The sequence below is a fragment of the Pleomorphomonas carboxyditropha genome, assembly GCF_002770725.1.
Lineage (GTDB): Bacteria > Pseudomonadota > Alphaproteobacteria > Rhizobiales > Pleomorphomonadaceae > Pleomorphomonas > Pleomorphomonas carboxyditropha.
Map to the genome: position 1 here is coordinate 57,672 of NZ_NQVN01000015.1, position 55,847 is coordinate 113,518.

A 55,847-nucleotide genomic window follows, 5' to 3' on the forward strand; every position below is an offset into this window, starting at 1 on the left:
CCTGGGGTTCCCGCGCCGGACGTTCGGCCTGCGGCTCCCGACGCTGGGGCTGAGCTTCGGGACGGGGAGCCGGCGCCTCGGGGCTCGCTTCGGGTTCAGGCGCCGGGCGCTCGGGCCTTGTCTCCTGCCTGGGAGCAGACGGCTCGGGCTGGGCTTCCGGGCGGGGAGCCGGTGCCTCGGGACGAGCCTCCGGTTCAGGTGCCGGGCGCTCTGGCCTTGTCTCCTGCCTGGGAGCAGACGGCTCGGGCTGGGCTTCCGGGCGGGGAGCCGGCGTTTCGGGGCGAGCTTCGGGTTCCCGCGCGGGAGGTTCCGGTTCCGCCTGTTGCCGAGGGGCTGGAGATTCGGGCCGAGCTTCGGGCTGTTTTTCTCGCGGCGGCGCGACCTTCTCGGGCGGCGCGCAATTGGGATCACCCGGTTGGCAGGCCGGCGTCTCGGCCTGGGCCAGGACGAACCCGCCCTCCTCGGCCCTGGCGGCGGCCTGCAACGCAACCTGCGACAACGGCACGATCGCGCAAGCCAGCAACAGCTTTCTCAGTCGGTTCATAGAAATCCTCCAGCCTTCCTTTGTGCCACCCGGCAGCGCCTCGTGGCCACCGCTCTTCGGGCGAGGTTCGCCGTAGAAACCGGCAGCGGCGACCTTCGGTTCCGGAGTTTGCCCAGCCAATGGGGCATCAATCGGAAAAAAGGAGGCAAAAGCTTGTCAATTCAAAGATTTGACATGAATGCGGGATGAACGGGCGTCAATCCGTGGCCGAGCCGCGAAGAACCGCCTCCGACCATTTGCGCGTCGCCCACATCCATTGGCCCGGGTCGTCGCGGATCCACGTCTCGAATATCGCGTGCAGCCTGCGCGCTCCCTCGGCAACGTCGGCCTCGGGGTCGTCGGTGCGAGGCAGATCGAGCCTTTCTCCATCGACCAGGAAATGCGCGCCTCCCGTCCGCTGGCAATGCGCCACGACCAGCGGCAGCCCCAGATGGCGGGCCAAGGTGACGGGCAGCTTCGACAGGGAAGAGGGACCGCCGAAGAATGGGGCCCGGATGCCGGTACTGTCGGGAAGATCCGCCATCATGGCGATCGCCGCGCCGCTACGGGCAAGCGAGCGGAGGCGCAACACCGACGTTGCCCCGGCGGCGATCAGCCCGGCCGGATAGGCCGTCTGCCGTCGCGACCGGAAATAGGCCTCCGCAAGCGGGTTCTTGAGCTGACGATAGACACCGGCGACGGGCTTTCCGACCATGGCGCAACAGACGGTCAAGAGCTCCCAGTTCCCTTGATGCAACGAGCAGAATACGATGCCCCCTGCCCCGGTCGCCCTGATGTCGGCGACCAGCCGGTCGCTCATCGTGAGGCGCTGGGGGTGTCGGACGATCTCCGGCAGGAGCAGCCCCTCGGCAAAGGTACGGCCAAGGTTTTCCCACATTTCCGAGAGAATGGCGGCTCGCTCGGCCGCCGTCAGGTGCGGCAGGGCGAAAGCGAGATTTCGCTTGGCCCGAAGATGACGCGGGTTGAAGCGCGCAAACCACCGCCAGAGCCGTCCCATCAGCGCCGACGCCAGGTCCACGCCGAGGAGGCCCAGCAAAGCCACGACGGCGCGCAATGCCGCGTATTCGAGCCAAAAGCCGGCTTGCGTTCTCGCCTTCCGATAATCCAACGCGCCTAAGCCTCTCTACGGACAATGCCAAGAAAAAGGACGGCGGTCTCTACGCTTGCCGCCGGAATCGTGCGATTGAGCTGTTATCCCATTTCGTGCCTTCCCTCCACCCCGTAGCCGCCCTCAGGGCCGGATGCACCGGCGATCACTCACTTATGACCAAGGTTCTGGCGCTAGCGATGCCGTTTTTCGGCATCATCTTCATCGGCTTTCTGGCGGGGAAGCTCGCACGCCTGCCCCGCGCCGGCCTCGCGTGGCTCGACTTCTATCTGATTTACGTCGCCCTGCCGGCGCTGTTCTTCGACATCCTGTCCCGGACGCCGCTCGAAGAGCTGATGCGCGGCTCCTTCGCGCTGGCCACGACCACGTCGACTTTCCTCACCTTCGTGATCGCCGTTGTCGTCGGCCGGGCGCTGACCGGCGCCGGCATGCGCGTCGCCGCCTTGCAGGGGCTGATCGGCTCCTACGCCAACGTCGGCTACATGGGACCGGCGCTGACGCTGTCGGCCCTCGGCAGCGCGGCCGCCGCGCCGACCGCGCTGATCTTCTGCTTCGACGTGGTGCTGATCTTTTCGCTGCTGCCGACGATGATGGCGGTGTTCGGGGAAGAGCGGCGACCGATCGGCGCCACCGTGAGGCTGATCCTGCGCCGGATCATCACGCATCCCTTCATCCTGGGCAGCATCGCCGGCGTGCTGGGTGCGGCGTCGGGCGTCGATATGCCGGAAGCGATCGCCACCACCATCACCATGCTGCGCGCCTCAGCCGCGCCGGCCGCATTGTTCTCGATCGGCGTGACCGTGGCGCTGCAACCGGTCGACCAGCCGCATCGCGAGCTGCCGGCGCTGGTGGCCGTCAAGCTCCTCGTGCATCCGCTGATGGCGTGGACGATGGTGACGCTGGTGGGTGGATTCCCGCCGATATGGGTGCAGGCAGCGGTGCTGATGGCCTGCCTGCCGCCGGCGGCGACCTGCTATGCCGCCGCCCAGCAGTATCGTCTCTACGTCGAGCAAACGGCCAGCGGCATCCTGATCGGCACCGCCGCCTCGGTGGTGACCGTGACCGCGACGCTCTACCTGGTGACGCACGGTTTGGTGCCGGTCTTCGGTCCTTAGCCGATCATCGCTTCACTGGGCGATGCGGAGCGCCGACAGCTTGTCGCCGATGGCGCCGAAGGCCGTGATGATGTCGTTGGCGGTCGAGGCATTGTAGTAATTGTCGGTCGAGCTCGCGCAGTCCCTCAGCACCGACTCGTTACCCTGGATGACCAGCACCGTATAGATCGTCACCCCGGCCGCCTTGGCTGCCTCGCAGACCTTTGACATTCGATCATCGACAGCCTTGGAGCTACTGCTGCCATTACCGGTAAAGCGGTTCTCGGTATTATCGCCATCCGATAGCAGGATAATCGCATCCTGATACTCGTAGTCGGCATCCTTGGCCGGTGCGGGAATCGGGGAAGTCAGCTGCAGCGACTGCCAGGCCCAGACCAAGCCGATCGTCTGGTTGGTCGAACCTTTCGAGGTCATGGCCGTTACCGCGGCCTTGAGGGTAGTCCAGCTATTAGTCATCGGCGTCAGGGCAGAGAGGCAAGATGAATACTGATCGACAAAGAATTTTGTTTTGTTGTTGTTTACATCCGGCACTGAAACCGAGATGTCGAGGTTAAGATTAGAGTCCTTCTCGCGGTCCCCTACACAACCATTCCACTTTGACTTGTCCGTGCCGTATGGATAGAGCTTGTCGCCGTAATTGCAGGTGCTGGAACTCCTGTTGACACAGGTTCCGTTCCAGTAAAGCCAGGTAGCCTCCCTGTTTTCCTTGCCGACATTGACGTCCCGGTTGAAGGGAATGATCGAAACGTAGATGTCGCCTGTGGTTGTCGACTGTGATTGCAGTTGATCGAGCAAATTGTTCGTCGCCGTCTTGAGCGCCGTCATCTTGCCCGAATAGGCCATCGATCCGGTGTTGTCGAGCGCGAGAGCCACGCGCAGCCGCTTCGACGACCAGGCGGATTTGGACTCGACCGCCAGTGTCTTGGAAGAAATGCCGACGATATTGAGAAAGGTCATGGGAACCGTTCCGCTGGCGGTAGCGGCGATGACGGCTCCGTTTGTCTGGGTGAAGGTGGCGGATACGCTGACGTCGTCGGCTTTGCCGGACGGGAAATTGACGTCGAAGACCTTCTTCGCTCGTTTGTTGAGTGCATCGGCGGTCAGTTTGGGCGCTTCCGAGGAAAGAGCCAGCACCGTAGCGTCAAGCGAGTGCTGCATCAGTTCACGCGCGTCAGCCAAGCGCGCGTAGTCGACCGCTGCCCCGATGCCGACCAGCAGGGGTATAAGACACCAGACGAAGATCATCGCCACGTTGCCATCACGGCAGACCAGAAAACGACGAAAGCCCATGGTCCCTCCTGGACCACAGGATATCGCCGGCTGGCCTAACAACAGATTGCCAGGATACCCGGAATTTACGTCAATCTGCCGATTTTTCGTTTTGGATGGCAGGCAGCGGCCGTCGGGAAATCACTCCACCCTGAGCACCGTAACCTCGGTGATCGGCTTCTTGCCCCAGCGCTCGTTGGCGGCGGCGCGGATCGACCGGCGCACCGCCTCGGCGACCAAGTCCTCGTCCTTGCGCCGGTTCTTGGGGATGGACAGCAGGCAGCCGTCGACGGCGGCGGCCAGCACATCTTCGAGGTCCTGGCCCTTGTTGTCGATCTCGGGCAGGCCGAAACAGTTGAGACCATATTCGCCGAGGATGTCGCCGCGCCCGTTCATCAGGAGCGTGCAGACGACGACGCCGGCGAAGCTCATCTTGCGGCGCTCGACGACTCCCGACCCCTCGGGGTCGCGGACCAGGCTGCCGTCCTTGACCAGGATGCCGAACGGCACATGGGCGACCGCCTTCGGCTCGTCACCGGGCAGAAGGCGCAACATCTCGCCGTTCCTGGTGCGCGTCACGTTCGGCACGCCCGCCTCGCGGGCCAGCGTTTCGTGGGCGGCGAGATGAACGGCCTCGCCGTGCACCGGCACCGCCGCCTTCGGTTTGACGAGGCGATAGAGCTCCATCATCTCGTCGCGGCGCGGATGGCCCGAGGTGTGGACCAGGGCGTCGCCGTCGGAGACGATCTCGATGCCCTGCTCGACCAGCTTGTTCTTGATGGCGCCGACCGCCTTCTCGTTGCCCGGAATGGTGCGCGAGGAGAAGATCACCATGTCGCCACGGTCGAGGGTGATGTTGCGGTGATCGCCGGCGGCGATCTTGGCCAGCGCGGCGCGCCCCTCGCCCTGGCTGCCGGTGACGATGGCCATCACCTTGTCGGGCGGCAGGTAGCCGTAGGCGTCCTCGTCGCGAAAGGGCGGCAGGCCCTCGAGCATGCCGAGCTCGCCGGCCACGTCGAGCACGCGCTTGATGGCGCGGCCGACCACGACGATCTCGCGGTCGCTCCTGGCGGCCGCCTCGGCGATCGAGCGGATGCGGCCGAGGTTGGAGGCGAAGATGGTGACCGCGACGCGCTTTTTCGCCCGGGCAACCACCTCGGCGAGCCCGTGGGCGACCTCGCCTTCCGACGGGCTGCGCCCGGCGCGGACGGCATTGGTGGAGTCGCAGATCATGGCATCGACGCCCTCGGCGCCGATCTCGGCGAGGCGCTTCATGTCGATCGGCCGGCCGACGCGCGGGTCGTGGTCGATCTTCCAGTCGCCGGTGTGCAGCACGTTGCCCATGGGCGTGCGGATCAGCACGGCCGTCGGCTCGGGCAGCGAGTGCGACATGGCGATCAGCTCGAGGTCGAACGGGCCGATGGAAAAGCGCTGGCCCTGCTCGACGACGCTGGTCGGCACGCGCGGCGCGTTCGGCTCCATCTCGCGCTTGGCGGCGTGCAGGGCGGCGGCGAAGGGCGTCATGTAGACCGGGGCACCGAGCCGCGGCCAGAGATCGTAGATGGCCCCGTAGTGGTCTTCGTGGGCGTGGGTGATCAGGATGCCGACGAGGTCGTCCTTGTAGGCCTCGATGAAGGAAATGTCGGGCAGCAGCAGGTCGACGCCCGGCAGTTCCGGGCCGGCGAACGATACGCCGCAGTCGACCATCAGCCATTTGCGGTCGGCCTCGGGTCCGAGGCCGTAAAGGGCGAGATTCATGCCGATTTCGCCAACGCCGCCCAGCGGCAGGAAAATGAGCTCGTCGGCCCCGCTCTTCTTTTTCGTCACAGAATATCTCCAGTTCGCCGGCCCCTGCCGGCGCGCAATCGTTCTTTCGTCTGTCGGCTCTACGTGGACGCGAAAGGCCGCCGCGTCAAGAAAACTCTCGGAAGGCGCTCGCCTCAAAACGGAATTGCACGCAGGGCCGGCAAACGGCGTCAGGATCGGCCGAAGAACACGTCGCCGGCCGAGATCGCCTCCAGGCCGCCGTCGTGGCGGAGCAGCAGCCGTCCCTCATTGTCGAGACCGGAGAAAACGCCGGTGAGCTCGCGGGCCGGCAGGCGGACGGTGATCGCCTCGCCAATTCCCCGGGCGCGGCCGAGCCAGGCCTCGCGGAGGTCGGCGAAATCGCCGGTTCGCCACTCGGCGAGCCGGCGCGCCATCGCCGCCGCCAGAAGCGCGAACATCGCCTCCGGCTCGGTGGGATAGCCGGCCTCGGCGAGATCGGTGGCGCTGTAGAGCGCCACATCGGGATGATGGGTGCAGTTGATGCCGATGCCGGCCACCACCACCCTGCCCGCCGGCGTAGCCGCGGCCTCGATCAGGATGCCGCAGAGCTTGGCGCCGGCGTAGAGGACGTCGTTCGGCCACTTGATGGCGAGATCGGCCCGGGCAAAAGGCGGCAGCGCCGCCGCGACCGCGTCGTGAACGGCGAGCGCTACCACAAGCGGCAACTCGCCGAGCCGCGCATCCTCGATGGGATCGCGCAGCATCAGCGACGAATAGAGGTTGCCCGGCTCCGAGGTCCAGACCCGACCGCGCCGGCCGCGTCCGGCCGTCTGGCGCCGGGCGACGACCCAGAGGCCGGATGCCGCGCCCTGGCGCGCCCGCTCGAGCGCCTCGGCATTGGTCGAGCCGACCGCGTCGAGACGGACGGCCGCATAGCCGGCGGGACAGACGAGCCCCGGACCTTCGGTCATCGCCCCGGTCGCCTCAGAACAGCGTGCGGGCGGCGGCGAGCGCCGCGTCGCCGAGCGGCCCAAGCACCAAGGCGAAGGCCGCGACGAACAAGCCGGAGATGCCCAGCACCGCCTTCAGCTCGCCGCCCATCGGCTCGAAGGCGCCCTTCGGCTCGTCGAGGAACATGATCTTGACGATGCGGAGATAGTAGTAGGCGCCGACCACCGAGCTCAGGATGCCGATCACCGCCAGCCAGTAGAGGCCGGCGTTGATGGCGGCGGCGAACACGAAATACTTGCCGAAGAAGCCGGCGAACGGCGGGATGCCGGCCAGCGAGAACATGATGATGCCCAGGAGGTAAGCCACCAGCGGATTGGTGCGCGACAGGCCGGCGAGGCTGTCGATATCCTCGGTCATCACGCCATCGCGGCGCATCGACAGGATCACGGCGAAGGCGCCGGCCGTCATGGCGAGATAGGTGGCGAGATAGATCAGGATGCCGTAGACGCCCGCCTCGGAACCGGCGGCGAGGCCGACCAGCGCGAAGCCCATGTGGCCGATCGACGAATAGGCCATCAGCCGCTTGATGTTGCGCTGGCCGATGGCGGCGAAGGCGCCGAGGATCATCGAGGCCAGCGACATGAAGGCGACGATCTGCTGCCACTCGGCCTTGACCGGCTCCAGCGCCTCCATCGCAACGCGGACGAACAGCGCCATGGCGGCGATTTTCGGGGCGGCGGCGAAGAAGGCGGTGACCGGCGTCGGCGCGCCCTCGTAGACGTCGGGCGTCCACATGTGGAACGGCACGGCCGACACCTTGAAGGCAATGCCGGCGGCGACGAAAACGATGCCGAAGGTCAGGCCGAGCGATGCCTTGCCGCCGGCGCTTGCTGCGGCGGCGATGCCGGCGAAGTCGACGTGACCGGTGAAGCCGTAGATCAGCGAGGCGCCGTAGAGCAGCATGCCCGAGGACAGCGCGCCCAGCACGAAATACTTGAGGCCGGCCTCGGTCGAACGGCCATCGTCGCGGTGGAAGGCGGCGACGACGTAGAGCGCCAGCGACTGAAGCTCCAGGCCGAGGTAGACGGCGATGAGGTCGCCGGCCGAGACCATCAGCAGCATGCCGATGGTGGCGAGCACGATCAGCACCGGCAGTTCGAAGTGGAAGAATTTCTCGGCGACGGCGAAGCGCCGCGTCATCACCACCGCCAGCGCCGAGCCGATCAGCACCAGAACCTTCAGGAAGCGGCCGAAGCCGTCGACCACGAAGGCGCCGTCGAAGGTGGTGCCGTCGCGGCCGACGATCACGGCGACCGCCGCGACGAGCAGCAGCAGCGCCGACAGGTCGGAGACGAGACCGGCCCGCCTCTCGCCGCCGTAGGCGCCGAGCAGCAGCAGAAGGAGGGCACCGACGGCCAGCAGAAGTTCCGGTCCGGCGAGGGCGAAGTCGGGAAGTGCGGTCATGTCTGTGCCCTCAGCGGATCAGCGGCAGCGGCCCGGCCGCGGCGGTCTGGCCGGCGGCGTCGATCGCCGCGTGAACGGAGCGGAGAAGCGCCTCGAGTGAGGCGGCCGTGGCGTCGAGCACCGGCAGCGGATAGACGCCGAACAGGATCACCAGCACGACGAGCGGCGCCAGGATGGCGACCTCGCGTGGGGATAGGTCGAGCATCGCCTTGAGGTTCGCCTTGGTCAGCGCGCCCCAGACGACGCGGCGGAACAGCCAGAGGGCGTAGGCCGCCGACAGGATGACGCCGAGCGCCGCGAAGGCGGCCACCCAGGTGTTGACCTGGAAGGCGGCCGACAGGGTCAGGAACTCGCCGATGAAGCCGGAGGTGCCGGGCAGGCCGACGTTGGCCATGGTCATCACCATGAACACCGTGGCGTAGGCCGGCATGCGGTTGACGAGGCCGCCGTAGGCGGCGATCTCGCGGGTGTGCAGGCGGTCGTAGACGACGCCGACGCAGAGGAACAGCGCGCCAGAGACGAGGCCGTGGCTGAACATCTGGAACACGGCGCCCTGCAACCCTTGCGTGTTCAGCGTGAAGATGCCCATGGTCACGTAGCCCATGTGGGCGACCGACGAATAGGCGATCAGCTTCTTCATGTCCTCCTGCACCAGCGCCACCAGCGAGGTATAGACGATGGCGACGACGGAGAGCGTGAAGATGAAGGGCGCGAGGTCGGCCGAGGCCAGCGGGAACATCGGCAGCGAGAAGCGCAGGAAGCCGTAGCCGCCCATCTTCAGCAGGATGGCGGCGAGCAGCACCGAACCGGCGGTCGGCGCCTCGACGTGGGCGTCCGGCAGCCAGGTGTGCACCGGCCACATCGGCATCTTCACGGCGAAGCTGGCGAAGAAGGCGAACCACAGCCACCACTGCATGGTGGCGGGGAACGGATGGTTGACCAGCTCGGTGATGTCGGTGGTGCCGCTCTCCCAGTACATCGCCATCACCGCCAGCATCATCAGCACCGAGCCGGCCAGCGTGTAGAGGAAGAACTTGTAGGAGGCGTAGACGCGCCGCTGGCCGCCCCAGATGCCGATGATCAGGAACATCGGGATCAGGCCGCCCTCGAAGAACACGTAGAACAGCACGAGGTCGGTGGCGCAGAACACGCCGACCATCAGCGTCTCGAGCACCAGGAAGGCGATCATGTATTCCTTGACGCGGACCTGAACCGACTCCCAGCTCGCCAGGATGCAGAAGGGCATCAGGAAGGTGGTGAGCAGCACGAACAGGATCGAGATGCCGTCGACGCCCATGCGGTAGGCGAAGAAGCTGCCCGACCAGCCCGCCGTCTCGGTGAGCTGGAAGCCGGGGTTCCTTGGATCGAAGCCGGTCCAGATGCCGATCGACACCAGGAAGGTGACGACCGTGGTGATCAGCGCCACCCGGCGGATATTGAGGATCGCGGCCTCGTCCTGCGCCCGGATCATCAGGATGAACAGGGCGCCCGCCAGCGGCAGGAACGTGGTCAGCGTCAGAAGCGGCATTCCGCTCATACTCATTGCCCCCCGGCGAACATGGCCCAGGTGATCAGGGCGGCGACGCCGATCACCATGGCAAAGGCATAATGGTAGACATATCCGGTCTGCAGCCGCACGACGCGGGCGGTGACGTCCTGCACCCGGGCGGCGACGCCGTTGGGACCGAGGCCGTCGATGATGGCGCCGTCGCCGGTCTTCCAGAACAGCCGGCCGATGGCGAAGGCCGGCCGCACGAAGATCAGGTCGTAGAGCTCGTCGAAGTACCACTTGTTGAGCAGGAACCGGTAGAGCCACGGCAGCGCGGCGGCGAGCTTCTTCGGCAGCGCCGGGTTCAGGATGTAGAACCAGAAGGCGATGGCGAGACCGACCAGCATGGCGAGGAACGGCGACGCCTTCACCAGGAACGACACCTCGTGCATGGCGTGCAGGATGTGGTTGTCCGGCCCGTAGAACAGCGCGCCCTTCCAGAACTCGGCCTCGGCTTCGCCGACGTAGGAGCCATAGAACACCATGCCGGCCAGCACCGCGCCGAGCGACAGAACGCCGAGCGGAATCAGCACGACGAGCGGGCTTTCGTGGGCGTGGTCGTAGACGTCCTTGGGCGCGCGGCTGGCGCCGAAGAAGGTGAGGAACACCAGACGCCAGGAATAGAAGCTGGTGAAGCCGGCGGCGATCACCAGCAGCACGGCGGCGAGCCCCGACACCGGATTGTGGCCGGCAAACGCGCTCTCGATGATGGCGTCCTTGGACAGGAAGCCGGCAAAGCCGATCTCGGTGCCGGGAATGCCGACGCCGGTGATGGCCAGCGTGCCGAGCGTCATCGCCCAGAAGGTGAGCGGGATCTTGGTCCTGAGCCCGCCCATGGCGCGCATGTCCTGCTCGTGGTGGCTGGCCATGATCACCGAGCCGGCGCCGAGGAACAGCAGGGCCTTGAAGAAGGCGTGGGTGAACAGGTGGAACACGCCGGCGCCATAGGCGCCGACGCCTAGCGCCACGAACATGTAGCCGAGCTGCGAGCAGGTCGAGTAGGCGATGACGCGCTTGATGTCGTTCTGGACGAGGCCGACGGTGGCGGCGAAGAAGGCGGTGACGGCGCCGACCAGCGTGACGACGGTAAGCGCCGTCGGGCTGAGGTCGAAGAGAGGCGACAGCCGCGCCACCATGAACACGCCGGCCGTCACCATGGTCGCCGCGTGGATGAGGGCGGAGACCGGCGTCGGGCCTTCCATGGCGTCGGGCAGCCAGGTGTGCAGCAGGAACTGCGCGCTCTTTCCACACGCGCCCATGAACAGCAGCAGGCAGATCACCGTGATGGCGTCCCAGTCGCCCCACAGGAAATGGATGGTCTTGCCTTCGACGGTGGCGACGTTGGCGAAGATGTCGGCGAACTGAATAGTGCCGAACATCACGAAGATGCCGAAGATGCCCAGCATGAAGCCGAAGTCGCCGACGCGGTTGACGACGAAGGCCTTGATCGCCGCCGCCGAGGCCGACGGCTTCTTGTACCAGAAGCCGATCAGGAGATAGGAGGCGAGGCCGACGCCTTCCCAGCCGAAGAACATCTGCACGAGGTTGTCGGCGGTCACTAGCATCAGCATGGCGAAGGTGAACAGGCTGAGATAGGCGAAGAAGCGCGGCCGGTCGGGATCCTCGGCCATGTAGCCGATCGAATAGAGGTGGACCAGCGACGACACGGTGGTCACCACCACCAGCATGACGACGGTCAGCGTGTCGACGCGGAAGGCCCAGTCGATCTGCATTGCGCCGGAGGCGAACCAGGTCAGCACCTTGATCGACTGCGTCTCGTGCTCGCCGAAGCCGACCGAGATGAAGGCCACCCAGGAGAGGATCGCCGAGACGAACAGCAGGCCGGTGGTCGTCAGCTCGGCGACGCGCGAACCCGGCGCCGCCGGCTCGACGGCGTGATGGTGATCGTCATGGCCGGCAGGATCGTCGTGCTCGGCAGTCGCCGCGTGATCGTCGTGATGGCCGTGGGCGTCGTGCCCGCCGTGGAGGTCGCCCTCGGGCGCCGGCACGGTGGCCGCCGCGCCCCAGAGCGCGATGGCGCCGGCAACCAGGAAGCCGATGAGCGGAAGGAAGACGATGAGGGAATACATCTCTTGCGTCAGCCCTTCATCACGTTGATGTCTTCCACCGCGATGGAGCCGCGGTTGCGGAAGAATGCGACCAGAATGGCAAGGCCGATGGCGGCCTCGGCGGCGGCGACCGTCAGCACGAACAGCGCGAACACCTGTCCGACGAGATCGCCGAGGAAATGCGAGAAGGCGACGAGGTTGAGGTTGACCGCAAGCAGGATCAGCTCGACGCTCATCAGGATGACGATGACGTTCTTCCGGTTGAGGAAGATGCCGAGCACCCCGAGCGTGAACAGGATCGCCGCGACCGACAGATAGTGCGCAAGACCGAGCGTCATGGGGTCAACCTTCCTTGTGCGGCGTGGAGCGATGCGAACGGTTGGTCACAGTCCCCTCCCCGGCTCGACGTGCTTGACTTCGATGGCCGTGGCGCGGGTGCGCGCCACCTGAACGGAGATGTTCTGGCGCCGGACGGCGGCGCGGTGGCGCAGCGTCAGCGTGATGGCGCCGATCATGGCGACCAACAGCACCAGGCCGGCGACCTGGAAGAAGTAGACGTAGCGCGTGTAGAGGACCTGGCCGAGCGCCAGGGTGTTGGACACCTGCGCCGGGTCGGGGATCGGCGCCGAGGCGGTGGCGGTCGCCTCGGGGGCGAACACCCAGGCGCCGGCCACCATCAGCAGCTCGGCGAGGAAGATCAGCCCGACCAGCACGCCGATCGGCAGGTATTGCATGAACCCTTGGCGGAGTTCGACGAAGTCGACGTCGAGCATCATCACCACGAACAGGAACAGCACCGCCACGGCGCCGACGTAGACGACGATAAGCAGCAGGGCGAGGAATTCGGCACCGGCCAGCATGAACAGGCCGGCCGCGTTGACGAAGGCGAGGATCAGGAACAGCACCGAATGCACCGGGTTGCGCGAGGAAATCACCATCACCGCCGAAGCGATGGTGACCGCCGCAAACAGATAGAAGAACAAGGCCTGTATCATCTCGCTTCGTCCCCGATGCGCCTTTCGGCGCGTCCAATCCCGTCAGTTTCCAGCCCGGCTCAGCGGTAGGGCGCGTCCGCCGCGATATTGCGGGCGATCTCGCGCTCCCAACGGTCGCCGTTCTCCAAGAGCCGCTCCTTGGAGAAGTAGAGCTCCTCGCGCGTCTCGGTGGCGAACTCGAAGTTCGGCCCCTCGACGATGGCGTCCACCGGGCAGGCTTCCTGGCAGAAGCCGCAGTAGATGCACTTCACCATGTCGATGTCGTAGCGCGTGGTGCGGCGGGTGCCGTCGTTGCCGCGCGGGCCGGCCTCGATGGTGATCGCCTGCGCCGGGCAGATCGCCTCGCAGAGCTTGCAGGCGATGCAGCGCTCCTCGCCGGAGGGATAGCGACGCAACGCGTGCTCGCCGCGGAAGCGCGGGCTCACGGCCCCTTTCTCGAAGGGGTAGTTGATGGTCGGCTTCGCCCTGAAGAAATAGCGCATGGCGAGGAAGAACCCCGATACGAACTCCTTGAGGAGGAAGGACTTTGCCACCTGGCTGAGTTTCATCGCACCCGCTTCCTTCATTCCCGGCCGAACGCCGCTCAGGGCGGTGCCGGCCGAAATCCATATTCCGTCGCCCGTCAGCCCGGCGCCGGAAGACCCGTTCCCGCCACCGACACGCCCAGCCACCAGCCGAGGGCGGCGAAGACGATGGCGTTGACGACGAACAGCACCTTCATCAGAAGGTCCGCCCGCCGCGGTTCGATCCATCCCGGCCGGCGCTCCAGCGCCCGCCGCACCACCGATGCGATCACGCCGTAATCGACGAGACCGACACCGACGCCAACTGCCGCTCCAACCACGCCCGCGAGCGACAGCTCCATCCTTGCCTCCCCTCAGGCCGCCCAGCCGGTCAGCTGCAGCACGCCGGCCACCAGCACGACGTAGACGAGCGACAGCGGCAGGAACACTTTCCAGCCGAGGCGCATCAACTGGTCGTAGCGGTAGCGGGGCACCATGGCCTTGGCCATGGCGAAGAAGAAGAACATCAGCACGGCCTTCAGCAGGAACCAGACGATACCCGGAACCCAGGTGAAGGGCGCGATGGCGATCGGCGGCATCCAGCCGCCCATGAACATCAGCGCCATCATGGCGCACATGGTGCAGATGGCGATGTATTCGCCGAGCATGAACATCATGTACGGCGTCGAGCCGTATTCGACCATGTAGCCGGCCACCAGCTCGGATTCGGCTTCCGCCAGGTCGAAGGGCGGACGGTTGGTCTCCGCCAGCGCCGAGATGAAGAACACCACGAACATCGGCAGCAGCGGCAGCCAGTACCAGTTGAGGAAGGAGAGCCACGGCAGGCCGATCATGTCGGCCAAACCCGTCTCCTGCGAGCGGACGATGGCCGAGATGTTGAGCGAGCCGGCGCAGAGCAGCACCGTGATGATGACGAGGCCGATCGACACCTCGTAGGACACCATCTGCGCCGCCGCGCGCAGCGACGACAGGAAGGGATACTTCGAGTTGGACGCCCAGCCGGCCATGATGGTGCCGTAGACCGACAGCGAGGATATGGCGAGGATGAACAATATGCCGAGGTTGACGTCGGCGATCACCCAGCCGTCGGCGACCGGCACCACCGCCCAGGACAGCATGGCGAGCGTGGCGGTCACCAGCGGCGCCACCAGGAACAGCCCCTTGGCCGATCCCGAGGGAATGACCGGCTCCTTCAGCACGAATTTCAGGAGGTCGGCGAACGACTGGAACAGGCCGAACGGGCCGACCACGTTGGGGCCGCGGCGTATCTGCACCGCCGCCCAGATCTTGCGGTCGGCCAGCAGGATGAAGGCGACGATGACGAGCAGCAGCACCAGGAGCAGCACGCTCTGAGCGGCGATCACCACGACGGGCCAGACGATATCGGACCAGAAGCTCATGGGGCGTCTCTCATTCCGCTGCGATGGAGTGCCCGGAGCGGGCGAGCGCCGAACACTCGGCCATGATCTTGGAGGCGCGAGCGATCGGGTTGGTGAGGTAGAAGTCGGCGATCACCGGCACGAAGGGTTCCGGCCGCACGATGCCGCCGAGCGTGGCGAGCGTGGCGATCGCCTGGGGATCGGCCGCCGGGATGGTGTCGATCGCGGCGAACTCGGGATGGACGGCGTAGAGCTTGGCCCGCAGTTGCGCCAGGCTGTCGAACGGCAGCTTGCGGCCGAGCGCTTCCGACAGCGCCCTCAGGATCGCCCAGTCCTCGCGGGCCTCGCCCGGCGGGAAGGCGGCGCGGTTGGCCAGTTGGACGCGGCCTTCGGTGTTGACGTAGGTGCCCGACTTCTCGGCGTAGGTGGCGCCCGGCAGGATGATGTCGGCGCGGTGGGCGCCGGTGTCGCCGTGGCTGCCGATGTAGACGACGAAGGTATTGGGGCCGAGGTGCTGCGCGCCGAACTCGTCGGCGCCGAGCAGGAACAGCACGTCGAGCTCGCCCCTGGCCGACGCGTCGATCATGCCGGCGACGTCGCGGCCGCCCTCGCCCGGCACGAGGCCGAGGTCGAGCGCGCCGACGCGCGAGGCGGCGGTATGCAGCACCGAGAAGCCGTTCCAGCCCTCGGCGACGGCGCCGACCTCGGTCGCCAGCTTGGCGGCGAGCGACAGCAGCGCCAGGCCGTCGTGACGGACGAGCGCGCCCTGCCCGACGATGATCAGCGGCTTTTCGGCCGCCTTCAGCGTCTCGAGCGCGCCGGCGTCGAGATGCTGGAGCGCCGCCGGGTCATTGCCGAGATGGACGTGCGGATAGGTGAGATCGACCGGCGCGCCGATGGTATAGACCGGCAGCTTGCCGCCGCTCGCCCGCCAGCGCTTGCGGATGCGGGCATTCATCACCGACGCCTCGAGGCGCGGATTGGCGCCGATCATCAGGATGGCGTCCGCCTCCTCGATGCCGGCGATGCTGGCGTTGAACACGTAGGTGGCGCGGCCGAATTTCGGGTGCAGCGCCGTGCCGTCCTGCCGGCCGTCGATCGAGGCGACGCCGAGCGCGGCCATCAGCTCGCCGAGCGCGAACATTTCCTCGACGGACGCGAGGTCGCCGGCGATGGCGCCCATGCGCTCGGGCGCCGTCGAGGTGACGCGGGTGGCGATCGTCGTGAAGGCGTCGCCCCAGGAGGCGGCGCGGAAACGGCCGTCGACCTTGATATAGGGCCGGTCGAGCCGCTGGGTCCTGAGGCCGTCCCAGATGAAGCGCGTCTTGTCGGAGATCCATTCCTCGTTGACCGCCTCGTTGAGGCGGGGCAGCACGCGCATCACCTCGCGGCCGCGCACGTCGACCCGGATGGCCGAGCCGACGGCATCCATCACGTCGACGGATTCGGTCTTGGTGAGCTCCCAGGGACGGGCATGGAAGGCATAGGGCTTGGAGGTCAGCGCGCCGACCGGGCAGAGGTCGATGACGTTGCCCTGCAGTTCCGAACTGAGCGCCTTTTCTAGATAGCTGGTGATCTCGGCATCCTCGCCGCGCGAGATGAGGCCCATCTCGGCGATGCCGGCCACTTCCGTGGTGAAGCGGACGCAACGGGTGCAATGGATGCAGCGGTTCATCGACGTCTTGACCAGCGGGCCGAGATACTTGTCCTCGACGGCGCGCTTGTTCTCGATGAAGCGCGAGCCGGAGACGCCGTAGGCCATCGCCTGGTCCTGCAGGTCGCATTCGCCGCCCTGGTCGCAGATCGGGCAGTCGAGCGGATGGTTGATCAGCAGGAACTCCATCACGCCCTCGCGGGCCTTCTTGACCATGGGCGAATTGGTCAGCACCACCGGCGGCTCGCCGTTGGGGCCGGGCCGGAGATCGCGCACGTTCATGCCGCAGGACGCGGTGGGCTTCGGCGGGCCGCCCTTCACCTCGACGAGGCACATGCGGCAGTTGCCGGCGACCGACAGGCGCTCGTGGTAACAGAAGCGCGGGATCTCGGCACCGGCCGCCTCGCATGCCTGCAGCAGCGTCAGCTCCGGAGCCACATCGATCTCGATCCCGTCGACGATCAGTTTTGCCATGTCGACCCAACCCTTGCTGGAACCGCGCCGCCCATAGCCGGCGGCCGCCCGTCAAACTCGCTCAAACCCGTCCGCTCACTCGGCGGCCATGCCGTGCTGCGACACGTAGTCGTCGATCCGCGCCTCGATCACCGGGCGGAAGTTGCGGATCAGCGCCTGCACCGGCCAGGCGGCGGCGTCGCCGAGGGCGCAGATGGTGTGGCCCTCGATCTGCTTGCTCACCTGGAACAGCATGTCGATTTCCTCGCGCGCGGCGTTGCCCTGGCGCATGCGCTCCATCACCCGCCACATCCAGCCGGTGCCCTCGCGGCACGGCGTGCACTGGCCGCAGCTCTCGTGGCGGAAGAAATAGGAAATGCGGGCAATGGCGGCGATCACGTCGGTGGACTTGTCCATGACGATGAGGCCGCCGGTGCCGAAGCTGGAACCGATGCCGCGCATGCCGTCGAAGTCCATCTGCGCGTCCATGATCTGGTCGGCGCGGACAATCGGGCAGGAGGCGCCGCCGGGGATCACCGCCAGGAGATTGTCCCAGCCGCCGCGCACGCCGCCGGCATGCTTCTCGATCAGGTCGCGGAAGGGAATGCCCAGCTCCTCCTCCACCACGCACGGCGTGTTGACGTGGCCGGAGATCATGAACAGCTTGGTGCCCTTGTTGTTGTCGCGGCCGAAGCTGGAGAACCAGGCGGCGCCGCGCCGCATGATGGTCGGCGTCACGGCGATCGATTCGACGTTGTTCACCGTCGTCGGGCAGCCGTAGAGGCCGACGTTGGCCGGGAACGGCGGCTTCATGCGCGGCTGGCCCTTCTTGCCCTCGAGGCTTTCCAGCAGCGCCGTCTCCTCGCCGCAGATATAGGCGCCGGCGCCGTGGTGGACGAACACGTCCATGTCCCAGCCCGAGCCGCAGGCGTTCTTGCCGAGCAGGCCGGCGTCATAGGCCTGGTCGACGGCGGCCTGCAGCCGCTCGCGCTCGCGGACGAACTCGCCGCGCACGTAGATGTAGGCGGCGTGCGCGCCCATGGCGAAGCCGGCGACAAGGCAGCCTTCCACCAGCGTATGCGGATCATGGCGCAGGATCTCGCGATCCTTGCAGGTGCCGGGCTCGGACTCGTCGGCGTTGACCACCAGATAATGCGGCCGCCCGTCCGACTGCTTGGGCATGAACGACCACTTGAGGCCGGTCGGGAAGCCCGCGCCGCCGCGCCCGCGCAGACCGGACGCCTGGATTTCCTTGATGATGAAATCCCGCCCCTTGGCCAGAATATCCTTGGTGCCGTCCCACTGGCCGCGCTTCAACGCGCCCTCGAGGCTCCAGTCGTGGCGCCCGTAGATATTGGTGAAGATGCGGTCCTTGTCCTGCAGCATGACTGAGGTTCCCAGGGTCTTCGGTTCGGTCTCAGGCGGGCTTGTCGCCGTCCTTGTCGGACGGCCGCCAGCCGGTCGCCAGCTTGGCGGACTGCTCGATCCACTTGTCGCGGAGAGCACGGCCGCGGAAGCTGCCGAGATGCTGGTCGACCCACCTGAGATTCATCTCGTTCCAGCCGGCGATCTGGTCGTAATGGTAGACGCCGAGCTTGTGCAGAAGTTCCTCCAGCCTCGAGCCGACGCCCCAGATCAGTCGGAGATCGTCGGGCTTGCCGTCGCGCGCCGCCTCGAGCAGCGCCGGCTTGTACTGGTCCGGCACCTTCTCGCTGTCGGCCTGCCCCTGCGCCTCGACCACCTTCGGGATGGGCTTTTCGGCGGCCGGCTTTGCGCTCGCGGCGGGTGCGACAGCAGGCGCCGGAGCGGCGGCGGGCGCTGCCGGCGGCGTCGGGGTCAGTTCTTCGCGGTCGAAGGCGCGGTATTTGCCGACCACCGATCCGTCATGGAGCGCCGGATCGGTCAGCGAGGTGTCGCCGTTGGCCGGCGCCGAGAAGAAGCGGCCGTTCTGCGGACCCGGGGCCGGCGGAGTGCCGGCGGCGAGGCCGTCGATCAGCGCGTTGAAGGTCTCGGCGGTCAGGTCCTCGTAGGTATCCTTGCCCACGGTGACCATCGGTGCGTTGACGCAGGCGCCGGCGCACTCGACTTCCTCCCAGGAGAAATCTCCGTCGGCGGAAAGCTCGAAGGGATGGGCGGCCAGCCGGTTCTTGCAGATGGCGATGATGTCGTCGGCGCCCCGCAGGCGGCAGGGCGTGGTGCCGCACACCTGGATATGCGCCTTGCGGCCGACCGGCGACAACTGGAACTGGGTGTAGAAGGTGGCAACTTCCAGAACCCGGATGTCGGGCATGTCGAGGAGCTTGGCCACCGCCTCGATCGCCGGCTGGCTGACCCAGCCCTCCTGATCCTGGGCGACCATCAGCGCCGGGATCACCGCCGAGGCCTGGCGCCCCTCGGGATAGCGGGCGATCACCTTCCGAAGGTAGGTGGCGTTCTCCTCGGTGAAGGCGAAGCTCTCCGGCTGCTCTGGATGAAGACGACGGACGGACATCAGCGATCCACCTCACCAAACACGATGTCGATCGAGCCGAGCACGGCCGACACGTCGGCCAGGAGATGGCCGCGACACAGAAAATCCATGGCCTGAAGATGGGCGAAGCCGGGGGCGCGGATCTTGACGCGATAGGGCTTGTTGGTGCCGTCCGACACCAGATAGACGCCGAACTCGCCCTTGGGCGCCTCGACGGCGGCGTAGGCTTCGCCCTCGGGCACGCGGAAGCCTTCGGTATAGAGCTTGAAGTGATGGATCAGCGCTTCCATCGAGCGCTTCATCTCGGCGCGGCGCGGCGGGGCGAACTTGCCCTGGAGGGTCACCACCGGCCCCTTCTCGACCTTCAGAAGCGCGATGCACTGCCTCATGATGCGCACCGACTGCCGCATTTCCTCCATGCGGATATGGTAGCGATCGTAGCAGTCGCCGTTCTTGCCGACCGGGATGTCGAAGTCGAGCTCGCCGTAGATCTCGTAGGGCTGCGATTTCCGAAGGTCCCAGGCGGCGCCGGAACCACGCACCATCACGCCCGAGAAGCCCCACTTCCAGGCGTCTTCCAGGCTGACGATGCCGATGTCGACGTTGCGCTGCTTGAAGATGCGGTTTTCGCTGAGGAGCGCGTCGAGGTCGTCGACGGTCTTCAGGAAGGGATCACACCACGCCTCGATGTCGGCGACGAGCTGGTCCGGCAGGTCCTGATGGACGCCGCCGGGACGGAAATAGGCGGCGTGCATGCGCGAGCCGGAGGCGCGCTCGTAGAAGATCATCAGCTTTTCGCGCTCTTCGAAGCCCCAGAGCGGCGGCGTCAGGGCACCGACGTCCATCGCCTGGGTCGTCACGTTGAGCATGTGCGACAGGATGCGGCCGATCTCGGAATAGAGCACGCGGATGATCTGCGCCCGTCGCGGCACGACGATGCCGGCGAGCCGCTCCACCGCCAGGCAGTAGGCGTGCTCCTGGTTCATCGGCGCGACGTAGTCGAGGCGGTCGAAATACGGCAGGCCCTGCAGGTAGGTGCGGGCCTCGATCAGCTTCTCGGTGCCGCGATGCAGCAGGCCGATATGCGGGTCGACGCGCTCGATCACCTCGCCATCCAGCTCGAGCACCAGGCGCAACACGCCGTGCGCCGACGGATGCTCCGGGCCGAAGTTGATGTTGAAGTTTCTGACCTGGGCTTCAGCCATCGATCAACGCGCCTCAGTTCGTCTTGACCTTCTCGTCGCCCGGCAGCACGTAGGTCGTGCCTTCCCAGGGCGACAGGAAGTCGAAATTGCGGAATTCCTGGTTGAGCCGCACCGGCTCGTAGACGACGCGCTTCTGTATGTCGTCGTAACGGACCTCGACATAGCCGGTCATCGGGAAATCCTTGCGGAGCGGATGGCCGTCGAAGCCGTAGTCGGTGAGCAGGCGGCGAAGCTCGGGATGGCCGGTGAACAGGATGCCGAACAGGTCGTAGGCCTCGCGCTCGAACCACTGCGCGCCCGGAAACACGCCGGAGATCGACGGCACCGGCGTCTCCTCGCCGGTGGTCACCTTGAGGCGAAGGCGGGCATTCCGGCTCGGCGACAGCAGGTGGTAGACGACGTCGAAGCGCTCGGGCCGCTCGGGATAGTCGACGCCGCAGACATCGATGATGCTGATGAAGGCGAGCTCCGGCGCGTCGCGCAGCCGCGTCACCACGTCGACGATGCGGTCGCGCGCCACGACGGCCGTCACTTCGCCATAGGCGACGTTCACCGACACCGCGTCGGCACCGAGGGTGCCGGCGACGGCCAGGGCCAGTTCATTCGGGGCTTCGCTCATGTTTCACCCAGCCTCGTTGTCCCTCAGCGCTCGATGGTGCCGGTGCGGCGGATCTTCTTCTGAAGAAGCAGCACGCCATAGAGCAGCGCCTCGGCGGTCGGCGGACAGCCCGGCACGTAGACGTCGACCGGCACCACCCGGTCGCAGCCGCGCACCACCGCATAGGAATAGTGATAATACCCGCCGCCGTTGGCGCAGGACCCCATGGAGATGACGTAACGCGGCTCCGGCATCTGGTCGTAGACCTTGCGGAGCGCCGGCGCCATCTTGTTGGTCAGCGTGCCGGCGACGATCATCACGTCGGACTGGCGCGGCGACGCGCGCGGCGCGAAGCCGAAGCGCTCCATGTCGTAGCGTGGCATCGACGCCTGCATCATCTCGACGGCGCAGCAGGCGAGACCGAACTGCATCCACATCAGCGAGCCGGTGCGCGCCCAGTGGATCAGCTCTTCGGTCGACGTGACAAGCCAGCCCTTGTCGGCCAGCTCGTCGTTGATGCCGGTGAAGAAGCCGTCGTCGGCGCCGAGCGGCTTGCCGGTACGGGGATCGACGATGCCCTTGGGAGCGGGCGACACCAGGGTTTCTCTCGGGCTCAGTCCCATTCCAGCGCCCCCTTCTTCCACTCATAGGCGAAACCGATGGTCAGCACGCCGAGGAAGACCATCATCGACCAGAAGCCGAACAGCCCGACCTCCTTGAAGGCCACGGCCCAGGGGAACAGGAAGGCGACTTCCAGGTCGAAGATGACGAACAGGATCGACACCAGATAGAAGCGCACGTCGAACTTCATGCGGGCGTCGTCGAAGGCGTTGAAGCCGCACTCGTAGGCCGACAACTTTTCCGGATCGGGATTCTTGAACGCCAGCAGGAAGGGCGACACCAGGAGCGCCAGACCGATGACCAGCGCCACGCCGAGGAAAATGATCACCGGCAGGTAGTCCCGAAGGAGTTCATCCATTGTGACCTCGTTGGTTCGGACGCAACCCGTTTGCGCATCGCAACAATTTCGTGAGGAGTCGCGCGGGGTCGCCGAATTGCTTGTGGCACGGTTAGCGGATAGACCTTCACTTCGCAAGGGCGTCGAAGGTCCCTTGCTAAGGTTTATTACGCTCAGGGGTATCCCAGAGACAATCACAGAATCTTGACTTAAAAAGGCATGTTTTCACAAGGGAGGCGCCCTCTCCGCCCCTGCCGGTGGATGCGATGGCAAAAGACGTGGAAAAACAAATGAACGACGTCGATAAACCGGTCACTCTCGACCGCATCCGGGCCGCCCGGCAAGCGATTTCCAGTCAGGTGATGCATACCCCGTTCCTGCCGGCGCCGCGGCTCGACCGGCTGACCGGGGCGGAGGTGTTCGTCAAATACGAGAACCTTCAGGTGACATCCGCCTTCAAGGAGCGCGGCGCGCTGAACCGGCTTCTGACTCTTACGGCCGACGAGCGGCGACGCGGCGTCATCGCCATGTCGGCCGGCAACCACGCCCAGGCGGTCGCCTATCACGCGGTGCGGCTCGGCATCGCGCCGACCATCGTCATGCCGGTGACGACGCCGCACGTGAAAGTGTCGGCGACGGCCGGCTACGGCGCCCGCGTCGTCCTCGAGGGAGAGACGGTGGCCGAGGCGGCCCTGGCGGCCGAGCGGATCGGCGCCGAGGAGAATCTCGTCTTCATTCATCCCTATGACGACGGCGACGTGATCGCCGGCCAGGGCACGCTGGCGCTGGAAATGCTGGAAGAACGGCCGGACCTCGACGTCATCGCCGTGCCGGTGGGCGGCGGCGGCCTGATCGCCGGCATGGCGACCGCCGCCAAGGCGCTGAAGCCGGACATCCGCGTGATCGGCGTCGAGACGCGCATGTATCCGTCGATGTGGGCGGCGGTGAAGGGCATCGACGCCATGGCCGGCGGCGCGACGCTGGCCGAGGGCATCGCCGTCAAGGTGGCCGGGCGGCAGACTCTGCCGGTGGTGCGCGAGCTCGTCGACACCATCGTGCTGGTCGACGAGAGCCACCTCGAACGGGCGGTCAACGCCTATCTCACGCTGCAGAAGACCATGGCGGAAGGCGCCGGCGCCGCCGGTCTCGCGGCGATGTTCGCCGAACCCGATCTCTTCCGCGGCCGGAAGGTCGGCCTCGTGCTGTCGGGCGGCAACATCGACCCGCGCATTCTCGCCTCGATCATGATGCGCGAGCTCGCCCGCGAGGAGAAGATCGTCGCCATCCGCCTCGCCATTCCCGACCGGCCGGGCACGCTGGGCGCCATCACCACGCTGATCGGCGATGCCGGCGGCAACATCCTCGAGGTGTCGCACCGCCGCACCGTGCTGGAAATCCCGGCCAAGGGCGCCTCGCTCGACATCACGCTCGAGGCGCGCGACGGCCACCACGCCGAGGAAATCATCGCGGCGCTCAGGGCAAAAGGCTACGGCGTCGAGCGGAAATCCGCCGAATAGACGGCATCCGGACCCGCGGCGCATTGAAGTCGCCGGCCGCATTCCCATATGCGGCTCATCGTTCCCGAGGAGACTTGCATGTCCAACCGGACCTATGACGCCGCCGACTACATCATCGACGAAGGCCGGCCCGGCCCGGGCGCCGTCAGCGGCATCCGCACGCGCCGCGTGCTGGCTTTCCTGATCGACGCCGTCATCATCGCCCTGCTTACCTTCGCGGTCGGCGTGGTGGTGTTCTTCCTCGGCATCGTGACGCTCGGCCTCGGCTGGATGCTCTATCCGATCCTCTGGCCGGCGGTGGCGCTCGTCTATTGCGCCTTCTCCCTCGGCGGTCCGCATTCCGCGACGGTGGGCATGCGCACCCAGGGCATCGAGGCGCGCTTCATGGACGGCAGCCGCCTCAACCCGGGCATCGCCGCCATCCACGCCGTGCTGTTCTATTTCTCCATGTCGGTCCTGACGCCGCTGGTGCTGCTGGTGTCGCTGTTCACCGAGAACAAGCGCCTGCTGCACGACATCGTGCTCGGCGTCATCTTCGTCAACCGGTACTGACTTTCGGCCTCGGTGTGCTCGGGCACACCGCTTCCGTTGATCTTGGTATCTCGCCAGAGCCGGCGAAAGATGCCAAGATCGGCCGAACAGACCGACGCATGAAGCCATGACGCAACATCCGACCGACGCGCCTCAATTCTTCCTGACCGCGCCGTCCGCCTGTCCCTACCTGCCGGGAAAGACGGAGCGCAAGGTGTTTACGCATATGGTGGGCGAACGCGCCGCCGCGATGAACTCCATCCTGAGCCACGGCGGGTTCCGCCGCAGCCAGAACATCGCCTACCGGCCGGCCTGCGAGGATTGCCGCTCCTGCGTGTCGGTGCGCGTGCGCGTCGACGATTTCCGGCCCGACAAGAGCCAGCGGCGCAACTATGCGCGCAACAGCCACCTGATCGGCGCCGAGCTGCCGCCGGCGGCGAGCGGCGAGCAATATTCGCTCTTCCGCTCCTATCTCGACGCGCGCCACGCCGATGGCGGCATGGTGGACATGACGGTGGGTGACTACGCCGCCATGGTGGAGGAGACGCACGTGTCGACCATGATGGTCGAGTACCGGCGGCGCGGCATCAACACCTTCCTGAACGGCATGGGCGACGGCCCGCTGATCGGCGCCGCCCTGACCGACGTGCTGATCGACGGCCTGTCCATGGTCTATTCGTTCTACGAGCCCGACATGCAGAGCGACGGGCTCGGAACGTTCATGATCCTCGACCACATCGAGCGGACGCGGCGGCGCGGCCTGCCCTATCTTTACCTTGGTTACTGGGTACAGGGCTCGCGCAAGATGGACTACAAGCGCCGCTACAAACCCCTGGAATACCTGACCTCCACCGGCTGGGCGATCCTGCCCGAAGAACCGGACGAGGCCGAGTTCGCGTAAAGGACCATCCCGAGGTCCGAAGCAAGGAATCGGTCGGGTCGATGCGGCGGCCTCGTTCGTTGTTTTTCGCATCCGCCTTCACCAGAAAGCCGGCATTTTCGGGTGGGTGCTCAAGCTTTTCCGGCCCGAGTTCGGCCGGCAGCACCCACGGAGGCGCGTCCCAATGACCAACAGCATCCTCGATACCATCGGCAACACCCCGCTGATCCGCCTTCGCCGCGCATCGGAAGCGACGGGTTGCGAGATCCTCGGCAAGGCGGAGTTCATGAACCCCGGCCAGTCGGTGAAGGATCGGGCCGCCCTCTATATCATCCGCGATGCGCTGGCGACCGGGCGCCTGCAGCCGGGCGGCACCGTCGTCGAGGGGACCGCTGGCAACACCGGCATCGGCCTGGCGCTGGTCGGCGGCGCCCTCGGCCTCAAGACGGTGATCGTCATTCCCGAAACGCAGTCGCAGGAGAAGAAGGACTACCTCCGCATGGTCGGCGCTGAGCTGGTGGAAGTGCCGGCCGTCCCCTACCGCAACCCCGACAACTACGTGAAACTGTCTGGCCGCCTTGCCGACCAGCTTGCCAGGACCGAGCCGCACGGCGCCATCTGGGCCAATCAGTTCGACAACGTCGTCAACCGGCAGGCCCACATCGAGACGACGGCGCGCGAGATCTTCGAGCAGACCGACGGCAAGGTCGACGGCTTCATCTGCGCCGTCGGCTCCGGCGGTACGCTGGCCGGCGTCGGCATCGGCCTCAAGGACCTGAAGCCGGCCGTCAAGATCGGCCTCGCCGACCCGCACGGCGCCGCCCTCCATGCCTGGTACACGGCCGGCGAGCTGAAGGCCGAGGGCTCCTCGATCACCGAGGGTATCGGACAGGGCCGGATCACCGCCAATCTCGAAGGCGCGCCGGTCGATTTCTCCTGGCGCATTTCGGACGAGGAAGCGCTCGCCGTGCTGTTCGATCTCGTGGAGCACGAGGGGCTCTGCCTCGGCGGCTCCTCGGGCATCAATGTCGCCGGCGCCATGGCCCTCGCCCGGGAACTCGGCCCGGGACACACCATCGTCACCGTGCTTTGCGACGGTGGCGCACGCTACGCGTCGAAGCTCTACAGCCCGGCATTCCTGAGGAGCAAGAACCTGCCGGTGCCCGACTGGCTCGATGCTCCGAGGAAATTCAGGCCGCCGTTCGAGGCGGCGTGACGGAGGAAAAGCGATGACCGAGGCTTTGTACCTCGAGAACCCCTACCTTGAACTCGTCGAGGCGACGGTGACCGCCGTCTGCACCGACGGAAACCTCTATGTCGACCGGTCGATCTTCTACCCGCAAGGCGGCGGCCAGCCCGGCGACAGCGGGTCGATCGAATGGGGGACTGGGTTCAGGACGAACATCAAGAATGCCGTCTACAGCCCTGACAGATCATCCATTATTCTCATTCCGGAAGAGGGGCAGGACCTGCCGCAATTCGGCCAGACCATCATCCAGCACGTCGATTGGCCGCGCCGCTACGACCTGATGCGCATGCACACGGCCATGCACCTTCTGTCCGTGGTGCTGCCCTATCCGGTCACCGGCGGCCAGGTGGGCGTCGAGGAGGGCCGGCTCGACTTCGACCTTCCCGACGGCGAGACGGTGGAGAAGGTGTCGGCGACGGCCGCTCTCAACGCGCTGATCCGCGCCGATCACGCCGTCACCACCGAGTGGATCACCGACGACGAGTTGGCCGCCAATCCCGCCCTCGTCAAGACGATGAAGGTGAAGCCGCCGACGGGAGCCGGCCGGGTGCGCCTCGTCCGCATCGGCGCCGACATCGACCTGCAGCCCTGCGGCGGCACGCACGTCAAGTCGACGGGCGAGATCGGCGAGATGCATATCGCCAAGATCGAGAACAAAGGCCGCATCAACCGCCGCGTTCGCCTGCGTTTCGGCCCGTCGGCCGAAGCCGCGTAAGCCAATTCTTCCGGAGATCCCCATGCCCGTGCACCCCGACAGCCATTTCGTCACCGCCGACTGGCTCCTGCGCCATATCGACGATCCCGATGTGATCGCCGTCGACGGTTCCTGGCACATGCCGGCGGCCGGTCGCAGCGGCCGGGCCGACTATGTCGCCGGTCACATTCCCGGCGCCGTGTTCTTCGACCTCGACGCCATCGCCGACACCGCTTCGCCGTTGCCGCACATGCTGCCGGCGCCGGAGGCGTTCGCCGCCGCCGTTGGCGCGCTCGGCATCCGCGAAACCCAGACCATCGTCGTCTACGACAGCGTCGGCCTGTTCTCGGCGGCGCGCGTCTGGTGGAGCTTCCGGATCATGGGCGCGCGCGACGTGGTGCTGCTCGACGGCGGCCTGCCCGCCTGGATCGCCGAAGGGCTGCCGCTCGAGGCCGGCGAGCCATCCCGCGCGCCGGCGGTGTTCGCGCCGCGTTTCGACCCCACGGCCGTCCGCAGCTTCGAAGAGGTGAAGGCGGCGCTCGGCGGCGGAACCCAAATCGTCGACGCCCGGTCGGCCGCCCGCTTCTACGGCCGCGAGCCGGAACCCCGCGCCGGCCTTCGGTCCGGGCATATGCCGGGAGCCGTCAGCCTGCCGTTCGGAGAGACGATCGAGGGCGGACGGCTCAAGTCGGCCGCCGATCTCCAGGCGCTTTTCGCGGCGCGCGGCGTCGATCCGGACAAACCGGTGATCGCCAGCTGCGGCTCGGGCGTGTCGGCCGCGGTCATCGCGCTCGCCCTCGACGTGGTCGGCGCGCGCGATGTCGCCATCTACGACGGCTCCTGGACCGAATGGGGCGGCCGCTCCGACGCGCCGGTGGTCACCGCCTGACGGGAATTGCCCTTCGACAGCGTCCGGATAAGGCTTTCGGCGGCATCGGCCGACTGCGCGGTGACGAGCCCGAAGGAGATGACGAACTTGGCGGCATCCTCGACCGTCATGTCGAGGATGACGACATCCTCGCGGCGGATGAACACCAGATAGCCGCCGGTCGGGTTGGGCGTGGTCGGCACGTAGACGGTGAGCATGTCGTCGCCGCCTTCCAGCCGCTCCGCCACCTCGCCGCGCGTCGTGCCGGCGACGAAGCCGATGGTCCAGATGCCGGCATGGGGAAAGCGCACCAGGGCCGCCTGCTTGAAGGCGTTGCCCTTGTCGGCCAGCACCGACGAGAAGATCTGCTTCAGCCCCTTGTAGAGGTTGCGCACCAGCGGCATGCGCTCGACCAGTTCCTCGGAGAAGGAAAAGATCGAGGCGCCGACGATATTGGCCGTCAGAAAGCCGATCAGCGTGATGACGAAGACGGCGACCACCAGGCCGTAGCCGGGAATGCGGAAGGGCAGATAGGTGTCGGGATTGTAGGCGGCGGGCAGGTAGGGCTTCACCCAACTGTCGATCCACGACACCATCGACCAGGTGATGTAGAGGGTGATGCCGGCCGGACCGGCCACCAGAAGACCGGTGAGGAAGTAGTTCCTAAGTCTCGCCACGCCGCCGGTCCTTCCGATTCATCGCCCGATTGAGTCCCATATTGCCCGCGCATGGGGAACAAGTGAAGTTTTCCATTCGATCGGGCCGTCTTTCCCGGTCGCCAATGGCTTACCCCACCAAACACTCGTGGGTAAGCGCGCCAACGAAGGCCGGCGGCGACTCATTGTCCTTGAGTGAATCGGCTTCCTCATCCTTTATGAAAGAGACTGGCCGAAATGCGGCCTTTCGGCGTTTGGGGTGCTCTCGTGAACGGCGAGCGTGACGACAGATACGGCGGTGGAGGCGGTGTGTCCGGCTCCTTTGCGTTGTCGGTCTGGCTCACCATTGCGGCGTTGGCGCTGCTGTTTGCCGTGGTCGCCCTGGTCTACGGCAATCCGGTCCGCGAGGCCGCCGCCGTCCAGCCGCCGCGTCCGGCCGCCTATGGCGGCGGGGCCACGCTATTGCGCGGAACGCCGGCGCCCGAGGCCGCCTCCGCCGCGACGACATCGAGCGGCCGCAGCGACATGGTGGGGGCTGCGGCCCGCGACGTCGACCTGGCCACCGAATTGGCGAAAGTGCGGATCGAGAACGCGGCGCTGCGGCAATCGACCGAGCTGCTGCGCGGGCAGATCGACGCACTGTCGGAACGGGTCGGCAAGATCGAGAGCCATTTCTCGGAAATGACCGGCAGCATCGGCTCGCCCTCGGCGCTGACGTCGGAGGCCAATGCCCTGCGGTCGGCGATGCCCAACTTCGACGATCTCGTGCCGCCGGACAGCGGCTCGCAAGGCGAAGCGGCCTATACCCAGTTCGGCATGGAACTCGGCGCCTACGGCGATCTCACCACGCTCAAAACGGCCTGGTCGGATCTGGTAAGGCAACATCCGGCCCTGTTCGAAGGGCTCGACGGGCTCGCCACGATCCGCGATCGCGGCGGCCGCACCGAATTGCTGCTGATCGCCGGGCCGTTCCGCAACGCCGCCGAGGCGGCCGAACGGTGCGGCAAAGCCGAAGCATCCGGCCTCAAGTGCCTGCCGGCCTTTTATCTGGGCCAGCAGTTGTCGATGCACTGAGAAAGAGGACTGTCCCTGTCAGGGGGCCTTGGCCGGACAGGCCGTCGCCGGATCGACCGAATAGGGATCGCAAACCGGCGCCGGAGCCGGCTTGAAGGCCGCTTCGGTTTCCTGAATCAGCGCCTGCGCCTCTTCGTTCTGCTGCTGACGCGCCGCCGACAGCGCCATCACCGTCGAGGTGTCGTCCGACGGCATCCGGTATCCATGGCTCTGGGCGGCCAGCGCCGCGGCGAGCGTCGCCTGCTGATTGGCGTCACGGACAATCGGCTTCTCCGCCTTCGGCTCGCTGGCCATGGACAGGAAATCGGACGGGCCGCTGGCGCATCCTCCAAGGGAAAGAGTTGCGACGACGGCAGCCACGGCCGCGAGGAATCTGGAAGAACGGGAGGTCGGAAAACGCATGAAGCCTCGGCACTCTGTTACTAATCCGATCATACACTAGCACCCAAGTCTTTGCGATTTCCTTTTCAGCGCGCCGCAAAAGGTGATCGCTGCGTGAAGTGCCAGGTTGCCGATTGAACCGCGACATTCCGGCGAATTCATGCCGGCCATCTTGACGGCGCCGGAAAAGCTCTCCATGCATCTCGACCTCAAAAACTCGGGATTTCGCCTTAAATGACCATCGACGCCCGCTCCGATACCGCTCCGAAGATTTCCTTCGTCAGCCTCGGCTGCCCCAAGGCGCTGGTCGACAGCGAGCGCATCGTCACGCACCTGAGATCGGAGGGCTACGAGATCGCCCGCCGCCATGACGGCGCCGACGTGGTGATCGTCAATACCTGCGGTTTCCTCGACAGCGCCAAGGCCGAGAGCCTCGACGCCATCGGCAAGGCGATGGCCGAGAACGGCAAGGTCATCGTCACCGGCTGCATGGGCGCCGAACCCGAGCAGATCCGCGATGCCTTTCCCGGCGTCCTCGCCATCACCGGCCCGCAGGCCTACGAAAGCGTGATGGGCGCCGTGCACGAGGCCGTGCCGCCGGCCCACGATCCGTTCGTCGACCTGGTGCCGCCGCAGGGCGTCAAGCTGACGCCGCGCCACTATGCCTATCTCAAGATATCCGAGGGCTGCCACAACCGCTGCAGCTTCTGCATCATCCCCAAGCTTCGAGGCGATCTCGTATCGCGGCCGGTGACCGACGTGCTGCGCGAGGCGGAGAAGCTGGCCAACGCCGGCGTCAAGGAACTGCTGGTCATCTCGCAGGACACTTCGGCCTACGGCGTCGACATCAAATACCAGACCGGCATCTGGAAGGACCGCGAGATCCGGGCGCGCTTTTACGACCTCGCCGCGGCCCTTTCGGAATTCGGCATCTGGGTGCGCCTCCACTACGTCTACCCCTACCCGCACGTCGACGAGGTCATTTCCCTGATGGCCGAGGGCAAGGTATTGCCCTATCTCGACATTCCCTTCCAGCACGCCTCCCCGAACGTTCTCCGGGCCATGCGGCGGCCGGCGCACCAGGAGAAGACGGCCGAGCGCATCGCCAGATGGCGGGAGATCTGTCCCGACCTCGCCATCCGCTCGACGTTCATCGTCGGCTTCCCGGGCGAGACGGAAGAGGATTTCCAGATGTTGCTCGACTGGCTCACCGAGGCGAAGCTCGAGCGCGTCGGCTGCTTTAAATACGAGCCGGTGAAGGGCGCGGGCGCCAACGATCTCGGCCTGCCGCCGGTGCCGCCGGAAGAACAGGAGCGCCGCTGGCATCGCTTCATGGCGCACCAGCAGGGCATCTCGGCAAAGCTCCTGCAGCGCCGGGTGGGAAAGCGCATCCCGGTGATCATCGACGAGGCGAGCGGCACGGTCGCCAAGGGCCGCTCCAAGTGGGACGCGCCGGAGATCGACGGCGCCGTTCACCTGCAAAGCCGCCGTCCGATGCGCGTCGGCGACATCGTCACCGCCAGGATCGAGCGGGCCGATGCCTACGACCTCTGGGGCACGGTGGGCTGAACGCCGGACGGGTCCGGCACAACCGGTTACCATCCGGAAAAGCCAGGCAAATCCGGATACAATAATCCCTGCCTGACTTTACGGGCGAACGCGTCAAAAGGCTGACGCGCGATCATGCGCGCCTCCCAACGCGGGAGCCTATCGAAGCCATGAGCGTTTCCTCCCTGACCTCGTCCTCCTCTTCCCTGTCGCAGTTGCAGTCGCTGTTCGCCAAGATCGACACCGACAAGAGCGGCACCGTGAGCGCCGAAGAACTATCGGCGGCCGCCAGCGACAATTCCACCGCATCGGACGCCCTGTCCTCCCTGTCGGATCTCCTTTCGACCGCCGACGCGGACGGCGACGGCGCCCTGGCGGGGCCGGAATTCGAAAGCGCCTTCAACCAGTTGTCGAGTGACATGCAGTCGGCGCTGATGTCGATCCAGGAGGGCGCCGGCGGCGCCCCCTCCTTTGCCGACCTCGACACCGACGGCTCGGACAGCCTGAGCTTCGACGAGTTCTCGGCCGGCGCGCCCGAGGAGCTCACGTCCGACACCGAGGCGCTTCAGCAACTCTATACGTCGATCGACAGCGACGGCGACGGCTCGGTGAGCCAGGACGAATTCACCGCCTTCGTCGGCGGCGGGTCTTCGGCGACGAGCGCCGCGTCGGCCGACACGTCTTCGACGCAAAGCACGAGCTCTTCGGGCGGAGCGGCGGCGGGCGGTTCGTCCGCGGCCGGCGGCGCCTCTTCGACCAAGGAGATCGAGAGCGAGACGACCGTCACCAATCCGGACGGCAGCACGACGACGACCATCACTTACACGGACGGCACCAGCACCACGACGACCACGCCGGCGTCGCCCGCCGCCGCGGCCCAGCAGAATCGTGACGGCGAGACGGCGCAGTCCGGGCAAGGCAATGTTGCCGGACCGGCCATCTCGGCCTACCAGTCGATGCAATCGGCCGGCGCTGAAACCAGCGCAAGCCTCGACGTCGCGGCGTGAGCCGGTCTCCCGGATCGCTTGAGAAACTGAGGTACGCCGACCGGAGCGGCGTACCGTCAAGCCGCCAGCAGATCCCTCAGCGTCAGCGCGATCACCTCGGTCGCCGCCTTGAGATCGGATAGCTGGACGTGCTCGTCGGCGGCGTGGGCATTGGCTTCGAGGATGGAGCGCGGGCCGGCGCCGTAGAGAACCGTCGGAATGCCGGCCGCCGAATAGTGGCGGGCGTCGGTGTAGAGCGGCACGCCGGTCGGCTCGACGGCAACGCCGAGCACGTCCCTGGCGTGGCCCGATATGGCCGCCACCAGCCGGTCGGCGCCCGGCAGTTCGCGGAGCGGCTCGGCCAGCATGATGCGCCGGCACTCGACTTCCAGCCCCTCGACCTTGGGGGTGGCCGCCTCGATCAGCGCCACCAGCTTCTCCTCGACCTCGGTGCCGACCTCTTCGGGAATCAGCCGGCGATCGAGACGCAGGGCGACGCGGTCGGGCACGACGTTGGTGTTGATGCCGCCGGAAATCAGGCCGACGGTGAGCTTGGGCGAGCCGATGCCCTTTTGCGCCGACACGGTGCCGCCGAGGCGGTGCCGCTCGTCGTAGAGCGCCTTCAGGATGGGGACGGCGTGCTCCAGCGCGTCGACGCCGGTCTCGGGCATGGCCGCGTGCGCCTGCCGGCCGCGCACGACGATCTCCATGTGCAGCACGCCGTTGTGGGCGGTGGTGATGGCATAGGAGAAGCCGGCGGAAATGGCATAGTCGGGCTTCGACAGGCCCTGCTCGATCAGGAAGGCCGGACCGACGAAGCCACCCGCCTCCTCGTCGAAGGTGAGGTGCAGTTCCACCGTACCATCGAGCGGCAGCCCGGAGTCGATCAGCGCCTTCAAGGCAAAGGCGTAGGTGGCGAAGTCGGACTTCGACACGGCGGCGCCACGGCCATAGACCGCGCCGGCCTTTTCCTCGGCGCCGTAGGGCTGCGTCGTCCAGCCGGAACCGGGCGGCACCACGTCGCCATGGGCGTTGAGGGCGATCACCGGCCCGTTTCCCGATCCGAACACGTGGCGGACGATCAGGTTGGTCACCGAGCGCATGCCGTTCTGGCGGACGAAGGGCTCCGGCACCGGATGCCGCTCGACCTGGAAGCCGAGGGCTTCGAGCTGGCCGGCCGCCGCCTCGGCGATCGGCGCGCAATCGCCGGGCGGGTTGTCGCTCGGCACCCTCACCAGGGCTTTCAGGAAGTCGACCTCGGCGGCGAAGGCGGCTTCGATAATGGCTTTCATGTCCGGTCCCCCGAAGATGCGGCGTCGGCCGCCAGCCGCTCGACGGCCTTGATCAAGGCTTCCACGGCGAGGCCCATGTCGTCAATGGCGGCGAATTCGGCCGGGTTGTGGCTGATGCCGCCGCGGCAGCGCACGAACAGCATGCCGACGTCGGTGAGATGATGCAGGGCGTGGCCGTCGTGACCGGCGCCGGAGGCGAGCCGCCGCTCGGCAAGGCCGAGATCGCGCGCGGCCTCTGCGAAAGCCTCCTGCAAACGTGGGGCGCAAGGCGTCGTCGGGCTCTCATAGAATTTTTCCATGGTCACCGAGACGCCGCGATCGTTTGCGATCGCCTGAAGGCGCGTTTGCAGTTCGGCGATGGCGGCCAGGCGCGGCGCGTCGGCGTCGGCGCGGATGTCGAGCGTGAACACCACCTCGGCCGGAATGACGTTGACGGCGCCGGGCCTTGCGGCGAGACGGCCGACGGTGGCGACCATCTGGTGAGCGCCGCCGGCGCGCGCCACCTCCTCGATGGCCAGCATCATCGCGGCGCCGGCGGCCAGGGCATCGCGGCGCAACGCCATCGGCACGGTGCCGGCGTGGCCCGCCTCGCCGGCGACGGTGACGGAAAAACGCGACTGGCCGGCGATGGAGGTGACCACGCCGAGCGGCAGACCTTCGGCTTCCAGCACCGGCCCCTGCTCGATATGCACCTCGATATAGGCGAGCGCTTCGTCGCGTGCATAGGCGGCGGATGAGGCGGCATCGGGGTCGCCCCCGAAGGCGACGAGCGCGTCGCGCAAAGCGATGCCGTCGGCGTCGCGGGCGTCGAGGTCGGAGGGCACAAGGCAGCCGGCCACCGCCGAGCTGGAAACCAGCGTCGTCGGAAAGCGGACGCCCTCCTCGTCGCCGAAGGCCAGCACGTCGACCCCGAACGGCAGCTCGATGCCGCGGGCCCGGATCTCCTCGACGGCGAGGATGCCGGCGACCACGCCGAGCATGCCGTCATAGCGGCCGGCGTTCACCACCGTGTCGATGTGCGAGCCGATCAGCAGGCGTCGGTTGCCCGCCCTCCCCGGCGCCGTCGGCTTCAGGCGGCCGCGCACCGTGCCGAGCGCGTCGAGCCCGACGTCGAGGCCGGCGTCGCGCATCCACGCGGCGACCCGATCGGCCGCCGCGCGATGGGCCGGCGACAGATAGAGACGGGTGAGATTGCCGTCGCCATCGGAGAAGGCGGCCAGTTCGGCGAGCATCGCTTCGGCGCGGATGCCGAGTTTCGTCGGCGTTCTCAAGGTGCGACCCGGTCCTCGATCCGGAAGCGGAAGATGCGAGCGATCTCGTCGAGCGCGCGCTCGAATTCCGCTTCCGGGCTGTTGCCGAGCCGTTCCTCGAAGGCGTCGAGAATCTGCGCCTTGGTCGCCCCGCGTACGGCGAAAATGAACGGGAAATCGAAGCGTTCGCGATACGTCCGGTTGAGCGTCTCGAAGCGGGCGAATTCCTCGGGCGACAGCGCATCGAGCCCGGCGCCGGCCTGCTCGCGGCGCGAGTCGTCGGCGATGGATTGCGCCTTGGTGGCTAGATCGGGATGGGCGCGGATCAGCGCCAGCTTGGCGGCACGGCCGGCGCCGCGCAACGCCTGCTCGAAGGCGGCGACGATGGCGTCGCGGTCGGAGAAGGGGCGCATTTCCTCGGCGGTCTCGGCCACCCAGGGAGAATACTCGGCAACGTCGCCGAAAGTGGCCATGAAGGCCTTGGCACCCAGGCCGTTCACGTCCTGGACGGTCATCGGAAGGGTCATCGCGGTCCCCGTTCGAACTTGCAAATCATTTACCGCACGAGGTTGGCAAAATCACAGGGGTTCCGCAATAGGCCTCCGGATAGGCCTTACGGGTAGACGAATGTCATGGATCGAGGTGCGGCCGTCGATGCGGGCGAGGTGCAGCAATCGATCCTCGCCGAACGACCGGCCGGCGACGATGCGGAAGGCGCCGGCGTCGGACAATTCGGTGAGCGGCAGGTCCGGCGCCTCGCCGCCGGCCGTCTCGCCGGAGACGATCACCGTCGCCTCGTCGACCATGCCCGCCTCGAGCAGCGACCGCGACAGGCGCGCCCCGCCCTCGGCCAGCACCGAGCCGATCCCCAGTCCGCCCATCTGGAACAGGACATCGGCGAGGTCGATGCGACCGGACGCCTCGCGTTCGGCCGTCAGCACCAGCACGCCGCGCTGGAACAGGGCCCTCACCCGGTCTTCCGGCGCGTCGGGCGCCACGAAGATCCAGGTCGGCGAGGTGCGGGCCAAAGCCACGACGTTGGACTCCACCGGCGTGCGCGCCTCGGCGTCGACGACCACCCGCACCGGCGAGCGGGTCTCGCAGCCCGGCAGGCGGGCGGTGAGACGGGGATCGTCGGCGATGATGGTGCCGCTGCCGACCATCACCGCGTCATGCAGCAGGCGCAGGCCGAAACCATGGGCGCGGGCGGCGGCGGAAGCGATCGGTCGCGTGCCCTCGCCGGTGCGCTCGACGCAGCCGTCGGCGCTGAGCATCAGGCGCAGATGGACATGCGGCCGGTCGAGGCGCGAGCGGGCGATATGTCCGGCGTGCAGCAGCGCCGCCTCGCCGGCGTGGACGCCGCTCGTCACCCTGATGCCGTTGCGCTCGAGGATGGCGAGGCTGCGGCCGGAATAGCGGGGGTCGGGATCCTCGATGCCGACCACCACGTGGGCGACGCCGGCATTGACCAGCGCGGTGACGCAGGACGGCGCCGAACCGCCGTTGAGGCACGGCTCGAGCGTGACGTAAAGCGTGGCGCCGCGCGCCCGGTCGCCGGCGGCGGCCAGCACCAGCGCCTCGGCGTGCGGCCGGCCGCCGGGCGCCGACACGGCGCGGGCGATCACCTCGAAGCTCTCCGGCCCCTTGCGCACCAGGATGGCGCCGACCGAAGGATGCGGCCGGGCGACACCGGCATTGCGCCAGCCCAGGGCGATGGCGGCGGCCATGAAACGGCGATCGAGTTCGGTCGGCTGGCCGCGGGCCACCGTCATCACCGCCTCACTCGCTGTCGGCGTTGAGCTCGCCGAGCACGCTCTCGAAATCCTTGGCCTCGCGGAAATCGCGATAGACGGAGGCGAAGCGCACGTAGGCGACGTCGTCGAGCGTCTTCAGCCCCTCCATGACCAGCCGGCCGATCAGCCCGGCCTCGATCTCGCTCTCGCCCATGCTTTCGAGCTGGCGGACGATGCCATTGACCATCCGCTCGACCCGCTCGCTCTCGACCGGACGCTTGCGGAGCGCGATCTGCACCGAACGCATCAGCTTGTCGCGGTCGAAGGGCACGCGCCGGCCCGAGCGCTTGATGACCGTCAGCTCGCGGAGCTGCACGCGCTCGAACGTGGTGAACCGGCCGCCGCAGGCGATGCAGACGCGGCGGCGACGGATGGCGGTGCCGTCTTCGGTGGGGCGGCTGTCCTTCACCTGGCTGTCGTCATTGCCGCAATAAGGACACCGCATGGGGCTCACTCTCCGTCGAATCTGCTAAAGCGGCACTATACCGATGCGGGGTGGGCGATGCCACAGAGCCGAAGGACACGGGCGCCGGAGATCGAGACCGACCGGCTGATCCTGAGAGGGCACCGGCGCGACGACTTCCCGGCGCTGGCCGCCATGTGGGCCGATCCCGAGGTGACGCGCTTCATCTCCGACCGACCGGCCACCGAGCATGAAAGCTGGATGCGCTACCTGCGTTACGCCGGCCACTGGATCGTCATGGGCTACGGCTTCTGGGCGGTGATGCGGCGGGATACCGGGGCATTCATCGGCGAAATCGGCTTTTCCGATTTCAAGCGGCCGATCGACCTGCCGGTCCGGGGGCTGCCGGAGGCCGGCTGGGCCTTCGTGCGCTCGGTTCACGGCCAGGGATACGCCGGCGAAGCACTCGCCGCCTGCCTCGCCTGGGCCGACCGGGTGGCGCGCTTCCCGCTGACCACCTGCATCATCGAGCCGGACAACGCTCCGTCGATCCGGTTGGCCGAACGGGCCGGCTACGCCCGGGCCGCCACCATCGCCGGCACCGACGGCGCGCCGGTCGGCCTATATGAGCGCACCCGGCCGAAAAATAAATAAGCCCCGGAATCCCTGGGATTCCGAGGCTCGATGATGCGGGTACGTCGCGATCAGCCGAACAGCTTGGCGGCGATCTTGGCGACGTGGGCGCCCTGATAGCGCGCCGCCTCCAGCTCGATTTCCGAGGGCTGGCGCGAACCGTCGCCGTCGGTGATGGTGGAGGCGCCGTAGGGCGAGCCGCCCTTGACGGCCTCGACGCCCATCTGGCCCTGGAAGGCGTAGGGCAGACCGACGTAGGCCATGCCGTGGTGCAGGAAGGTGGGGATCAGGCCGAGGATGGTCGATTCCTGGCCGCCGTGCTGGGTGGCCGACGACGTGAAGGCCGAAGCGACCTTGCCGACCAGCTTGCCCTGGGCCCAGAGAGCGCCGGTCTGGTCGAGGAAGTTGCGCATCTGCGAGGCCACGGTGCCGTAGCGCGTGCCGGCGCCGACGATGATGGCGTCGTAGTCGGCCAGCTCGTCCGGTCTGGCGATCGGCGCGGCCTGATCGACCTTGTAATAGGATGCCCTGGCGAGCTCCTCGGGCACCAGTTCCGGCACGCGCTTCACATCGACCGTGGCACCCGTCGAGCGAGCCCCCTCGGCGACGGCGTTGGCCATCGTCTCGATGTGACCGTAGGCGGAATAGTAGAGTACGAGAACCTTGGCCATTTCGGATATTCCTCGATCAGGGCCGGCTCCGCCGGCGAAAGCTATGGCTTGAACTTATCCGTCCGAGCGGCTACGCAAAGTCACGTAATGGGCGACACATCTTTCACCCAGGGTGAACGATCCACCCCTTTCGCGGTCGCATTCTGGCATCCAAATTGATCGGAAATCGCCGCCGGCGGCTTCGCGGCGCGCTTCCAACGCTCTCAATCGGGAAATCGATCATGGAATTCGGCATCGACAGCTTCGTCTCGACCACCTGGACCCCGGCCAGCAAGACCGGCGATGCCGAGCGCATGGCGCGGCTCCTGGAAGAAATCGAAACGGCGGAGGCGGCCGGGCTCGACGTGTTCGCCATCGGCGAGCACCACCGCGAGGAATATCTGGCGTCGGCGCCGGCGGTCATCCTGGCCGCCGCCGCGGCGCGGACCAAGGCCATCCGCCTTGCCAGCGCCGTGACGGTGCTGAGCTCCGACGACCCGGTGCGGGTGTTCCAGCAGTTCGCCACGCTGGATCTGATTTCCAACGGCCGGGCGGAAATCATCGTCGGACGTGGCTCGTTCATCGAATCCTATCCGCTGTTCGGCTTCGACCTCAGGAACTACGACGAATTGTTCACCGAAAAGCTCGACCTGCTGCTGACCATCCGCGACAACGTCAAGGTGACGTGGTCGGGCGAGCATCGCGCGCCGTTGACCGGCCAGGGCGTCTATCCGAGACCGGTGCAGAAGCCGCTGCCGGTCCGCATCGGCGTCGGCGGCACGCCGGCCTCGTTCGCCCGCGCCGGACTGATGGGCCTGCCGCTGGTGGTCGCCATCATCGGCGGCGAGCCGCACCGCTTCCGGCCGCTGATCGACCTCTACCGCAAGGCGGGCGCCGAGGCCGGCCATCCGCCGGAAAGGCTCAGCGTCGGCGTGCACGCCGTCGGCTTCCTCGCCGACACGGCCGAAGAGGCGGCCGACATCTACTGGCCCGGCTACGAGCGCACCTTCTCGAAGATCGGCCGCGAGCGCGGCTGGGGACCGACGACGCGCGCCCAGTACGACGCGCTGCGCGGACCGACCGGCGCTCTGGTGATCGGCGGTCCGAACGAGGTCATCGCCAAGGTGCGCCATATCGACGAGTCGCTCGGCGGCATCGACCGCCTCACCCTGCTGCTGCAGGGGCCGGAGCTGCCGCACGCGGCGGCGCTGCACTCCATCGAACTGCTCGGCAACAAGGTGAAACCGGCGGTCAACGGCGGCACCGCCTGATCTCCGCCCTTTCGGAGCGGCCCGAGGCATCGCCGACGGCCGGTCTCCGCCGTTGTTCAATTTTGAAAGACAGTGTGCGAAAACGGGCAGTATGAATCGTTTTTTCGGGCGCCTATATCGATCTCCGGCAGCCAATTCCGGAGGCGATCATGCAAGACATCCTGACCTTTTTCATCACCCGCGAGAGCTTCCGACGGTCATTGCCGACGCACACCGCCGAGGCCGACCAGCGCTTCTACGACACGGCGGCGCCGCTGGCCGGCAAGGTGCGCGCCGCCCGGCGGCGGCTCGCCCGCTGGCGTCACCGCCTGCCCCGTCAGGAGACGACCGGCATTTGATCGGAAGGCCGGCGGCCTGGTTCCGCCGGCCTTCAAACGATGTTCTTTTCCCTGACCTGGCGGCCCTCGCGAACCCGGGCGGGCGACAGCTCGGAAAGATCGAGGCTCCGGTAGCCGCCATGGACGACGAGTTCGGCAAGGCCGCGGCCGACGGCCGGCGCCTGTTGCAGGCCATGGCCGGAAAAGCCGTTGGCGAGCAGGAAGTTCGGCAGCTCCGGCAGGGCGCCGAGCAGCACGTTGTCGTCGTAGGCGCACATGTCGTAATAGCCGGCCCAGGCGGCGCCCGGCTTGATGCGCTCGAAAGCCGGGACCCGCGTGGCGAGGGTCGGCCAGATGTGGTCCTCGAACAGGTTCCAGTCGACGTCGAAATCGTCCTCGACCTCGGGATCGGCCTCGCCCGACGGCGCCCAGCCGCAGATGAAGCCATCGCTGTCGCCGCGCACATAGGTGCCGTTGGGATCGATCAGCAGCGGGCAATGCTCGATTTTGTCTTCCGACTTGAAGGTGAAGATCATCCGCTTCTTCACCTCGATGGGAATGTCGATGCCGGCCGTGGCGGCGAGCTTGCGGCCGTCGGCGCCCGCGGCATTGATCACCGTGCCGGCGCCGATCACCTCGCCGTCTTCGAGACGAACGCCGGTCGCCTTGCCGTTGTCGATTTCGACGGCGACAGCACGGGATGGCCGGTATTCGATGCCGAGCGACCGCGCCTTCCTGCGAAAGGCCTGCATCATGCCGTAGCCGTCGAACCAGCCCTCGCCGCTGCGGCCGAAGCAGCCGGCCGAGAGATCGTCGACGCTGAGCCAGGGGAAGGTCGCCGCCAGCGCGGCCGGCTCCAGGAAGGCGATGTCGGCGCCGAGCTCGACCTGCAGCCTGTGGTTCTCGGCAAGCGTTTGCCGCCCGGCATCGGTGGCGAGGAAAAGATAGCCGTCCTCATGGAAGCCGATGTCCGGCCTGTCGCCGTCCACCTCCAGTACGTCGCCTATATTCCGAATGAATTCAATTCCATATAGCGATATCTTAATGTTCACCGCCGTGGAGAATTGCTGGCGGATGGAGGCGGCCGACAGCGCCGATGCGCATTTGCGGTAGGAAAGATCCTTCTCCAGCACCAATACCTTGCCGGAAAAATCGGGATTGGCGGCAAGATGATAGGCAGCCGACGACCCCGTCACGGCGCCGCCGACGATCACGACATCATAGTGAGCCATTTGAGAACCTGATTGCCCCATGGGCGCGCGAGGCGCCCGATGCGGCCATCAGAAATTCAGCTCCCGATACTGTCAAGCGGACGGCAGCTCAACGCGCCGGCAGGCGCTGCACAAACATTGCGCTGATGCCTCGGCGAGCAGTTCGGCTTCCGGACGACGGCTGTCGCCCGGAGCCTTCGTCCGCTCGCCGCCTCAGTCGGCCGCCTTCTCCACGTAGCGCGGGAAGATGCCGACCGGCGCCGGCAACGCGTTGCCACCGGCAAGCGCCCCGCCCTCGCCCAGGCTGTCGAAGGCGCGCCTGTCGGCCGGCACCGCCAGGAGGTCGAGCAGCTTCTCCATCGAGGCCGGCATCACCGGCTGGATCAGGATGGCGACGTTCCGGAGCAGCTCCGCCGTCACCCACATGATGGTGGCAAAGCGCGCCTCGTCGGTCTTGCGCACCGTCCACGGCGCCTCGGCGTCGAAATAGCGGTTGGCTTCGCCGAGCACCGCCCAGATGGCGTTGAGCGCCTGATGGATCTGCTGCGTTCCGATCGCCTCGCGGCAGACCGGCAACAGGCCGTAGACGCTCTCGAGGATCGCCCTGTCGGCTTCGGTGAGCGCGCCCGGCGTCGGCAGCACGCCGCCGAGGTTCTTGGCGATCATCGACAGCGAGCGCTGCGCCAGGTTGCCGAGATTGTTGGCGAGGTCGGCGTTCATGCGGCCGACGATCGCCTCGTGGCTGTAGTTGCCGTCCTGGCCGAAGGAGACCTCGCGCAGGAAGAAGTAGCGCACCGGGTCGAGGCCGTAGGCGTCGACCATCTCCTGCGGCCCGACGACGTTGCCGACCGACTTCGACATCTTCTCGCCGCGGTTGAACAGGAAGCCGTGGGCGTAGACGCGCTTCGGCAGCGGCACGCCGGCGCTCATCAGGAAGGCCGGCCAGTAGACGGTATGGAAGCGGACGATGTCCTTGCCGATGATATGCAGCGCCGGCCAGAATTTCCGGAACAGCTCGCTGTCGGTGTCCGGGTAGCCGAGCGCCGTGATGTAGTTGGTCAGCGCGTCGACCCAGACATACATGACGTGCTTGTCGTTGCCCGGCACCGGGATGCCCCAGTCGAAGGTGGTGCGGGAGATGGAAAGATCCTTGAGCCCGCCCTTGACGAAGCTCACCACCTCGTTGCGGCGCTCGTCGGGGCCGATGAAGTCCGGCTGCTCCTCGTAGAGCTTCAGGAGCTTCTCCTGATAGGCGCTGAGGCGGAAGAAGTAGCTCTCCTCCTCCACCCATTCGACGGGCGTGCCCTGCGGGCCGAAGCGGATGCCGTCGTCGGAGACGATGGTTTCCTCCTCGCCGTAGTAGGCCTCGTCGCGCACCGAATACCAGCCGGCGTACTTGTTGAGATAGATGTCGCCGTTCGCCTCCATCGCCTTCCAGATGGCCTGGCAGGCGACACGGTGACGCTCCTCGCTGGTGCGGATGAAATCGTCGTTGGAGAGGTTCAGGAGGGTGGCCATCTCCTGGAAGCGGGCCGAGTTGCGGTCGGCGAGCTCGCGGGCGGTGATGCCCTCCTTGCGCGCCGTCTGCAGCATCTTGATGCCGTGCTCGTCGGTGCCGGTCAGGAAGCGGACGTCGTAGCCGTCGAGCCGCATGAACCGCGCCATCACGTCGGTCGCCATCGCCTCGTAGGCATGGCCGATGTGAGGAGCCCCGTTGGGGTAGCTGATCGCGGTCGTGATGTAGAACGTCGGTTTCATGAGTTCGCTTCAGGGTTTCGATGGTGCCGGACGGAAGGTCGCAAGACGCGTCCAAAAGGAACGCCGGCGGCACATCTTGTGAATAGCTACTTAGCGACGCATCCCGCAAGGCTTTGCATCAGCGAAATTACCGCCTGCCGGCGATCGAGGTTGATGCCGTCGGTCTCGGCGACGATGCGATTGACCGTCTCCCAGGCGACCGCGTAGCCGTTGACGCGATCGACGCCGCCCCTCAGCGTCAGGCGCATGTGCTCGGAGAGCCAGCCGCGGGCGAGATCGGCGCAGAGGTCGAAGCTGTCGGCGCCCTTGCGGCCGGCGACCGCGTCGGCAAAGCGATAGAGGCGCGGCCGGTCGAGGCGGGGAAACCCGTCGGCCAGCGCCCGGAACTGGCGATAGACCTCGAGGCCGTCGTTCTCGATGCATTCGATCGCCCGGCGCACCGAGCCTTCGGAGAGCGCCGCCAAGGCCGGCTTGTCGCCTTCGGCGACCGTCAGGCCGAGCGAGGTCAGCGCCGCATCGAGATCGTCGGGACCGAGCGGATCGAGGGACAGGCGGCGGCAGCGCGAGCGGATGGTCGGCAGCAGCCGCCCCGGCGCGTGGGAGAGCACCAGGAACAGCGACCGCTTCGGCGGCTCCTCCAGCATCTTCAAGAGCGCGTTGGCCGCCGAGACGTTCATGTCGTCGGCGGCGTCGACGATGGCGATGCGATAGCCGTCGACGCCGGCGGCGTTGCCGAAGAAGGTCACCGTCTTGCGGATCTCGTCGACAGTGAGCTGCGTCTTGACCTTCTTGGCCTTGTCGTCCCAGGGGCGGCGAAGATGCAGCAGATTGGGGTGGGCGCCGGTCGCCACCATGGCGGCGACGCGGTCGCTGGCCGGCAGCAGGCCGGCGGCGGGCGGCGGCGCCTTCGTCGGATCGGCATGGCTCAGCACGAAGCGGGCGAAGCGGAAGGCCAGCGTCGCCTTGCCGATGCCCTTCGGACCGGTCAGCAGGATGGCGTGATGCAGCCGGCCGCCGGCATAGCCTTCGTGCAATTCGGCGGCGGCGACCGCATGGCCGATCAGCTCCGTCTGCTCGCGCGGCAGCGGCAGCCCTTCCAGCCAGTCGGCCTCGGTGGCGCGATCGTCCTCAATCGCCACGGGCGCTCTCCCGATCGAGCCCGAAACGGTCGGTCACCAGCGCCAGGATGTCGGCGGACACCACGTCCTTGTCCCGGCTGCCGTCGACGACGACGCAGCGCTCCGGAAAGCGGTCGGCCAGCGCCAGGAAGCCGCGCCGCCGTTCCTCATGCACCGCGACGGCATCGCTCTCGAACCGGTCGGCGCCCTCCGAACGATGGCCGACACGGGCGAGCCCGACCGCGACGGGCACGTCGATGATGACGGTGAGATCGGGAACCGTGGAGCCGATGGCGGCGTCGACGAGGCTGTCGACGACATCGGCCGGCAGCCCGCCGGCCGTTCCCTGGTAGACCCGGCTCGAATCGGCGAAACGGTCGCAAATCACGTAGGCGCCGCGTACCAGCGACGGCTCGATCAGCTCGGCGACGTGGTCGATACGGGCGGCGGCGAACAGGTAGGCCTCGCCGAGCACGCCGAGCGGCCTTGCCCGGCCGGACAGGAGAACACCACGGATCGCCTCGGCAGCCGGCGAGCCGCCGGGCTCGCGCGTCAGCACCACGTCGAGGCCGCGGCCCTCGAGAGCCGCCGCAAGGCGCTTCGACTGCGTCGACTTGCCGGTGCCCTCGCCGCCCTCGAAGGTGATGAACCTACCCCTGGTGCCGGCCACGCAATGCTCCCAAGTTCACGATATCCTCGATCGATATAGACCCGATCGTCCTGTACCACCAGCCGGCGAACATCTCGGCGAAACCGTCGAGCGCCCGGTCGCGGATCTCGCCGCGCTCGACGTCGACGGCGGCCTCGAGCGGTACCGATTGATAGAGGCGATCGTCGACCCGGACCTCCAGGCGGGCCACCGGGGCGCCGCGCCGTATCGGCGCCGGCACGGGGCCGTCGTAGACCACGGCGAGGCGGAACTGCGAGCGGTCGCCGGTCGGCAGCGTCAGATTCACCGGGGCGCCGCCGGCCGCAATGACCGGCACGTCCGGCGCATTGCCGCCGAACGCCTTCACCCGGCCGATCTCGGCCCCGGACGGAAAGATCTCGAACCGGCCGTATTCCGAGAACGCCCCCTCGATCAGTGCCTTGAGGTCCTTGTCGCGGTCGGCGAGCGAGGTGTAGCCGCTGGCCGCCACGGTGACGCGGCGATCGCCGCGGCCGGCCGACAACAAGGCCCCGAAGCCGTCGGCCTCGTCGAAGGCCAGCATCATGCCGTCGACGCCCGGCAGCTCCTTCACGAAGCGCGTCTTGTTGGTCTGGTTGATCTTGTTCCAGAGAAATTCCGGCTGGCTGTAGAGCGCGTAGCGGTCGGGATAGCTCGTCCGGATATGGGCGGCCAGCGCCAGCATGTCGGCCAGGGTGGTCTTCGCCCGGGGGTCGGGATAGCCGGTCGGATTGGCAAAGCGGCTGTCCTTGAGGCCGATCCGCGCCGCGTAGGCGTTCATGCGCTCGGTGAAGGCGGCTTCCGATCCCGTCAGCCCCTCGGCCAGCGCGATCGCCGCGTCGTTGGCGTAGTCGACGACGAGGCCGCGCAAGAGATCGCCCACCGGCACGAACGATTTCACCGCCGCGAACATGGTGGTGACGCGGGCCGGCGCGCCGCCGGTGCGCCAGGCGTGCTCGCTGACCGGATAGAGCGTGGCGTCGGTGACTTCGCCGGCCTTCAGCGCCTCGAAGACCACGGCGGCGGTCACCAGCTTGGTGAAATTGGCCGGCGCGAACGGCTTGTCTTCGTCCTTGGCGATCAGCAGCGAGCCGGTGGTTTCGTCGTGCAGCACCACGCGCGGTGCGATGCTCTCGAGCGCGACGGACGGGCCGGACATCAGGGCGGCGAACAGAAGGAGCGGCAGAAGGAACCCACGCATGACGACGAAACCGGACCTCCCGCTGCCGGCGCCCTTGGACGCCGGACATGCCCTCGCCGCGCGGAACGCCGGTCAGCGCAGGAGACGGGCTCCGTCGATGCCGGCCGCCTCGGCAGCGGCAATCACCTGGTCCGGCGTCGCGGTCAGAGCGGTGAGGCGCATCAGCTTCATGCCGCGCCCGCCAACCGTGATGTCGGTGACGACGGGCGTGCCATAGGCCGAAAGCACGGCGCTCACCTTGGCGACATTGTCCGGATTGCCGAACACGCCGAGCTGGACCACCGGGCCTGACGACTCGCGGGCGGCCGCCGGCTTCGAGCCGGCCATGCCTTCGAGCTTGTCGACCAGCTCCGACAGGCCCGTTCCCGCCTCGATGCCATCGACGGCCTGGTAGGCCTGCGACACGCGATCGGCGGCGTAGCCGGAGGCGTTGGGCGGCAGCGGCGGCAACATGACGTCGCCGAACATGACGGTGGGCTGGTAGGTATTGGCGGCCGGATCGGCGAAGCTCATGCGCGGCTGCGGCACGGGCACGGCCGCGTTGGGCGCCAGGGCGGCGAACTGCGGCTGGGCCACGAAATCGGCAGGATCGGCCGAAGCGATGGTGACGTAATCGAAGGTCTCGGCCGGACGGGGCAGCGGCACCACGTCGATGGCCGGCGCCGGGGTGCCGGCGATGTCGGCCGGCGCGGCGGCGGCCACCACGGCCGGGGCGACGGGCGCCACCGGAGCGGGCACCGCCTTCGGCGCATCCGAGCTGCCGAAGACGTTCATCATGCTCTTGACGCCGGGCAGCGATTCGACGGCGGCGAGCATGACGTTCGGCTTGTCCGCCTGCGGCTCGACAAGCGACGGGCCACGATAGGAGGCGAGCAGGAAGGCGGTATCATCGCCTTCGGTCGACGCCGGGCCGACGTATTCGACGCGAATCTTGGCGACGCCGGCGCGCTTGACGCCGAGCATGTCGGCGGCGCGCTGCGACATGTCGAGGACGCGGTTGGAATGGAACGGCCCGCGATCGTTGACGCGGACGATGACCGAGCGGCCGGTGGCCAGGCTGGTCAGCCTGGCGTAAGACGGCAGCGGCATGGTGGGATGGGCGGCGGAAATCGACGCGCTGTCGAAGACTTCGCCATTGGCCGTGCGGCGGCCGTGGAAATCGGTGCCGTACCAGCTGGCGAGACCGACGACCTTGTAGTCGGGATCGATCTTCGGCACGTAGGTCTTGCCGGCGATCTGATAGGGCTTGCCGACCATGGCGCGGCCGCCGCCCTTCGGTACCGGCTGCCCCATGGCGACGACGCGCGGGCTGGGCGCGACGCCATATTTGGGATCGATCTTTGCCTTGGCGGATTTGAGGGGGGCCTGTTCGGTTGTTCCGCAGCCCGCCACGCCGATCGCCAGAACCAGTGATGTGGACATCACGGTCAGGAGCGTTTTCGTCGTCGAGCGCGTGCCGTTTCGCCCTGCAGTCATTCCGTACGCCTTGCCGTTTGAGCACTCATCATCGCTGTTCCGTCGGGCCGGCAGCCTTCCGGAGCTTATCCACAACGAAGCGCCGCACCCTGGTGCGTTCGCCTAGTCTAGGAGGCCATCCCTAACCTTCTGTTAAAGATGAAATGGCCGTTGGACGATGAATCCCCTGGTCAATCCCTAGCGCCCGACCTCCGCGAAGGAAATCAGCAGCGTGGACGTTGTACATTCGTTCGGCAGGTCCGTAAAGACAGCAAAAGCTGTGTCCGGCAGGTTCCGTACACACCAAATGCGGTATTCGCCGGCCGAAGCGGGAGCGACTCGTCAAAGCCCGCGCGGCCCGAAGCTGTTCGATTTCGGGAATCCCAGCGGCGGCAGCCGGCCGGCGGCAGCGCGGTCGCCGATCCAGTCGGCGAGATCGGCCATCGACCTCTGGAACACGCGGCCCGACGTGTCGGTCCAGACGAGGCCGCTGTCGGCGGCAAACACCCTGACGTCGGAGACGCCGCCGTCCTTGAACTTCTGGAGCCGCACGCCCTTGCCGCGCCCCATCTCCGCCACCTGGACCAGCGGGAAGACCAGGAACTTGCGATTCTCGCCGATGATGGCGACGTGGTCGCCCTCGGCCGGAACCATCAGCTTCGCCTTCTGGCCGGCCGACACGTTGAGCAATTGCTTGCCCTTGCGCGTGGTGGCCACGAGATCGGCTTCGGCGGTGACGAAGCCGTAGCCGTCCGACGACACCACCAGGAGCTTGCGCTCCGGCTTGTGGACGAAGACGTCGACCACGTCGGCGCCGTCCTCCATGTCGACCATCAGGCGGATCGGCTCGCCGGCCGAGCGGCCGCCCGGCAGCTTGTCGGCGCCGAGCGTGAACACCTTGCCGTTGTCGGCGAAGACGATCAGCTTGTCGGTGGTCTCGGCCTTGAAGAACAGCTTCAGCCCGTCGCCGGCCTTGAACTGCAGGCCGGAAACGTCGGAGATGTGCCCCTTCAGCGCGCGGATCCAGCCCTTCTCGGAGACGACGACGGTGATCGGCTCGCGCTCGATCAGCGCCTCCATCACGTCGTCGGCGTCATGGGCCGGGCCGTCGCCGAAGCTGGTGCGGCGCTTGCCGATCTTGCTGTCGGCGCCGAATTCCTTCTTCACCTCGCCGATCTGCCAGCGCACCGTCTTCCACTGCTTCCTCTCGGACCCCAGCAGGTCCTCGATCTCCGCCTTTTCCTTGGAAAGCTCGGCGTGCTCCTTGCGGATTTCCATTTCCTCGAGCTTGCGCAGGTTCCTGAGGCGCATGTTGAGCACGGCGTCGGCTTGCGTCTCTGTGAGACCGAAGGCGCGGATCAATTCGGCCTTGGGCTCGTCCTCCTCGCGGATGATGCGGATCACCTCGTCGAGGTTGAGATAGGCGATGATGAAGCCTTCGAGCAGCTCCAGGCGGGCGTTGATCTGGTCGAGCCGGTGCTGCGAGCGGCGGATCAGCACCTCGCGGCGATGGGCGAGCCATTCGACCAGAACCTGTCGGACGCCCAGCACGTTGGGCACCTGGCCGCGCGACAGAACGTTCATGTTCATCGGGATGCGGCTTTCGAGCTCCGACAGGCGGAACAGCGCCTCCATCATCAGCTTGTCGTCGACGTTGCGCGACTTCGGCACGATGACGATGCGGACGTCGGTGGTCGATTCGTCGCGCACGTCCTCGACCAGCGGTACCTTGCGGTCGGTGATCAGCTCGGCGATCTTCTCGATCAGCTTGGCCTTCTGCACCTGATAGGGGATCTCGGTGACCACCGCCTGCCAGGTGCCGCGGTCGAGATCCTCGCGATGCCAGCGGGCGCGCACCCGGAAGCCGCCGCGGCCGGTGCGATAGGTTTCGAGAATGGCCTCCGCGCTTTCGACGATGATGCCGCCGGTGGGGAAGTCCGGTCCCCGGATCGGTCCCTGATCGCGGTCGACGAGGCCTTCCACCTCGGTGTCCGGCGCGTCGATCAGCTTGATCGCCGCGTCGCAGATCTCGGCGACGTTGTGGGTCGGAATGTTGGTCGCCATGCCGACGGCGATGCCGGCCGAGCCGTTGGCGAGCAGGTTGGGGAAGGCGCCCGGCAGCACCACCGGCTCCTTGTCGGCCTGGTCGTAGGTCTCGCGAAAGTCGACCGCGTCCTCGTCGAGCCCGTCCAGCAGCAGGCGGGCGACCTCGGTCATGCGCGCCTCGGTGTAGCGCTGGGCGGCGGCGCTGTCGCCGTCGATGTTGCCGAAATTGCCCTGCCCGTCGACCAGCGGATAGCGCTGGGAGAAATCCTGGGCGAGGCGCACCATCGCCTCGTAGACGGCGCCGTCGCCATGCGGATGATACTTGCCGATGACGTCGCCGACGACGCGGGCGCACTTCTTGAAGGCGTTGCCGGGGTCGAGGCGCAGGAGGCGCATGGCATAGAGAATGCGCCGGTGCACCGGCTTCAGGCCGTCGCGCACGTCGGGCAGCGCCCGGTGCATGATGGTCGACAAAGCGTAGGCGAGATAGCGCTCCTCGAGCGCCTCCCGCAGATTGATCGGCTCGATGCCGTCGGAGGGAATCAGTTCCTTGCCCATGGCACGATGGGTAGAATCACCCCCGTCCAAGTGCAACAGAAAGGCAAGCGGTCAACCGCCAACGGGCCGGCTTTGTCCCCGGATTAGTGGTCAATCCGCCACCAGCGATACCGCCTTGGCATCGAGCGCCTTCACCGCGTCGGCCGGCTTCAGGTGGACCTGCAGGCCGCGCTGGCCGCCGTTCATGTAGACGGTTGCGTGGGCGAGCGCCGCCTGTTCGAAGGCGGTCGGCACGCGCTTCTTCTGGCCGAAGGGCGAAATGCCGCCGACATGATAGCCGGTGGCGCGCTCGGCGTCGGCCGGCTTCATCATATGGGCCGACTTGCCGCCGAAGGCCGCCGCCAGCTTCTTCATGCTGACTTCGTGATCGGACGGCATGACGACGCAGACCGGCTTGCCGTCCACCTCGGCCATCAGCGTCTTGAGGACGCGAGACGGCTCGGCGCCGATCGCCTCGGCCGCCTGCATGCCGATGCGATCGGCATCGGGATCGTAGTCGTAGGTCACCGTCTCGTAGGCGACGCGCGCCTTGTCGAGAAACTGGGTGGCACGGGTGGTGCGGGACATCGGAAAGGCCTTGTTTGCGACAAGAGACAGGACGATCAGGCGGGAAGCCCGGCCAGGAAGGCGGGGAGCCGGCGATTGACGGCGACCGCCGCCTCGACGTGCGGCAGGTGGCCGACTTCCGGGATGACGAAGCGCTCGCCGCCGACGGCGGCAAGGCGCTCCTCGTCGAGCGGATTGACGGCGTCGCCGGCGCCCCAGACGACGAGACGCGGCAGGCCGGCCCCGGCGACGGCGCGGAAGGCGGCATCGGCCTCGGCGGAAATCGCGGTCATCTCGGAAGCGATGCGCGACAACGCCGCCCGCCGGCCCGGCTTTTCCAGTTCGTCGAGCATGTAGAGCGCCAGGCGGCGGCTGGCGAGGCTCTTCCTGACGAACAGGCGCTGGAGCAGATGCTCGGTAGCCTCGATGTCGGTCAGCGTCGGCAGCGTCTCCACGAAGACGCGCGGCACCGGCCGGCCGAGACCGGAGGCGGCGAGCGCCGTCAGCGACCGGACGCGATCGGGATGGCGCGCCGCGAAGACGCCCGACACGGCGCCGCCCAGCGAATGCCCGACGATATCGACACGGCCAATTCCCACGTCGTCCAGCGCCCGGAGGATGGCATCGGCAAAAGCGGCCGCCGTCGGCGTCGCCCCGTCCGCCCAGGGCGAAGCCCCATGGCCCGGCAGGTCGAGCGACCAGACGTCGGCCACTTCCGACAGGGCCGGCTGGTTGGCGGTGAAGGTGCGTCGGTCGGCGCCGAAACCGTGGGCGAGCAGGAGGGGCGCGCCGTTGCCACCCGAGTGATGGAGACGGACTTCGAAAACAGCGGAAGACGAACTGGACAATCGCAACTCCGAACGGATGCGCGGATGGCCGCAGATTGGCGGTTCGCCGCCCGGAGGGCAAGGGCAAACAGACCCGGCGTAGTCACTTTCACTTATACTTGACTCATAGATTCAAGTTATGCTCCCTATCGGTGAATCCCATCGCCGGAAGCCGACCATGAACGCGCCTCATCTTCCGCCCGAAAGCTGGCCCGCCCAGGACGTCGAGGACCTCCTGGTCCTCGTGCGCTTCGTAAGCGAGGAGAAACGCCGCAAAGCCCGCGGCGAGGAGCCGGCTTCCAGCCGGCCCGACGCCCTCGCCTGCCGGCGACTCACCGAACGGTGCGCGCTGGTGCCCCGCCCGCGGGCGCCCGGCGGCTACACGGCGAGCCTCGTCGGCATGTCGCGGCTCTACCGCTTCATTCACGCGCCGGTCGGCGTCGCGCCGGAAATGCCCGTCGACCGCGAGGTGGAAGTCCGGCGCACCGTGCTGGAGGCCCTCAATCCGCCCGATCGCGGCGAGGTGGAGGCGCGTATGTGCGCCGAACTGGTGGAAATGCGGGCCGGCATCTTCCGTTGTGCCCACGCCGATCTCTGCGCCGGGCGCGGCTGCCCGTTCGAGCTGGAGGTGTCGGCCGATGCCGTCGATCGCGCCCTCTGCGCGCTGCTGCCCAAAGGGAACTGACATGCTCGGCAAGACCGTCTTCTCGCTGCCCGGGCCGGTCGAGGCGGCCACATCGCTATCCTCTTTCGCCCCCGACCGGCCGCTGCTCCGTCCCGTCCGTCATGAGCGGCCGAGAATCTGGGACCTGCCGAAGAGTTGCCACTGCGTGACGCTCGGCACCTGCCTGACGCTGGCCGATCTGCGCAAGACGGCGAAGCGGCTGGGCCTGTTCCACGGCATCGAGCTGATGACCGACTACGAACTGCACGGCGCCTTCGTGCACGCCATGTCGAGCCGCAACCGCGCCTCCAGCGCCGTCCAGAAGCTGCTCGACGCCAACCACGCCGGTGCGGTGCGCAAGGCGTCGCGCTGCCGTTCGGAGGAGGAACTGTCGGCGTTCTGGGATCGCGAGGTGGCCGAGGGACAGATCGCCGGCGCCTTCTGGGCGGTGATGAGCCACGTGCATCTCGGCGGCGCGCTGGAGGTCCGCGTCTTCGGCGAGGTGCACATGATGTCGCACCTGTGCGGCGCCTCGCACCGCGGCGATGCCCGGGCGCGCTCGTTGGCCGAACAGCAGTGCGCCGCCCTCGCCCGCCGGCTGGAACAGGCCAATGCCGGCCATCTGGAAGCGCTGGCCGCCCGCGACCGCGAGATCGATCGGCTCGGCCGCCTGGTGTCCGGCATCGAGCCTTTCGTGCGGGAGGCGGCGACGCTGCGCGCCCGCGTCGCCGAGCTGGAAGGCGGCGAGGAGACCACGCGCCTCGCCGACAGGGCCGACGACCTCGGCCGCCGGCTCGACCTCGCGCTGCGCCGCAATGACCGGCTCGCCGCCGAAATCGACGCATTGACCGACCGGCTCGCCGCCGCCGAGGCGCGCGTGGCCGATCTTTCCGACCAGTTGGCCGACGCTTCGCCCGGCACGCCCCGCGCCTGCGCCGACGATTGCCCGTTCAACCTCGAAGGGCGCTGCATCGCCTATATCGGCGGCCGGCCGCGCACGGTGTCGCGCATGCGCGACCTCGTCGAGCGCTGCCGCGGTTCGCTGATCTACCATGACGGCGGCGCCGAACAGTCGGCCGAGACGCTGGACGGCGTGCTGGTCCGCGCCGACGTGGTGATGTTTCCGGTCGATTGCGTCAGCCACACCGCCGTCGAGAAGCTGAAGACGATCTGCGGCCGCATGAACAAGACCTACCTGCCGCTCTCCTCGGCAAGCTACTCGTCGTTCGCCAGCGAGCTTGGAAGGGTGTAGGGAAGCGCACGCCCTATCCTTCCCCGGCCGGACCCTGCTAACCTGCCCGCCGGCGGCCGTCGGCCGGACCGGAACCCAGGGAGAATGCCTTGCAGCGGGTGACCATCACACTGGATGACGACCTCGTCGAGGAGATCGATGCCTTCATCGCCCGGCGCGGCTACCAGAACCGCTCCGAGGCGATCCGCGACCTCGCCCGCGCCGGCCTCGGGGAACTGGCCACCGCCGCCGATCCCGAGCGGGATTGCGTCGCCGCAGTCGTCTACACCTTCGATCACGAGAAGCGCGAGCTGGCCCGGCGCCTCGCGGCGGTGCATCACCACCATCACGACCTGTCGCTCGCCACGACGCACGTCCATCTCGACGAGGCCAACTGCCTGGAAGTGACGCTGCTGAAGGGCCGGGCCGGCGAGATCAGCCATTTCGCCGAGCATCTGACCGCCGAACGCGGCGTCCGCTACGGCCGTCTGGTGGTGGTGCCGATCGAAGGAAAAGGCGACCGGCCACACGACCATTCTCACAGCCACGAGGCCGAAACGAGCGACAATTAGGGCGGACGACCCGCCGGCAAGAGCGACCCTAGCCTTTTACCGTATTGCATCGGTATGATGATTTTGTATTTTCCTCATACCAACGCAAAACGGAAAGACCGATGCGCACGCTCATTGCCACCGCCGCCCTGATCGCTCTCGCCTCGCCCGCCTTCGCCCATTTCCAGGAGATCCTGCCGTCGGCGGACGTGCTGCCCGAGGGCGGCAAGGTCACCGTCGACCTGGTGTTCACCCATCCGATGGAGCGCGGCCCGACCATGGACATGGCCAGGCCGGCGCGGGTCGGCGTCGCCAGCGAAAAGGGCGTCGAGGACATCACGAGCACGCTGACCGAGGTTCCTGTCGACGGCAAGCAAGCCTGGCGCTTCGAACGCGACGTCGCCGAGCCCGGCGCCGAGATATTGTTCGTCGAGCCCAAGCCCTATTGGGAGCCGGCCGAGAACAAGTACATCGTCCACTACGCCAAGGTGGTGGTGGACGGCTACGCCTCCGGAGAAGGCTGGGATCGTCTCGTCGGCCTGCCGGTGGAGATCGCGCCGCTCGTCCGGCCGACCGGCCTGTGGACCGGCAACCTGTTCCGCGGCGTCGTGCTCAAGGACGGCCAGCCGGTGCCCGGCGCCGAGATCGAGGTCGAGTGGGTCAACGACGGCTCGGTGATGCCGCCCAACGAGGCCTTCATCACCCAGGTGATCAAGGCCGACGACATGGGCGTGTTCTCCTACGCCATGCCGAAGGCGGGCTGGTGGGGTTTCGCGGCGCTGATCGACGGCCCGGAGGCCCAATCGCCGGACGGCAAGCCGGCGGCGACCGAGCTCGGCGCGCTGATGTGGGTGAAGGCGACCGACATGGGCGGCGCCAAATGACGACCCGGCGGGAGGCCTGACATGGCGCATATTCCGGACGGCATCCTGTCGCTGCCGGTCCTCGCGGCCGGTACGCTGGCCGGCGCCGGCGGCCTCATGCTCGGCATTCGCCGGCTCGGCGACCGGGATATCCCGCGAACGGCCCTGCTCGCCGCCGTGTTCTTCATCGCCTCGTCGCTGGCCTTTCCGCTCGGCCCGACCTCCGTCCACCTGCTGCTCGGCGGGCTGATCGGCCTCATGCTCGGCTGGAAGGCGTTTCCGGCCATCTTCGTCGGCCTGCTGCTGCAGGCGCTGCTGTTCGGCTTCGGCGGACTGACGACGCTCGGCGTCGACCTGGTCAATATGGCCTTGCCGGGCGTGGCCCTGGCCGCGGCCGTCCGCCGGTTCGTCGACGCCGGCCATCCCAGCCGGTCGGCGGCGCTCGTCGGCATGGCGGCCGCATTGTCGGTGATCGTCACCGCCGGTCTGGTCGGTCTGGAGATCGCCCTGTCGGAGCCGGCCTTCGCGCCGGCCGTCGGCGTGATGGCGGCGGCCTACCTGCCGCTCGCCGCCATCGAGGCCGTGGTGTCCGCCTTCGTGACGCTCTATCTTCTCAAGGTGAAACCGGAGATGATCGGAGCGTCCGCCTTCACTGGAACGTCCCCGTGACCCGTCGCCTCGCCGCCGCGCTCGCCGCCTTCCTCCTTCTGGCCCTGCCCGCCGAGGCGCATCGCCTGAAGCTGTTCGCCCAGGTGACCGTCGGAACCATTGCCGGCTATGGATTCTACATCGGCGGCGGCCGTCCGCAGGGCGCCGACCTGGTGATCGCCACCCCGGACGGCGAGGAATTAAGCCGCCTCAAGACCGGCGATGACGGCGGCTTCAGCTTCACGCCTCCGGCGCCCGGCCGCTACCACCTGACCCTCGCCGCTGGGGACGGCCATTTCGCCGACATCGACATCTCGACGGACGGCATGCCCGTCACGGCAGCGGCGGCAGCGGACGCCTCGCCGGCGAACGCCCTCCCGGCCGATCTCGATGCCCGCATCGCCCAATCGGTCGATGCGGCGGTGGCGCGGCAGATCC

Annotated in this window: 55 protein-coding genes (1 of these 55 only partly in view); 19 read left to right on the forward strand and 36 right to left on the reverse strand. The window is 67.3% G+C overall.

Annotated elements, in window-relative coordinates:
* Positions 1 to 740: 740 nt before the first annotated feature.
* Positions 741 to 1,652, reverse strand: a complete 912-nt coding sequence (locus CJ014_RS18780; RefSeq protein ID WP_100082028.1) for an LpxL/LpxP family acyltransferase — start codon at positions 1,650 to 1,652, stop codon at positions 741 to 743.
* A gap of 155 nt (positions 1,653 to 1,807) precedes the next feature.
* Here CJ014_RS18780 and CJ014_RS18785 point away from each other — a divergent pair, with 155 nt between their 5' ends.
* Positions 1,808 to 2,767, forward strand: a complete 960-nt coding sequence (locus tag CJ014_RS18785) for an AEC family transporter (RefSeq protein WP_100082029.1) — start codon at positions 1,808 to 1,810, stop codon at positions 2,765 to 2,767.
* A 12-nt stretch (positions 2,768 to 2,779) separates the two neighbouring features.
* Here CJ014_RS18785 and CJ014_RS18790 read toward each other — a convergent pair whose 3' ends face one another.
* The 18 genes from CJ014_RS18790 to CJ014_RS18875 all read right to left on the reverse strand — a co-directional run bounded on the left by CJ014_RS18790 (position 2,780) and on the right by CJ014_RS18875 (position 22,093).
* Positions 2,780 to 4,057 (reverse strand): TadE/TadG family type IV pilus assembly protein, encoded by a 1,278-nt coding sequence (locus tag CJ014_RS18790; RefSeq protein ID WP_100082030.1) that lies wholly within the window; start codon positions 4,055 to 4,057, stop codon positions 2,780 to 2,782.
* 120 nt (positions 4,058 to 4,177) lie between these two features.
* Positions 4,178 to 5,794, reverse strand: coding sequence for a ribonuclease J (locus CJ014_RS18795; RefSeq protein WP_100082089.1), 1,617 nt, complete (start codon positions 5,792 to 5,794; stop codon positions 4,178 to 4,180).
* Between the two features lie 218 nt (positions 5,795 to 6,012).
* Positions 6,013 to 6,774 (reverse strand): biotin--[acetyl-CoA-carboxylase] ligase, encoded by a 762-nt coding sequence (locus tag CJ014_RS18800; protein WP_100082031.1) that lies wholly within the window; start codon positions 6,772 to 6,774, stop codon positions 6,013 to 6,015.
* 13 nt (positions 6,775 to 6,787) lie between these two features.
* On the reverse strand, positions 6,788 to 8,218 hold the full coding sequence (gene nuoN, locus CJ014_RS18805) for an NADH-quinone oxidoreductase subunit NuoN (RefSeq protein ID WP_100082032.1): 1,431 nt from the start codon (positions 8,216 to 8,218) through the stop codon (positions 6,788 to 6,790).
* 10 nt (positions 8,219 to 8,228) lie between these two features.
* Positions 8,229 to 9,755, reverse strand: a complete 1,527-nt coding sequence (locus CJ014_RS18810; RefSeq protein ID WP_100082033.1) for an NADH-quinone oxidoreductase subunit M — start codon at positions 9,753 to 9,755, stop codon at positions 8,229 to 8,231.
* A 2-nt stretch (positions 9,756 to 9,757) separates the two neighbouring features.
* Complete coding sequence (gene nuoL, locus CJ014_RS18815) at positions 9,758 to 11,857, reverse strand: NADH-quinone oxidoreductase subunit L (RefSeq protein ID WP_100082034.1); 2,100 nt, start codon at positions 11,855 to 11,857, stop codon at positions 9,758 to 9,760.
* A gap of 8 nt (positions 11,858 to 11,865) precedes the next feature.
* Positions 11,866 to 12,174: an NADH-quinone oxidoreductase subunit NuoK gene (gene nuoK / locus CJ014_RS18820; protein WP_026783452.1), complete on the reverse strand. Its 309-nt coding sequence runs from the start codon at positions 12,172 to 12,174 to the stop codon at positions 11,866 to 11,868.
* Between the two features lie 45 nt (positions 12,175 to 12,219).
* Positions 12,220 to 12,831 (reverse strand): NADH-quinone oxidoreductase subunit J, encoded by a 612-nt coding sequence (locus CJ014_RS18825; protein WP_100082035.1) that lies wholly within the window; start codon positions 12,829 to 12,831, stop codon positions 12,220 to 12,222.
* 59 nt (positions 12,832 to 12,890) lie between these two features.
* The gene (gene nuoI, locus CJ014_RS18830) at positions 12,891 to 13,379 is read right to left on the reverse strand and encodes an NADH-quinone oxidoreductase subunit NuoI (RefSeq protein WP_100082036.1); all 489 of its coding nucleotides are present in this window, start codon (positions 13,377 to 13,379) and stop codon (positions 12,891 to 12,893) included.
* A 74-nt stretch (positions 13,380 to 13,453) separates the two neighbouring features.
* Positions 13,454 to 13,696, reverse strand: coding sequence for a hypothetical protein (locus CJ014_RS18835; protein ID WP_100082037.1), 243 nt, complete (start codon positions 13,694 to 13,696; stop codon positions 13,454 to 13,456).
* Between the two features lie 12 nt (positions 13,697 to 13,708).
* Complete coding sequence (gene nuoH, locus CJ014_RS18840) at positions 13,709 to 14,755, reverse strand: NADH-quinone oxidoreductase subunit NuoH (RefSeq protein ID WP_100082038.1); 1,047 nt, start codon at positions 14,753 to 14,755, stop codon at positions 13,709 to 13,711.
* A 10-nt stretch (positions 14,756 to 14,765) separates the two neighbouring features.
* Positions 14,766 to 16,862 carry an NADH-quinone oxidoreductase subunit NuoG gene (gene nuoG / locus CJ014_RS18845; protein ID WP_100082039.1) on the reverse strand — a complete coding sequence of 699 codons (2,097 nt, stop codon included), beginning with the start codon at positions 16,860 to 16,862 and terminating at the stop codon, positions 14,766 to 14,768.
* A gap of 75 nt (positions 16,863 to 16,937) precedes the next feature.
* Positions 16,938 to 18,227 carry an NADH-quinone oxidoreductase subunit NuoF gene (gene nuoF / locus CJ014_RS18850; protein WP_100082040.1) on the reverse strand — a complete coding sequence of 430 codons (1,290 nt, stop codon included), beginning with the start codon at positions 18,225 to 18,227 and terminating at the stop codon, positions 16,938 to 16,940.
* Between the two features lie 31 nt (positions 18,228 to 18,258).
* Positions 18,259 to 19,332 (reverse strand): NADH-quinone oxidoreductase subunit NuoE, encoded by a 1,074-nt coding sequence (gene nuoE / locus CJ014_RS18855; RefSeq protein WP_100082041.1) that lies wholly within the window; start codon positions 19,330 to 19,332, stop codon positions 18,259 to 18,261.
* A complete protein-coding gene (locus CJ014_RS18860) occupies positions 19,332 to 20,516 on the reverse strand; it encodes an NADH-quinone oxidoreductase subunit D (protein ID WP_100082042.1) in 1,185 nt (394 codons plus the stop codon). The genes nuoE and CJ014_RS18860 overlap by 1 nt, the downstream gene beginning before the upstream one ends.
* Positions 20,517 to 20,529: 13 nt before the next feature.
* Complete coding sequence (locus tag CJ014_RS18865; protein ID WP_100082043.1) at positions 20,530 to 21,135, reverse strand: NADH-quinone oxidoreductase subunit C; 606 nt, start codon at positions 21,133 to 21,135, stop codon at positions 20,530 to 20,532.
* Between the two features lie 23 nt (positions 21,136 to 21,158).
* Positions 21,159 to 21,737 (reverse strand): NuoB/complex I 20 kDa subunit family protein, encoded by a 579-nt coding sequence (locus CJ014_RS18870; protein WP_100082044.1) that lies wholly within the window; start codon positions 21,735 to 21,737, stop codon positions 21,159 to 21,161.
* Entirely contained in the window at positions 21,728 to 22,093 is a 366-nt protein-coding gene (locus tag CJ014_RS18875) for an NADH-quinone oxidoreductase subunit A (protein WP_100082045.1), read from the reverse strand. Before CJ014_RS18875 ends, CJ014_RS18870 begins: the two co-directional genes overlap by 10 nt.
* Positions 22,094 to 22,362: 269 nt before the next feature.
* On the opposite strand from CJ014_RS18875, the gene CJ014_RS18880 reads away from it, so the two are divergent.
* From CJ014_RS18880 to sseA, 6 genes are all read left to right on the forward strand, one after another.
* Positions 22,363 to 23,589: a threonine ammonia-lyase gene (locus CJ014_RS18880; protein ID WP_100082046.1), complete on the forward strand. Its 1,227-nt coding sequence runs from the start codon at positions 22,363 to 22,365 to the stop codon at positions 23,587 to 23,589.
* Between the two features lie 78 nt (positions 23,590 to 23,667).
* Positions 23,668 to 24,141: an RDD family protein gene (locus CJ014_RS18885; protein WP_100082047.1), complete on the forward strand. Its 474-nt coding sequence runs from the start codon at positions 23,668 to 23,670 to the stop codon at positions 24,139 to 24,141.
* 106 nt (positions 24,142 to 24,247) lie between these two features.
* The gene (locus CJ014_RS18890) at positions 24,248 to 25,021 is read left to right on the forward strand and encodes an arginyltransferase (RefSeq protein WP_100082048.1); all 774 of its coding nucleotides are present in this window, start codon (positions 24,248 to 24,250) and stop codon (positions 25,019 to 25,021) included.
* 163 nt (positions 25,022 to 25,184) lie between these two features.
* Positions 25,185 to 26,216, forward strand: coding sequence for a cysteine synthase A (locus tag CJ014_RS18895; RefSeq protein WP_100082049.1), 1,032 nt, complete (start codon positions 25,185 to 25,187; stop codon positions 26,214 to 26,216).
* 13 nt (positions 26,217 to 26,229) lie between these two features.
* Positions 26,230 to 26,964, forward strand: a complete 735-nt coding sequence (locus CJ014_RS18900; RefSeq protein WP_100082050.1) for an alanyl-tRNA editing protein — start codon at positions 26,230 to 26,232, stop codon at positions 26,962 to 26,964.
* A gap of 22 nt (positions 26,965 to 26,986) precedes the next feature.
* On the forward strand, positions 26,987 to 27,832 hold the full coding sequence (sseA, locus tag CJ014_RS18905; RefSeq protein ID WP_100082051.1) for a 3-mercaptopyruvate sulfurtransferase: 846 nt from the start codon (positions 26,987 to 26,989) through the stop codon (positions 27,830 to 27,832).
* On the opposite strand, the gene CJ014_RS18910 is transcribed toward sseA, so the two are convergent.
* The gene (locus CJ014_RS18910) at positions 27,772 to 28,488 is read right to left on the reverse strand and encodes a DUF502 domain-containing protein (RefSeq protein ID WP_245427445.1); all 717 of its coding nucleotides are present in this window, start codon (positions 28,486 to 28,488) and stop codon (positions 27,772 to 27,774) included. The genes sseA and CJ014_RS18910 overlap by 61 nt on opposite strands.
* Positions 28,489 to 28,776: 288 nt before the next feature.
* Here CJ014_RS18910 and CJ014_RS18915 point away from each other — a divergent pair, with 288 nt between their 5' ends.
* Positions 28,777 to 29,541 (forward strand): hypothetical protein, encoded by a 765-nt coding sequence (locus tag CJ014_RS18915; protein WP_100082052.1) that lies wholly within the window; start codon positions 28,777 to 28,779, stop codon positions 29,539 to 29,541.
* 18 nt (positions 29,542 to 29,559) lie between these two features.
* Here CJ014_RS18915 and CJ014_RS18920 read toward each other — a convergent pair whose 3' ends face one another.
* The gene (locus CJ014_RS18920; RefSeq protein WP_100082053.1) at positions 29,560 to 29,835 is read right to left on the reverse strand and encodes a hypothetical protein; all 276 of its coding nucleotides are present in this window, start codon (positions 29,833 to 29,835) and stop codon (positions 29,560 to 29,562) included.
* Between the two features lie 321 nt (positions 29,836 to 30,156).
* On the opposite strand from CJ014_RS18920, the gene rimO reads away from it, so the two are divergent.
* Positions 30,157 to 31,491: a 30S ribosomal protein S12 methylthiotransferase RimO gene (gene rimO, locus CJ014_RS18925; RefSeq protein WP_100082054.1), complete on the forward strand. Its 1,335-nt coding sequence runs from the start codon at positions 30,157 to 30,159 to the stop codon at positions 31,489 to 31,491.
* A gap of 149 nt (positions 31,492 to 31,640) precedes the next feature.
* Positions 31,641 to 32,477 (forward strand): EF-hand domain-containing protein, encoded by an 837-nt coding sequence (locus CJ014_RS18930; protein ID WP_100082055.1) that lies wholly within the window; start codon positions 31,641 to 31,643, stop codon positions 32,475 to 32,477.
* A gap of 56 nt (positions 32,478 to 32,533) precedes the next feature.
* Here the strand turns inward: CJ014_RS18930 and CJ014_RS18935 are convergent, their stop codons facing one another.
* The 5 genes from CJ014_RS18935 to nrdR are packed head-to-tail and all read right to left on the reverse strand — an operon-like array spanning position 32,534 to position 37,236.
* On the reverse strand, positions 32,534 to 33,748 hold the full coding sequence (locus CJ014_RS18935; protein WP_100082056.1) for an ArgE/DapE family deacylase: 1,215 nt from the start codon (positions 33,746 to 33,748) through the stop codon (positions 32,534 to 32,536).
* Positions 33,745 to 35,019, reverse strand: coding sequence for an allantoate amidohydrolase (locus CJ014_RS18940; protein ID WP_245427447.1), 1,275 nt, complete (start codon positions 35,017 to 35,019; stop codon positions 33,745 to 33,747). Before CJ014_RS18940 ends, CJ014_RS18935 begins: the two co-directional genes overlap by 4 nt.
* Positions 35,016 to 35,525, reverse strand: coding sequence for a 2-oxo-4-hydroxy-4-carboxy-5-ureidoimidazoline decarboxylase (gene uraD, locus CJ014_RS18945; RefSeq protein WP_100082057.1), 510 nt, complete (start codon positions 35,523 to 35,525; stop codon positions 35,016 to 35,018). The genes CJ014_RS18940 and uraD overlap by 4 nt, the downstream gene beginning before the upstream one ends.
* A gap of 51 nt (positions 35,526 to 35,576) precedes the next feature.
* Positions 35,577 to 36,770 carry a bifunctional diaminohydroxyphosphoribosylaminopyrimidine deaminase/5-amino-6-(5-phosphoribosylamino)uracil reductase RibD gene (gene ribD, locus CJ014_RS18950; protein ID WP_100082058.1) on the reverse strand — a complete coding sequence of 398 codons (1,194 nt, stop codon included), beginning with the start codon at positions 36,768 to 36,770 and terminating at the stop codon, positions 35,577 to 35,579.
* 7 nt (positions 36,771 to 36,777) lie between these two features.
* Entirely contained in the window at positions 36,778 to 37,236 is a 459-nt protein-coding gene (gene nrdR / locus CJ014_RS18955; RefSeq protein ID WP_100082059.1) for a transcriptional regulator NrdR, read from the reverse strand.
* Between the two features lie 57 nt (positions 37,237 to 37,293).
* Between nrdR and CJ014_RS18960 the strand changes: the two genes are divergently transcribed.
* A complete protein-coding gene (locus tag CJ014_RS18960; protein ID WP_100082060.1) occupies positions 37,294 to 37,848 on the forward strand; it encodes a GNAT family N-acetyltransferase in 555 nt (184 codons plus the stop codon).
* Positions 37,849 to 37,898: 50 nt separating this feature from the next.
* Here CJ014_RS18960 and wrbA read toward each other — a convergent pair whose 3' ends face one another.
* Positions 37,899 to 38,498, reverse strand: a complete 600-nt coding sequence (gene wrbA / locus CJ014_RS18965; RefSeq protein ID WP_100082061.1) for an NAD(P)H:quinone oxidoreductase type IV — start codon at positions 38,496 to 38,498, stop codon at positions 37,899 to 37,901.
* 221 nt (positions 38,499 to 38,719) lie between these two features.
* Between wrbA and CJ014_RS18970 the strand changes: the two genes are divergently transcribed.
* Both CJ014_RS18970 and CJ014_RS18975 read left to right on the forward strand, forming a co-directional pair.
* Positions 38,720 to 39,748 (forward strand): Atu2307/SP_0267 family LLM class monooxygenase, encoded by a 1,029-nt coding sequence (locus tag CJ014_RS18970; RefSeq protein WP_100082062.1) that lies wholly within the window; start codon positions 38,720 to 38,722, stop codon positions 39,746 to 39,748.
* Between the two features lie 149 nt (positions 39,749 to 39,897).
* Positions 39,898 to 40,086, forward strand: a complete 189-nt coding sequence (locus CJ014_RS18975; RefSeq protein ID WP_100082063.1) for a hypothetical protein — start codon at positions 39,898 to 39,900, stop codon at positions 40,084 to 40,086.
* A 32-nt stretch (positions 40,087 to 40,118) separates the two neighbouring features.
* Here the strand turns inward: CJ014_RS18975 and CJ014_RS18980 are convergent, their stop codons facing one another.
* The 9 genes from CJ014_RS18980 to CJ014_RS19020 all read right to left on the reverse strand — a co-directional run bounded on the left by CJ014_RS18980 (position 40,119) and on the right by CJ014_RS19020 (position 51,473).
* Entirely contained in the window at positions 40,119 to 41,297 is a 1,179-nt protein-coding gene (locus CJ014_RS18980; RefSeq protein ID WP_100082064.1) for an NAD(P)/FAD-dependent oxidoreductase, read from the reverse strand.
* A gap of 192 nt (positions 41,298 to 41,489) precedes the next feature.
* On the reverse strand, positions 41,490 to 43,034 hold the full coding sequence (gene metG / locus CJ014_RS18985) for a methionine--tRNA ligase (RefSeq protein ID WP_100082065.1): 1,545 nt from the start codon (positions 43,032 to 43,034) through the stop codon (positions 41,490 to 41,492).
* 86 nt (positions 43,035 to 43,120) lie between these two features.
* Positions 43,121 to 44,173: a DNA polymerase III subunit delta' gene (locus CJ014_RS18990; protein ID WP_100082066.1), complete on the reverse strand. Its 1,053-nt coding sequence runs from the start codon at positions 44,171 to 44,173 to the stop codon at positions 43,121 to 43,123.
* Positions 44,163 to 44,822, reverse strand: coding sequence for a dTMP kinase (gene tmk / locus CJ014_RS18995; protein ID WP_100082067.1), 660 nt, complete (start codon positions 44,820 to 44,822; stop codon positions 44,163 to 44,165). The genes CJ014_RS18990 and tmk overlap by 11 nt, the downstream gene beginning before the upstream one ends.
* Complete coding sequence (locus CJ014_RS19000) at positions 44,803 to 46,020, reverse strand: D-alanyl-D-alanine carboxypeptidase family protein (protein WP_100082068.1); 1,218 nt, start codon at positions 46,018 to 46,020, stop codon at positions 44,803 to 44,805. Before CJ014_RS19000 ends, tmk begins: the two co-directional genes overlap by 20 nt.
* 72 nt (positions 46,021 to 46,092) lie before the next feature.
* Positions 46,093 to 47,496 (reverse strand): septal ring lytic transglycosylase RlpA family protein, encoded by a 1,404-nt coding sequence (locus tag CJ014_RS19005; protein WP_100082069.1) that lies wholly within the window; start codon positions 47,494 to 47,496, stop codon positions 46,093 to 46,095.
* 321 nt (positions 47,497 to 47,817) lie between these two features.
* Positions 47,818 to 50,079, reverse strand: coding sequence for a DNA topoisomerase IV subunit A (gene parC / locus CJ014_RS19010; RefSeq protein ID WP_100082070.1), 2,262 nt, complete (start codon positions 50,077 to 50,079; stop codon positions 47,818 to 47,820).
* Positions 50,080 to 50,169: 90 nt separating this feature from the next.
* On the reverse strand, positions 50,170 to 50,646 hold the full coding sequence (gene ybaK / locus CJ014_RS19015; protein WP_100082071.1) for a Cys-tRNA(Pro) deacylase: 477 nt from the start codon (positions 50,644 to 50,646) through the stop codon (positions 50,170 to 50,172).
* A 35-nt stretch (positions 50,647 to 50,681) separates the two neighbouring features.
* Positions 50,682 to 51,473 (reverse strand): alpha/beta fold hydrolase, encoded by a 792-nt coding sequence (locus CJ014_RS19020; RefSeq protein WP_165790911.1) that lies wholly within the window; start codon positions 51,471 to 51,473, stop codon positions 50,682 to 50,684.
* Between the two features lie 157 nt (positions 51,474 to 51,630).
* Here CJ014_RS19020 and CJ014_RS19025 point away from each other — a divergent pair, with 157 nt between their 5' ends.
* From CJ014_RS19025 to CJ014_RS19050, 6 genes are all read left to right on the forward strand, one after another.
* A complete protein-coding gene (locus tag CJ014_RS19025) occupies positions 51,631 to 52,137 on the forward strand; it encodes a hypothetical protein (RefSeq protein WP_100082073.1) in 507 nt (168 codons plus the stop codon).
* 1 nt (position 52,138) lies between these two features.
* A complete protein-coding gene (locus CJ014_RS19030) occupies positions 52,139 to 53,368 on the forward strand; it encodes a DUF2325 domain-containing protein (RefSeq protein ID WP_100082074.1) in 1,230 nt (409 codons plus the stop codon).
* Positions 53,369 to 53,457: 89 nt separating this feature from the next.
* Positions 53,458 to 53,919 carry a nickel-responsive transcriptional regulator NikR gene (nikR, locus tag CJ014_RS19035; RefSeq protein WP_100082075.1) on the forward strand — a complete coding sequence of 154 codons (462 nt, stop codon included), beginning with the start codon at positions 53,458 to 53,460 and terminating at the stop codon, positions 53,917 to 53,919.
* 101 nt (positions 53,920 to 54,020) lie between these two features.
* A complete protein-coding gene (locus CJ014_RS19040) occupies positions 54,021 to 54,782 on the forward strand; it encodes a DUF4198 domain-containing protein (protein ID WP_100082076.1) in 762 nt (253 codons plus the stop codon).
* Between the two features lie 21 nt (positions 54,783 to 54,803).
* Positions 54,804 to 55,430: a cobalt transporter CbiM gene (gene cbiM, locus CJ014_RS19045; protein WP_100082077.1), complete on the forward strand. Its 627-nt coding sequence runs from the start codon at positions 54,804 to 54,806 to the stop codon at positions 55,428 to 55,430.
* On the forward strand, positions 55,427 to 55,847 hold the 5' portion of the coding sequence (locus CJ014_RS19050) for a cobalamin biosynthesis protein CbiM (RefSeq protein WP_100082078.1). Its footprint extends 137 nt past the window's final position; the window shows 421 of its 558 coding nt (coding positions 1-421); its start codon is at positions 55,427 to 55,429; the stop codon falls past the right edge of the window. The genes cbiM and CJ014_RS19050 overlap by 4 nt, the downstream gene beginning before the upstream one ends.

Coding starts and splice junctions, on each gene's coding strand:
- CJ014_RS18785 (WP_100082029.1), top strand. CDS start 1,808: ATGACCAAGGTTCTGGCGCTAGCGATGCCGTTTTTCGGCATCATCTTC.
- CJ014_RS18790 (WP_100082030.1), bottom strand. CDS start 4,057: ATGGGCTTTCGTCGTTTTCTGGTCTGCCGTGATGGCAACGTGGCGATG.
- CJ014_RS18795 (WP_100082089.1), bottom strand. CDS start 5,794: ATGAATCTCGCCCTTTACGGCCTCGGACCCGAGGCCGACCGCAAATGG.
- CJ014_RS18800 (WP_100082031.1), bottom strand. CDS start 6,774: ATGACCGAAGGTCCGGGGCTCGTCTGTCCCGCCGGCTATGCGGCCGTC.
- nuoN (WP_100082032.1), bottom strand. CDS start 8,218: ATGACCGCACTTCCCGACTTCGCCCTCGCCGGACCGGAACTTCTGCTG.
- CJ014_RS18810 (WP_100082033.1), bottom strand. CDS start 9,755: ATGAGCGGAATGCCGCTTCTGACGCTGACCACGTTCCTGCCGCTGGCG.
- nuoL (WP_100082034.1), bottom strand. CDS start 11,857: ATGTATTCCCTCATCGTCTTCCTTCCGCTCATCGGCTTCCTGGTTGCC.
- nuoK (WP_026783452.1), bottom strand. CDS start 12,174: ATGACGCTCGGTCTTGCGCACTATCTGTCGGTCGCGGCGATCCTGTTC.
- CJ014_RS18825 (WP_100082035.1), bottom strand. CDS start 12,831: ATGATACAGGCCTTGTTCTTCTATCTGTTTGCGGCGGTCACCATCGCT.
- nuoI (WP_100082036.1), bottom strand. CDS start 13,379: ATGAAACTCAGCCAGGTGGCAAAGTCCTTCCTCCTCAAGGAGTTCGTA.
- CJ014_RS18835 (WP_100082037.1), bottom strand. CDS start 13,696: ATGGAGCTGTCGCTCGCGGGCGTGGTTGGAGCGGCAGTTGGCGTCGGT.
- nuoH (WP_100082038.1), bottom strand. CDS start 14,755: ATGAGCTTCTGGTCCGATATCGTCTGGCCCGTCGTGGTGATCGCCGCT.
- nuoG (WP_100082039.1), bottom strand. CDS start 16,862: ATGGCAAAACTGATCGTCGACGGGATCGAGATCGATGTGGCTCCGGAG.
- nuoF (WP_100082040.1), bottom strand. CDS start 18,227: ATGCTGCAGGACAAGGACCGCATCTTCACCAATATCTACGGGCGCCAC.
- nuoE (WP_100082041.1), bottom strand. CDS start 19,332: ATGTCCGTCCGTCGTCTTCATCCAGAGCAGCCGGAGAGCTTCGCCTTC.
- CJ014_RS18860 (WP_100082042.1), bottom strand. CDS start 20,516: ATGGCTGAAGCCCAGGTCAGAAACTTCAACATCAACTTCGGCCCGGAG.
- CJ014_RS18865 (WP_100082043.1), bottom strand. CDS start 21,135: ATGAGCGAAGCCCCGAATGAACTGGCCCTGGCCGTCGCCGGCACCCTC.
- CJ014_RS18870 (WP_100082044.1), bottom strand. CDS start 21,737: ATGGGACTGAGCCCGAGAGAAACCCTGGTGTCGCCCGCTCCCAAGGGC.
- CJ014_RS18875 (WP_100082045.1), bottom strand. CDS start 22,093: ATGGATGAACTCCTTCGGGACTACCTGCCGGTGATCATTTTCCTCGGC.
- CJ014_RS18880 (WP_100082046.1), top strand. CDS start 22,363: ATGAACGACGTCGATAAACCGGTCACTCTCGACCGCATCCGGGCCGCC.
- CJ014_RS18885 (WP_100082047.1), top strand. CDS start 23,668: ATGTCCAACCGGACCTATGACGCCGCCGACTACATCATCGACGAAGGC.
- CJ014_RS18890 (WP_100082048.1), top strand. CDS start 24,248: ATGACGCAACATCCGACCGACGCGCCTCAATTCTTCCTGACCGCGCCG.
- CJ014_RS18895 (WP_100082049.1), top strand. CDS start 25,185: ATGACCAACAGCATCCTCGATACCATCGGCAACACCCCGCTGATCCGC.
- CJ014_RS18900 (WP_100082050.1), top strand. CDS start 26,230: ATGACCGAGGCTTTGTACCTCGAGAACCCCTACCTTGAACTCGTCGAG.
- sseA (WP_100082051.1), top strand. CDS start 26,987: ATGCCCGTGCACCCCGACAGCCATTTCGTCACCGCCGACTGGCTCCTG.
- CJ014_RS18920 (WP_100082053.1), bottom strand. CDS start 29,835: ATGGCCAGCGAGCCGAAGGCGGAGAAGCCGATTGTCCGTGACGCCAAT.
- rimO (WP_100082054.1), top strand. CDS start 30,157: ATGACCATCGACGCCCGCTCCGATACCGCTCCGAAGATTTCCTTCGTC.
- CJ014_RS18930 (WP_100082055.1), top strand. CDS start 31,641: ATGAGCGTTTCCTCCCTGACCTCGTCCTCCTCTTCCCTGTCGCAGTTG.
- CJ014_RS18935 (WP_100082056.1), bottom strand. CDS start 33,748: ATGAAAGCCATTATCGAAGCCGCCTTCGCCGCCGAGGTCGACTTCCTG.
- uraD (WP_100082057.1), bottom strand. CDS start 35,525: ATGACCCTTCCGATGACCGTCCAGGACGTGAACGGCCTGGGTGCCAAG.
- ribD (WP_100082058.1), bottom strand. CDS start 36,770: ATGACGGTGGCCCGCGGCCAGCCGACCGAACTCGATCGCCGTTTCATG.
- nrdR (WP_100082059.1), bottom strand. CDS start 37,236: ATGCGGTGTCCTTATTGCGGCAATGACGACAGCCAGGTGAAGGACAGC.
- CJ014_RS18960 (WP_100082060.1), top strand. CDS start 37,294: ATGCCACAGAGCCGAAGGACACGGGCGCCGGAGATCGAGACCGACCGG.
- wrbA (WP_100082061.1), bottom strand. CDS start 38,498: ATGGCCAAGGTTCTCGTACTCTACTATTCCGCCTACGGTCACATCGAG.
- CJ014_RS18970 (WP_100082062.1), top strand. CDS start 38,720: ATGGAATTCGGCATCGACAGCTTCGTCTCGACCACCTGGACCCCGGCC.
- CJ014_RS18975 (WP_100082063.1), top strand. CDS start 39,898: ATGCAAGACATCCTGACCTTTTTCATCACCCGCGAGAGCTTCCGACGG.
- CJ014_RS18980 (WP_100082064.1), bottom strand. CDS start 41,297: ATGGCTCACTATGATGTCGTGATCGTCGGCGGCGCCGTGACGGGGTCG.
- metG (WP_100082065.1), bottom strand. CDS start 43,034: ATGAAACCGACGTTCTACATCACGACCGCGATCAGCTACCCCAACGGG.
- CJ014_RS19000 (WP_100082068.1), bottom strand. CDS start 46,020: ATGCGTGGGTTCCTTCTGCCGCTCCTTCTGTTCGCCGCCCTGATGTCC.
- CJ014_RS19005 (WP_100082069.1), bottom strand. CDS start 47,496: ATGACTGCAGGGCGAAACGGCACGCGCTCGACGACGAAAACGCTCCTG.
- parC (WP_100082070.1), bottom strand. CDS start 50,079: ATGGGCAAGGAACTGATTCCCTCCGACGGCATCGAGCCGATCAATCTG.
- ybaK (WP_100082071.1), bottom strand. CDS start 50,646: ATGTCCCGCACCACCCGTGCCACCCAGTTTCTCGACAAGGCGCGCGTC.
- CJ014_RS19025 (WP_100082073.1), top strand. CDS start 51,631: ATGAACGCGCCTCATCTTCCGCCCGAAAGCTGGCCCGCCCAGGACGTC.
- CJ014_RS19030 (WP_100082074.1), top strand. CDS start 52,139: ATGCTCGGCAAGACCGTCTTCTCGCTGCCCGGGCCGGTCGAGGCGGCC.
- CJ014_RS19040 (WP_100082076.1), top strand. CDS start 54,021: ATGCGCACGCTCATTGCCACCGCCGCCCTGATCGCTCTCGCCTCGCCC.
- cbiM (WP_100082077.1), top strand. CDS start 54,804: ATGGCGCATATTCCGGACGGCATCCTGTCGCTGCCGGTCCTCGCGGCC.